This is a genomic window from Kitasatospora sp. NPDC058162, assembly GCF_042884005.1.
Classification (GTDB): Bacteria; Actinomycetota; Actinomycetes; order Streptomycetales; family Streptomycetaceae; genus Kitasatospora.
In genome coordinates this window covers 57672-111925 of record NZ_JBHVUS010000008.1, presented here as the reverse complement: position 1 = coordinate 111925, position 54254 = coordinate 57672, and the positions used below count along the sequence as shown (strand labels likewise).

53 protein-coding genes and 1 pseudogene (2 of these 54 cut by a window edge) are annotated in these 54254 nt (G+C 74.2%); 29 read left to right on the top strand and 25 right to left on the bottom strand.

Features of this window, described 5'->3' with window-relative positions; all coding sequences use genetic code 11:
- From ACFVXG_RS18035 to ACFVXG_RS18020, 4 genes are all read left to right on the top strand, one after another.
- On the top strand, positions 1–648 hold the 3' portion of the coding sequence (locus ACFVXG_RS18035) for a hypothetical protein (protein WP_387928609.1). The gene continues 240 nt to the left of window position 1, outside the view; only the last 648 of its 888 coding nucleotides appear in the window; the start codon falls outside the window, past its left edge; it ends in the stop codon at positions 646–648.
- Between the two features lie 78 nt (positions 649–726).
- Positions 727–1533 (top strand): SDR family NAD(P)-dependent oxidoreductase, encoded by an 807-nt coding sequence (locus tag ACFVXG_RS18030; protein ID WP_387928607.1) that lies wholly within the window; start codon positions 727–729, stop codon positions 1531–1533.
- On the top strand, positions 1530–2336 hold the full coding sequence (locus ACFVXG_RS18025) for a polysaccharide deacetylase family protein (RefSeq protein WP_387928605.1): 807 nt from the start codon (positions 1530–1532) through the stop codon (positions 2334–2336). Before ACFVXG_RS18030 ends, ACFVXG_RS18025 begins: the two co-directional genes overlap by 4 nt.
- A 64-nt stretch (positions 2337–2400) precedes the next feature.
- Entirely contained in the window at positions 2401–2646 is a 246-nt protein-coding gene (locus tag ACFVXG_RS18020; RefSeq protein ID WP_387928603.1) for a hypothetical protein, read from the top strand.
- Between the two features lie 158 nt (positions 2647–2804).
- On the opposite strand, the gene ACFVXG_RS18015 is transcribed toward ACFVXG_RS18020, so the two are convergent.
- Complete coding sequence (locus ACFVXG_RS18015) at positions 2805–3896, bottom strand: IS630 family transposase (RefSeq protein WP_387928598.1); 1092 nt, start codon at positions 3894–3896, stop codon at positions 2805–2807.
- Between the two features lie 101 nt (positions 3897–3997).
- Between ACFVXG_RS18015 and ACFVXG_RS18010 the strand changes: the two genes are divergently transcribed.
- Both ACFVXG_RS18010 and ACFVXG_RS18005 read left to right on the top strand, forming a co-directional pair.
- On the top strand, positions 3998–5233 hold the full coding sequence (locus tag ACFVXG_RS18010) for an IS701 family transposase (protein ID WP_387928596.1): 1236 nt from the start codon (positions 3998–4000) through the stop codon (positions 5231–5233).
- Positions 5234–5498: 265 nt separating this feature from the next.
- A complete protein-coding gene (locus ACFVXG_RS18005; protein WP_387928594.1) occupies positions 5499–6011 on the top strand; it encodes a hypothetical protein in 513 nt (170 codons plus the stop codon).
- Positions 6012–6018: 7 nt separating this feature from the next.
- Here ACFVXG_RS18005 and ACFVXG_RS18000 read toward each other — a convergent pair whose 3' ends face one another.
- Genes ACFVXG_RS18000 through ACFVXG_RS17990 form a run of 3 tightly spaced genes read right to left on the bottom strand, consistent with a single transcriptional unit; the run spans position 6019 to position 9201 of the window.
- Positions 6019–7098: a hypothetical protein gene (locus tag ACFVXG_RS18000; protein ID WP_387928592.1), complete on the bottom strand. Its 1080-nt coding sequence runs from the start codon at positions 7096–7098 to the stop codon at positions 6019–6021.
- A 13-nt stretch (positions 7099–7111) separates the two neighbouring features.
- Positions 7112–8053 carry an NAD-dependent epimerase/dehydratase family protein gene (locus ACFVXG_RS17995; protein WP_387928590.1) on the bottom strand — a complete coding sequence of 314 codons (942 nt, stop codon included), beginning with the start codon at positions 8051–8053 and terminating at the stop codon, positions 7112–7114.
- A gap of 23 nt (positions 8054–8076) precedes the next feature.
- A complete protein-coding gene (locus ACFVXG_RS17990) occupies positions 8077–9201 on the bottom strand; it encodes a DegT/DnrJ/EryC1/StrS family aminotransferase (protein ID WP_387928588.1) in 1125 nt (374 codons plus the stop codon).
- Between the two features lie 424 nt (positions 9202–9625).
- Here ACFVXG_RS17990 and ACFVXG_RS17985 point away from each other — a divergent pair, with 424 nt between their 5' ends.
- The 5 genes from ACFVXG_RS17985 (at position 9626) to ACFVXG_RS17965 (ending at position 16343) form a co-directional block, all read left to right on the top strand.
- Positions 9626–11833: an MMPL family transporter gene (locus ACFVXG_RS17985; protein ID WP_387928586.1), complete on the top strand. Its 2208-nt coding sequence runs from the start codon at positions 9626–9628 to the stop codon at positions 11831–11833.
- Positions 11834–12113: 280 nt separating this feature from the next.
- Positions 12114–13568, top strand: coding sequence for a sensor histidine kinase (locus ACFVXG_RS17980; protein WP_387928584.1), 1455 nt, complete (start codon positions 12114–12116; stop codon positions 13566–13568).
- Positions 13565–14239: a response regulator transcription factor gene (locus tag ACFVXG_RS17975; protein WP_350502908.1), complete on the top strand. Its 675-nt coding sequence runs from the start codon at positions 13565–13567 to the stop codon at positions 14237–14239. Before ACFVXG_RS17980 ends, ACFVXG_RS17975 begins: the two co-directional genes overlap by 4 nt.
- A gap of 161 nt (positions 14240–14400) precedes the next feature.
- A complete protein-coding gene (locus tag ACFVXG_RS17970) occupies positions 14401–15054 on the top strand; it encodes a hypothetical protein (RefSeq protein ID WP_387928582.1) in 654 nt (217 codons plus the stop codon).
- A gap of 362 nt (positions 15055–15416) precedes the next feature.
- The gene (locus tag ACFVXG_RS17965; protein WP_387928580.1) at positions 15417–16343 is read left to right on the top strand and encodes an alpha/beta fold hydrolase; all 927 of its coding nucleotides are present in this window, start codon (positions 15417–15419) and stop codon (positions 16341–16343) included.
- On the opposite strand, the gene ACFVXG_RS17960 is transcribed toward ACFVXG_RS17965, so the two are convergent.
- Complete coding sequence (locus tag ACFVXG_RS17960; protein ID WP_387928578.1) at positions 16330–17082, bottom strand: DUF4097 family beta strand repeat-containing protein; 753 nt, start codon at positions 17080–17082, stop codon at positions 16330–16332. The two genes, ACFVXG_RS17965 and ACFVXG_RS17960, sit on opposite strands and share 14 nt — an antisense overlap.
- Positions 17083–17290: 208 nt before the next feature.
- Positions 17291–18121 (bottom strand): SAM-dependent methyltransferase, encoded by an 831-nt coding sequence (locus ACFVXG_RS17955; protein ID WP_387928576.1) that lies wholly within the window; start codon positions 18119–18121, stop codon positions 17291–17293.
- A 270-nt stretch (positions 18122–18391) separates the two neighbouring features.
- Between ACFVXG_RS17955 and ACFVXG_RS17950 the strand changes: the two genes are divergently transcribed.
- The 6 genes from ACFVXG_RS17950 (at position 18392) to ACFVXG_RS17925 (ending at position 23891) form a co-directional block, all read left to right on the top strand.
- On the top strand, positions 18392–18739 hold the full coding sequence (locus tag ACFVXG_RS17950) for a PRC-barrel domain-containing protein (RefSeq protein WP_387928574.1): 348 nt from the start codon (positions 18392–18394) through the stop codon (positions 18737–18739).
- A gap of 96 nt (positions 18740–18835) precedes the next feature.
- The gene (locus ACFVXG_RS17945; protein ID WP_030553044.1) at positions 18836–19102 is read left to right on the top strand and encodes a metal-sensitive transcriptional regulator; all 267 of its coding nucleotides are present in this window, start codon (positions 18836–18838) and stop codon (positions 19100–19102) included.
- Between the two features lie 330 nt (positions 19103–19432).
- Positions 19433–20866 carry an endonuclease/exonuclease/phosphatase family protein gene (locus ACFVXG_RS17940; protein ID WP_387928572.1) on the top strand — a complete coding sequence of 478 codons (1434 nt, stop codon included), beginning with the start codon at positions 19433–19435 and terminating at the stop codon, positions 20864–20866.
- A gap of 14 nt (positions 20867–20880) precedes the next feature.
- Positions 20881–22866: a phosphocholine-specific phospholipase C gene (locus ACFVXG_RS17935; RefSeq protein ID WP_387928570.1), complete on the top strand. Its 1986-nt coding sequence runs from the start codon at positions 20881–20883 to the stop codon at positions 22864–22866.
- 97 nt (positions 22867–22963) lie between these two features.
- On the top strand, positions 22964–23437 hold the full coding sequence (locus ACFVXG_RS17930; RefSeq protein WP_387928568.1) for a VOC family protein: 474 nt from the start codon (positions 22964–22966) through the stop codon (positions 23435–23437).
- A gap of 4 nt (positions 23438–23441) precedes the next feature.
- On the top strand, positions 23442–23891 hold the full coding sequence (locus ACFVXG_RS17925) for an SRPBCC family protein (RefSeq protein ID WP_387928566.1): 450 nt from the start codon (positions 23442–23444) through the stop codon (positions 23889–23891).
- Between the two features lie 24 nt (positions 23892–23915).
- On the opposite strand, the gene ACFVXG_RS17920 is transcribed toward ACFVXG_RS17925, so the two are convergent.
- The 3 genes from ACFVXG_RS17920 to ACFVXG_RS17910 all read right to left on the bottom strand — a co-directional run bounded on the left by ACFVXG_RS17920 (position 23916) and on the right by ACFVXG_RS17910 (position 27710).
- On the bottom strand, positions 23916–25163 hold the full coding sequence (locus tag ACFVXG_RS17920) for an aromatic acid exporter family protein (protein ID WP_387928564.1): 1248 nt from the start codon (positions 25161–25163) through the stop codon (positions 23916–23918).
- 59 nt (positions 25164–25222) lie between these two features.
- A complete protein-coding gene (locus ACFVXG_RS17915; protein ID WP_387928562.1) occupies positions 25223–25960 on the bottom strand; it encodes a polyprenol monophosphomannose synthase in 738 nt (245 codons plus the stop codon).
- 184 nt (positions 25961–26144) lie between these two features.
- On the bottom strand, positions 26145–27710 hold the full coding sequence (locus ACFVXG_RS17910; protein WP_387928560.1) for a N,N-dimethylformamidase beta subunit family domain-containing protein: 1566 nt from the start codon (positions 27708–27710) through the stop codon (positions 26145–26147).
- Between the two features lie 367 nt (positions 27711–28077).
- Here ACFVXG_RS17910 and ACFVXG_RS17905 point away from each other — a divergent pair, with 367 nt between their 5' ends.
- Entirely contained in the window at positions 28078–29979 is a 1902-nt protein-coding gene (locus ACFVXG_RS17905; RefSeq protein WP_387928558.1) for an amino acid transporter, read from the top strand.
- A gap of 53 nt (positions 29980–30032) precedes the next feature.
- Here ACFVXG_RS17905 and ACFVXG_RS17900 read toward each other — a convergent pair whose 3' ends face one another.
- From ACFVXG_RS17900 to ACFVXG_RS17890, 3 genes are all read right to left on the bottom strand, one after another.
- On the bottom strand, positions 30033–30302 hold the full coding sequence (locus tag ACFVXG_RS17900) for a GlsB/YeaQ/YmgE family stress response membrane protein (RefSeq protein WP_387928556.1): 270 nt from the start codon (positions 30300–30302) through the stop codon (positions 30033–30035).
- A 160-nt stretch (positions 30303–30462) separates the two neighbouring features.
- On the bottom strand, positions 30463–31263 hold the full coding sequence (locus ACFVXG_RS17895) for a HEAT repeat domain-containing protein (RefSeq protein ID WP_387928554.1): 801 nt from the start codon (positions 31261–31263) through the stop codon (positions 30463–30465).
- 11 nt (positions 31264–31274) lie between these two features.
- Positions 31275–32036: a TetR/AcrR family transcriptional regulator gene (locus tag ACFVXG_RS17890; protein WP_387928552.1), complete on the bottom strand. Its 762-nt coding sequence runs from the start codon at positions 32034–32036 to the stop codon at positions 31275–31277.
- Between the two features lie 112 nt (positions 32037–32148).
- On the opposite strand from ACFVXG_RS17890, the gene ACFVXG_RS17885 reads away from it, so the two are divergent.
- Entirely contained in the window at positions 32149–33384 is a 1236-nt protein-coding gene (locus ACFVXG_RS17885; RefSeq protein WP_387928550.1) for an FAD-dependent monooxygenase, read from the top strand.
- On the opposite strand, the gene ACFVXG_RS17880 is transcribed toward ACFVXG_RS17885, so the two are convergent.
- On the bottom strand, positions 33368–35269 hold the full coding sequence (locus ACFVXG_RS17880) for a hypothetical protein (protein ID WP_387928548.1): 1902 nt from the start codon (positions 35267–35269) through the stop codon (positions 33368–33370). The two genes, ACFVXG_RS17885 and ACFVXG_RS17880, sit on opposite strands and share 17 nt — an antisense overlap.
- 341 nt (positions 35270–35610) lie before the next feature.
- Between ACFVXG_RS17880 and ACFVXG_RS17875 the strand changes: the two genes are divergently transcribed.
- The gene (locus ACFVXG_RS17875; protein ID WP_387929003.1) at positions 35611–36240 is read left to right on the top strand and encodes a CBS domain-containing protein; all 630 of its coding nucleotides are present in this window, start codon (positions 35611–35613) and stop codon (positions 36238–36240) included.
- 160 nt (positions 36241–36400) lie between these two features.
- Positions 36401–37051, top strand: coding sequence for a beta-glucanase (locus ACFVXG_RS17870; protein WP_387928546.1), 651 nt, complete (start codon positions 36401–36403; stop codon positions 37049–37051).
- Positions 37052–37105: 54 nt separating this feature from the next.
- Here the strand turns inward: ACFVXG_RS17870 and ACFVXG_RS17865 are convergent, their stop codons facing one another.
- On the bottom strand, positions 37106–37477 hold the full coding sequence (locus ACFVXG_RS17865) for a hypothetical protein (RefSeq protein ID WP_387928544.1): 372 nt from the start codon (positions 37475–37477) through the stop codon (positions 37106–37108).
- Between the two features lie 209 nt (positions 37478–37686).
- Here ACFVXG_RS17865 and ACFVXG_RS17860 point away from each other — a divergent pair, with 209 nt between their 5' ends.
- Positions 37687–38046, top strand: a complete 360-nt coding sequence (locus tag ACFVXG_RS17860) for an SHOCT domain-containing protein (protein WP_387928542.1) — start codon at positions 37687–37689, stop codon at positions 38044–38046.
- Positions 38047–38237: 191 nt separating this feature from the next.
- Here the strand turns inward: ACFVXG_RS17860 and ACFVXG_RS17855 are convergent, their stop codons facing one another.
- Positions 38238–38648, bottom strand: a complete 411-nt coding sequence (locus ACFVXG_RS17855; protein ID WP_355266881.1) for an organic hydroperoxide resistance protein — start codon at positions 38646–38648, stop codon at positions 38238–38240.
- Between the two features lie 184 nt (positions 38649–38832).
- Here ACFVXG_RS17855 and ACFVXG_RS17850 point away from each other — a divergent pair, with 184 nt between their 5' ends.
- The 3 genes from ACFVXG_RS17850 (at position 38833) to ACFVXG_RS17840 (ending at position 40881) form a co-directional block, all read left to right on the top strand.
- Entirely contained in the window at positions 38833–39306 is a 474-nt protein-coding gene (locus ACFVXG_RS17850) for a MarR family winged helix-turn-helix transcriptional regulator (protein ID WP_387928540.1), read from the top strand.
- 274 nt (positions 39307–39580) lie between these two features.
- A complete protein-coding gene (locus ACFVXG_RS17845) occupies positions 39581–40150 on the top strand; it encodes a sigma-70 family RNA polymerase sigma factor (RefSeq protein ID WP_350502942.1) in 570 nt (189 codons plus the stop codon).
- Entirely contained in the window at positions 40147–40881 is a 735-nt protein-coding gene (locus ACFVXG_RS17840; protein WP_387929012.1) for a hypothetical protein, read from the top strand. Before ACFVXG_RS17845 ends, ACFVXG_RS17840 begins: the two co-directional genes overlap by 4 nt.
- A 126-nt stretch (positions 40882–41007) precedes the next feature.
- Here the strand turns inward: ACFVXG_RS17840 and ACFVXG_RS17835 are convergent.
- The 3 genes and pseudogenes from ACFVXG_RS17835 to ACFVXG_RS17825 all read right to left on the bottom strand — a co-directional run.
- Positions 41008–41175: pseudogene (locus ACFVXG_RS17835) on the bottom strand (GAP family protein); the annotation flags it as partial.
- 211 nt (positions 41176–41386) lie between these two features.
- On the bottom strand, positions 41387–42799 hold the full coding sequence (gene argG, locus ACFVXG_RS17830) for an argininosuccinate synthase (RefSeq protein ID WP_387928537.1): 1413 nt from the start codon (positions 42797–42799) through the stop codon (positions 41387–41389).
- 321 nt (positions 42800–43120) lie between these two features.
- Positions 43121–43855, bottom strand: a complete 735-nt coding sequence (locus tag ACFVXG_RS17825; RefSeq protein ID WP_387928535.1) for a rhomboid-like protein — start codon at positions 43853–43855, stop codon at positions 43121–43123.
- Positions 43856–44102: 247 nt separating this feature from the next.
- On the opposite strand from ACFVXG_RS17825, the gene ACFVXG_RS17820 reads away from it, so the two are divergent.
- Positions 44103–44837, top strand: a complete 735-nt coding sequence (locus ACFVXG_RS17820; RefSeq protein WP_387928534.1) for a rhomboid-like protein — start codon at positions 44103–44105, stop codon at positions 44835–44837.
- Positions 44838–44946: 109 nt separating this feature from the next.
- Here the strand turns inward: ACFVXG_RS17820 and ACFVXG_RS17815 are convergent, their stop codons facing one another.
- The 5 genes from ACFVXG_RS17815 to ACFVXG_RS17795 all read right to left on the bottom strand — a co-directional run bounded on the left by ACFVXG_RS17815 (position 44947) and on the right by ACFVXG_RS17795 (position 49454).
- Positions 44947–45327, bottom strand: a complete 381-nt coding sequence (locus ACFVXG_RS17815) for a VOC family protein (RefSeq protein ID WP_387928532.1) — start codon at positions 45325–45327, stop codon at positions 44947–44949.
- Positions 45328–45490: 163 nt separating this feature from the next.
- The gene (locus ACFVXG_RS17810) at positions 45491–47167 is read right to left on the bottom strand and encodes a hypothetical protein (RefSeq protein WP_387928530.1); all 1677 of its coding nucleotides are present in this window, start codon (positions 47165–47167) and stop codon (positions 45491–45493) included.
- 286 nt (positions 47168–47453) lie between these two features.
- Positions 47454–48110: a VC0807 family protein gene (locus ACFVXG_RS17805; RefSeq protein ID WP_387928528.1), complete on the bottom strand. Its 657-nt coding sequence runs from the start codon at positions 48108–48110 to the stop codon at positions 47454–47456.
- Positions 48107–48772 (bottom strand): TetR/AcrR family transcriptional regulator, encoded by a 666-nt coding sequence (locus ACFVXG_RS17800; RefSeq protein ID WP_387928527.1) that lies wholly within the window; start codon positions 48770–48772, stop codon positions 48107–48109. The genes ACFVXG_RS17805 and ACFVXG_RS17800 overlap by 4 nt, the downstream gene beginning before the upstream one ends.
- A gap of 193 nt (positions 48773–48965) precedes the next feature.
- Positions 48966–49454, bottom strand: coding sequence for a class I SAM-dependent methyltransferase (locus ACFVXG_RS17795; protein ID WP_387928525.1), 489 nt, complete (start codon positions 49452–49454; stop codon positions 48966–48968).
- Between the two features lie 157 nt (positions 49455–49611).
- On the opposite strand from ACFVXG_RS17795, the gene ACFVXG_RS17790 reads away from it, so the two are divergent.
- The 3 genes from ACFVXG_RS17790 to ACFVXG_RS17780 are packed head-to-tail and all read left to right on the top strand — an operon-like array spanning position 49612 to position 51481.
- The gene (locus ACFVXG_RS17790; RefSeq protein ID WP_387928523.1) at positions 49612–50280 is read left to right on the top strand and encodes a hypothetical protein; all 669 of its coding nucleotides are present in this window, start codon (positions 49612–49614) and stop codon (positions 50278–50280) included.
- Positions 50277–50702, top strand: a complete 426-nt coding sequence (locus ACFVXG_RS17785) for a hypothetical protein (protein WP_387928521.1) — start codon at positions 50277–50279, stop codon at positions 50700–50702. The genes ACFVXG_RS17790 and ACFVXG_RS17785 overlap by 4 nt, the downstream gene beginning before the upstream one ends.
- A gap of 8 nt (positions 50703–50710) precedes the next feature.
- On the top strand, positions 50711–51481 hold the full coding sequence (locus tag ACFVXG_RS17780) for a class I SAM-dependent methyltransferase (RefSeq protein WP_387928519.1): 771 nt from the start codon (positions 50711–50713) through the stop codon (positions 51479–51481).
- A gap of 74 nt (positions 51482–51555) precedes the next feature.
- Here ACFVXG_RS17780 and ACFVXG_RS17775 read toward each other — a convergent pair whose 3' ends face one another.
- Both ACFVXG_RS17775 and ACFVXG_RS17770 read right to left on the bottom strand, forming a co-directional pair.
- Entirely contained in the window at positions 51556–53157 is a 1602-nt protein-coding gene (locus ACFVXG_RS17775; protein WP_387928517.1) for an ABC-F family ATP-binding cassette domain-containing protein, read from the bottom strand.
- 188 nt (positions 53158–53345) lie between these two features.
- On the bottom strand, positions 53346–54254 hold the 3' portion of the coding sequence (locus tag ACFVXG_RS17770; RefSeq protein ID WP_387928516.1) for an NAD(P)/FAD-dependent oxidoreductase. 426 nt of this gene lie beyond the right edge of the window; only the last 909 of its 1335 coding nucleotides appear in the window; its start codon lies off the right edge, out of view; the stop codon is at positions 53346–53348.

The following is a 54254-nucleotide window of genomic DNA, read 5'->3' as shown; positions in this document are numbered from 1 at the left end:
GCGAGCCTCGCCGTCACCGCCCTGGCCGCCGTCTGGCTGCTGGGCGCGCGGCTGCGCCGGGGGGACGTGGCGGGCATCGTCGCCGTCGTGGTGGGTCTGAGCCTGCTGGCGCTGGGCTCCGGCAAGGAGGGCCGGGAGTACGCCCCGGCGGCCTTCCACTGGGCGCTGCTGGCGACCACCGCCGTGATGCTGCTCGCCACCGTGGTGCTGGTGCGCCGGGAGGGTACGGCGGCCGCGGCCGGTCTGGGCCTGCTGGCGGGCGTCGGTTTCGGGATCACCAGTCTGGCGGTGCGCGTCCTGGACGCGTCCACGCTCACCGCCGTGCTGACCGATCCGGCCGCGTACGCCCTGGCGGTCGGCGGGCTGGGCGGCTACCTGGCGTACGCGCTCGCCCTGCAGCGCGGCACGGTGACGGCGGCGACGGCGGCCGGGACGGTGGCCGAGACCTTCGGCCCGGCCCTGGTGGGGGTGGTGTCGCTGGGCGATACCGCGCGCCCCGGTTTCGCCTGGTGCGCCCTGACGGGCTTCGCGGTCGCGGTGGGCGGCACGTTCCTGCTGTCCCGGTTCGGTGAACTGGAGGGCGAGTCCGCCGAACTGTCGGCCCCGCACCCGGATACCGAGGCCGAGGCGGTCGTTCCGCCCCGGTAGCCCGGACAGCTGCGCCGTGCGAAGGTGACTTGCCGGACAAATCGGACGGCAGAACGCCCACGGACCGGCAGGTGCGCGATGACGGAGGAAGCCGTGACGGCGGAGGAATCCCAGGCCCGACCCCGGCACCCGGGGCCGACCGCCCGCCCCGTCGCGCTGATCACCGGCGCCTCCTCGGGCATCGGCCTGGCCACCGCCACCCGGCTGGCCGACGCAGGCTGGCAGACCCTGCTCTCCGGCACCGACCGGACCCGCCTCGACGCCCTCGCCGAGCGCACCGGCGGTGTCGCCCTGCCCGAGGACCTGAGCAAGCCGGACGGCCCCACCCGCCTGGCCGAGGCGGCGCTCGCCGCCGCCGGCCGGGTGGACGTCCTGGTCTCCAGCGCCGGCCTCGGCTGGCGCGGCCCGTTCGCCGACACCCCGTCCGACACCCTCGACCGGATGATCGAGGTCAACCTGGCCGCCCCGCTGCGCCTGATCCGCCTGCTGCTGCCCGGGATGCTGGAGCGCCGGCACGGCCGGATCGTGCTGCTCGGCTCGATGGCGGGCCAGGTCGGGGTGCGCGACGAGTCCGGCTACTCGGCCACCAAGGGCGGGCTGACGATGTTCGCCGAGAGCCTCTGGTACGAGCTGCGCGGCACCGGGGTCGGCGTCCGGCTCGTTCTGCCCGGCGCCGTGGACACCCCGTTCTTCGACCGCCGCGGCACCCCGTACCAGCGCGAACGCCCGCGCCCGGTTTCGGCGGAGCGGGTCGCGGACATCGTGGTCGCAGGTATCACCACCGAGCGGGACCGCCTCTACGTCCCGCACTGGCTCGGCTTCCCGGCCCGGATCCACGGGGTCGCGCCCGGCGTGTTCCGCCGGATGGCCGCCCGCTTCGGGTGAGCCCCCAGGGCCCCCAGGACCCCCGGGCCTCCCGGGTCGTCCAGGCCTCGCGGGCACCCCGGGCCTCCCGGGCGGGCACGGCCCTCGCCCTCGCGGCGGGCCTGCAGTTCCTGCACCTGGCCCCGGCCGCGGTCCGCCTCCCGCCGGTGCGCCGCACCCTGGCCCGCCGCACCGCCGGGTACGGCACCGCCCCGGGCCACCTCGCCCTCACCTTCGACGACGGCCCCGACCCGCGCAGCACCCCGTACGTCCTCGACGCCCTCGACGAACTCGGCGCCCGGGCCACCTTCTTCCTGCTCGGCGCGATGCTGGAACGCGCCCCGGCCCTCGGCCGCGAACTGGTGCTGCGCGGCCACGAGGTGGCCGTGCACGGCTGGCACCACCGGCAGCAGTGGTACCCCGCCCCGGCCCGCGACCTGCGCGAACTGCGCCGCGCCACCGGGGCGGTGGCCGAACTGTGCGGCGCCCGACCGCTCTGGTACCGCCCGCCGTACGGCGTGCTGACGGCCGGTCCGGCGCTGGCCGCCCGCCGGCTGGGCCTGCGCAGCGTGCTGTGGACGGCCTGGGGGCGGGACTGGACGGCCGAGGCCACCGGCGAGTCGGTCTTCGCGACCGCCCGCCCCGGCCTCACCGCCGGCGCCACCCTCCTGCTGCACGACTCCGACTGCACCTCCGCCCCGGACTCCTGGCGCGCCACCCTGGCCGCGCTCCCGCTGATCGCCGCCCACTGCCGCGCCCACGCCCTCACCCTCGGCCCGCTGCGCGACCACGCGGTTCCGCCCCTTGCCCGCGGCGCACGGTAGTTGGGACGATCGGCGGGTCGCGCCCACCACCGGGGCGGGCGCGCCGACAACGGGGGAGCTACCCATGCCCGACTGGACAGGCGGACTGGCCCACGCGATCGCGGCCGCCGGCATCGTCACGGCCGCCCTGAGCGGAGCGGCCGCGACCGACGGCGCCCCGGGCCCGGCGGCCCACGCGTCCGTGAACGCCACGGACGGCCCGAAGTACTTCACCACCACCGCCCGGAGCGAGGTCCTCGGGACCGGCCCGAGCTACTTCTCCGTCACCGCCGCCCAGGACACCCAGGGCCCGACCTACTTCCCGAGCTAGGGCGTGTCTGACAATTCCCGCCGGGCGCGCGACGCCGGGGCACGCACCTCGCCGCGTTGTCGTCAGTCGCCGATGCTCCGCATGGACTCCCTCCTCCGCCTTGCGATGCACGCACCCCAACGCCGCCCGCTGATCCGACGGGAATTGTCAGACACGCCCTAGTGACCTGAGTCAGAGATTCGGCGGCAGTAGCTGGCGACCTTGTCGAGGATCTCGTCGGCGGTCTTGGTCCAGATGAACGGGCGGGGGTTGTCGTTCCAGTCGGCGAGCCAGCTGCGGATGTCGCGTTCGAGGGCCTGGACCGAGCGGTGGACTCCGCGCCGGAGTTTCTTGGCGGTCAGCTCGGCGAACCAGCGCTCGACCAGGTTGAGCCAGGACGAACCGGTCGGGGTGAAGTGCAGGTGGAAGCGTGGGTGGGCGACCAGCCAGGCCTTGATCGCCGGGACCTTGTGCGTGATGTAGTTGTCGAGGATCAGATGCACGTCCAGGTCGGCCGGCACTTGCTGATCGAGCTTGGCCAGGAACTTCTTGAACTCGGCCGTGCGGTGTCGGCGGTGGAGTGAGCCGATGACCTTGCCGGTCGCGGTGTCGAGCGCGGCGAAGAGCGTGGTGGTACCCGAGCGGACGTAGTCGTGGCTGCGGCGCTCGGGTACCCCGGGCATCATCGGCAGCACCGGCTGGGAGCGGTCCAGAGCCTGGATCTGCGACTTCTCGTCCACGCACAGCACCAAGGCCCGCTCGGGCGGGTCGAGATAGAGACCGACCACGTCGCGGACCTTGTCGATGAACAGCGGGTCGGTGCTGAGCTTGAACGTCTCGGCGCGGTGCGGTGCCAGGGCGAACGCCCGCCAGATCCGCGAGATCGCAGACTGCGACATTCCGGTGGCCGCGGCCATCGACCGGGTCGACCAGTGCGTGGCGTTCTTCGGCTTCTCCTCCAGGGTCTTGACGATGACCTGCTCGACGTCCGCGTCGGTGATTTTCCGGGGCACGCCGGTGCGGGGCTCGTCGCCCAGGCCGTCCAGGCCCCGCTCGATGAAGCGCCGGCGCCAGGTACGGACCGTGTCCGGCGCGACGGCCAGCCGCCGGGACACCTCCATGATCGAGTGGCCCTCGGAGCACTCCAGGACGATCCGCGACCGCAACGCCAGCGCCTGCGAGGTCGAGCGACGACGCACCCAGGACTGCAGCACCTCCCGCTGAGCATCGGTGACCGACAACGGCGGAATCTTCGGACCGGGACGACTCATGCCCAACTAACGCCGAATCTCTGACTCAGGTCACTAGTAGTGCTTTGTTACGTGTTGCGCGGGGTCTGGGCAGGTTGGCGGTTCGGCGGTTCGCTGTCGGTGTGACTCCGGACGAACTGGCACTGTTACGTGATGAGTTGGAGGCGTTCGCGGCGGAGCTCTTCGCTCCGTTGCGGCGTGCGGACCAGCGGGACAAGGGCCTGGGCTATCTGCGTGGTCTGCTGCTGGACGGACGGCGCAAGTCGATGCAGCCGATGGCCGAGCGCCTCGGGATCGACCACCAGCGCCTGCAGCAGTTCATCACCGCCTCGACCTGGCCGGTCGAGGCGGTGCGGGCTCGGATCGCCCGCCGGGCGGTGGAATCGCTGGCACCGGCCGCCTGGGTGGTCGACGACACCGGGTTCCCGAAGGACGGCACCGCCTCGCCCGGGGTCGCCCGCCAGTACTCCGGGACGCTCGGCAAGGTCGGCAACTGCCAGGTCGGGGTGAGCGTCCACGCGGTCACCGACCAGGCGTCCTGCCCGCTCGACTGGCGTCTGTTCCTGCCCGCCGCCTGGGACCCGGAGCATGCCGCGGATGAGGCCGCCGCCGCCCGCGCCGGGCGGCGGCGGGCCCACTGCCGCGTCCCCGACAGTGAGGTCCACCGCCCGAAATGGCGCCTCGCGCTGGAGATGCTCGACGAGCTCGCCACCTGGCACCTCACCGCGCCGGTCGTGGTCGCGGACGCCGGCTACGGCGACAACGCCCACTTCCGCAACGCGCTCGACGAGCGCGGCCTGCGGTGGATCGTGCAGGTCAAGGGCCTGGCAACCGCCCACCCGCTGGACGCGGTCCCCCACCAGCCGCCCTACGGCGGACTCGGCCCCCGCCCCAAGCCCCGCTACCGCACCCGCCCGATCCCGCTGGCCGAGCACGTGCGGGCCGCCGGCCGAGCGGCGGCCCGCACGATCACCTGGCGACACGGGTCCCGCGACCGCCCGACCGGCGACTTCGTCGTCCTGCGGGTCCGGCTGGCCGGACGCCGGCCCCGGCCCGCGGAGAACGGCACCATTGCCGCATGCTGGCTGCTGGCCCAGTGGCCCGCCCACCTGGCCGAGCCGTCCCACTACTGGGTGTCCAACCTGCCCGCCGACACACCCGTCGAGGACCTGGTTCGCCTGGCCAAGATCCGCTGGCGGATCGAGCACGACTACCGCGAGCTGAAGACCGCCCTGGGCCTCGACCACTTCGAGGGCCGTTCCTGGACCGGCTGGCACCGCCACGTCACCCTCGTCACCGCCGCCCACCTCTTCGTCACCCTCGCCCGGAGCCGCCCAAAAGTGCCTGCTCGGGCATGACCCTCTACCAGGCGGTCAGAGCCCTCCAACACCTCCTGGCCACCTGGAACGGCACATGCCCGACCTGCCAGCGACCACTGCCCAGACCAAGATCAGCCCCGACCTAACAAAGCACTACTAGGGTCCGCGTCGGGAAGCTCCTGGACCAGGGCCTTGCCGAGGCTTTACCCTCCCTTGAAGTCGTCCGGCCGCGCTGTGGTGCGGCCGGCAATTCTGGCTGGGGGTCGAGGAGTTGTCGAAGCATGCCGGTATCCGCGTCAGGCGGATGGCCCTGGCGTCCGCGCTGCCGGTCGCGGCCGCAGGAGCGCTCGTCACGGGCTGCTCGGCGGCCGACGGCGGCGACCGTCCCGCCGCGGCGGCCCCGACCCCGCCCCAACTGCGTTCGGACGCCGAGCCGTTGCAGCGCCGCTTCCCGGAGCTCGGCCCGCTGTCCGGGGCGACGTGGGTCGGCGCGGTGCTGGGCGGTGCGGCCGGTGACTCCCGGATCGCGGTACCGGCCCCGAGCGATGTGAGGGTGGACGGCTTCGCCGGGATCGGGCCCGCCACCCTCGCCTCGATCACCGGGAGCGGGACGTGGCAGCCGGGGCCGCTCGGCTGCCCGGGCGTCCCGGACGTGCTGGCACGGGAGTTGGGCGACGGTCGGCAGGCGACCTGGCTGCACAGCGAGGGCTACGACCGCTCGGTCACCCGCAACCGGTACCCCGGGGAGTTCTACTTCGACCGGGAGCACAGCCGGGTCTTCTTCTGCACGGTGAACCCCGAGGTGCACAGCAGTTGAGGGCCGCTCAGCCCAGCCCCACCCGCTCCAGCGCCGCCCCGAACCCCCGCTGCCAGGCGTCCGGGGTGGCGCCGGGCGACGGCTCGGGTTCCGGCCGGGCCAGCGCCGCGAGCGCGTTGCGGACCACCTCGGCCGGGCGGGCGGTGGCCACGTCGGCGTGGCCGAGCTCCAGCTCGTGCTGGAGGTTGTCCCGCCCGTGGCCCTGGACGACGTCGAGCAGCAGCAGCCGTCGCCCGAGGGCCCGGGCCTCGCTGCAGGTGTCGCCGGAGCTGGTGACGACCAGGTCGGCGGCGGCCATCAGGGCCGGGATCCGGTCGGTGTAGCCGAAGGCGTGCAGGCGCGGCTCCCGGCGGGCGGCCGCCCGCAGCCGCTGTTCGAGTTCCCGGTTGCGCCCGGCCACGGCGAGCACGTGCGGCCCGGCGGCGGCCAGCGAGGTGGCGGTGCGGGCGATCGGCCCGAGCCCCCAGGAGCCGGACATCAGCAGCACGCACCCGGCGTCCGCCGGCACGCCGAGTGCGGCGCGCGCCTCGGCCCGGCCGGGCGGCCGGTAGAACGGCTGCCGCAGCGGGGCGGGCAGCACGGCGACCTCGGCGTCCGGCCGGTAGCGGCGCACGGCGCAGGCGGCGACCTCGGAGGTGACCAGGAACAGGTCGGTGCCCTCCTGCACCCAGAGCCGGTGCGGCGTGACGTCGGTGCAGAACACGAAGTGCCGGAAGTCCCGCCCCGGCAGCCGGTTGATCGCCGAGGTGGCGGTGGCGAACACCGAGACCACCAACTGCGGCTTCTGCGCCCCGACCAGTTCGCGGAGCGCCGGGACGAGCCGGCTGCGCGCGGCCGCGTCGGCGAGCAGCGCGAGCCGGGCGCCGGGGCGCAGCGCCGAGAAGTGGAAGGCGTCGTAGACCCCGGGCAGGTCGAGCAGCCGCCGGAAGACGGCTTCCCCGGCGGCGCCCGAGCGCTGCCCGAGCAGGGCCATGGCGTCCACGGTGCTGGTGCTCCAGCCGCGTTCCCGCAGGGTGTCGGCGCAGGCCCGGGCCATCACGTCGTGGCCCTGGCCGAGCGAGCCGGAGACCAGCAGGGCGTGCGGCATCGGGCGGCCCCGGTCAGCCGGTGGCAGGCGCGGCGGCGGCCCGGTACCAGTCGGCGTAGCGGTGCACGCCGTCGGCGAAGTTGGTCCTCGGCGACCAGCCGAGCAGCCGCTTGGCCTGGGCGGAGGAGATCCGCCGCCCGGTGTAGTCGGCCTTGCGCCCGTCGATGTGCTCGATGGTGACCGGCCCCAGCAGCCGGTCGACGGTGTCGGCGATGTCGCGCACCGAGACGGCGGTGGAGCCCTCGAGGGCGAAGGTCTGGTCCTCGGCGGCCGGGGAGAGGGCCCGGACGTGGGCGTCGGCGAGGTCCTCGACGTAGACGAAGTTGCGGCTCTGCAGCCCGTCCCCGGCGATGGTGATCGGCCGTCCGTCCAGCGCGGCCTGGACGAACCGGGCGACGACCAGTTCGTCGCGCATCCGCGGACCGTAGGGGATGCCGTAGCGCAGGATGGTGAAGTGCTGCCCGTACAGCTCGCGGTAGCTGTGCACGAGCATCTCGGCGGCGAGTTTGGTGGCCACGTACAGGTGTCCGCTGTGTTCCAGCTCGATCGGTACGTGTTCGTCCAACTCCTGTTCCCCGCCGTCGAGTTGATCGTCGGTGAGGGCGGCGCCGTAGACCCAGACGGTGCTCGCCAGGACGGTGCGGCTCAGTCCGCTGCGCCGGGCGGCCTCCAGGACGGCCTCGGTGCCGTCGATGTTGGTCCGCACCGCCCGGACGGGGTCGGCGGAGACCTGCTCGACGTCGGCCATCGCGGCCAGGTGGTAGACGACCTCGCTGCCGGCCAGCGCGGAGGTGAGCGCGGGCAGGTCGAGGACGTCGATCCGGGCGTGTTCGGCGTCGGGGTTGAGGTACTTGTCGGTGGTGTCCACGGCGAGGACCTCGTGGCCGGCCGCGATCAGGTGGTCCACGACGTGTGAGCCGATGAACCCGCAGCCCCCGGTGACGGCTATCCGCACGGTCTTGCTCCCTTCGCTCCGGGTTACCCGGCCATCCGCCGGTGCACGGTCGAGACGGCCTCGATGACCAGCTCCGTCTCGTCCTCGGTCATGTCGGAGTGCACCGGCAGGCAGACCTGCCGGGCACAGACGTCCTCGGCCACCGGCAGCGGTCCGCCCCGGTAGGGGGCGAGGACCGGCTGCAGGTGCAGCGGCAGGTCGTAGACCTCGCCGGACATCCGCACCCCGTACTCCTCGGCCACCGCCTTCTTGAAGGCGGCGCGGTCGACGCCGGGCGCGAGCAGCGCCACGTACTTGTAGTAGTTGCCGCGGCTGCCGGGCGGTTCGAGCACCGGGCGCAGCCCGTCGACGCCGGCCAGCGCCGCGTCGTAGCGGCGGGCGACGGCCCGGCGGGTCTCGATGAACTCCTTGAGCCGGCGCAGGTGCACCGCGCCGACGGCGGCGTGCAGCTCGCTCATCCGCCAGGAGTAGCCGAGCCGGACGTGGTGGTTGGTGCCGAAGGAGCCCTTGCCCTGGTCGCGGTAGATCCGGGCCTCGTCGCGCAGCTCGGGCGACTCGGTGAGGATCATGCCGCCCTCGCCGCTGGTGGTGACCTTGGTCGGGTAGAAGGAGAAGGCCCCGGCCAGGCCGAAGGTCCCGGCGGCGCGTCCGCCCCGGCTGCTGCCGTGGGCGTGCGCGGCGTCCTCGACCAGCGGGATGCCGCGCCGGTCGCAGAGCTCGCGCAGGGCGTCCACGTGCGGGGTGACGAGTCCGCCGATGTGGACGAGTACGACGGCCGCGGTATCCGGGGTGAGGGCGGCGGCCAGGGTCTCGGGGGAGAGCGCCAGGGTGTCCGGGTCGACGTCGGCGAACACCGGGCGGCCGCCCGCGTGCACCACGGCGCCGGCCGTGGCGTAGAAGGTGACGGCGGGGACGACCACGTCGCGGCCGCGGACGTCGACGGCGCGCAGGACGATCTCCAGGGCCGCCGTGCCGCTGCTCACCGCGACGGCGTGCGAGGCGCCGTGCTCGGCGGCGAAGGCCTGCTCGAAGCGCTCGGTCCACGGCCCGAGGGTCAGGGCACCGGTGGTGAGCATCTCGGTCACGGCGTCGGCGACGGCCGCGCGGTCGTTCTCGTCGAACACGATGCGGGCGGCTGGCACGCCCATGGGGCACCTCCGGCGGCGGGCTGGGATCAGCACCGATCGGGACGGGTCGGCCCGAACCGGTACGAAACGGTCGGGCCAGTGGCCCATCACGCTACTGGGCCGGGGCGGCCGCGGCTCGTCGTCACCGGCCGGCCGGGTGACCCGGGGCTGCTCCCGCCGCAGGCCACGGGGGTGCTCCCGGCTGCTCCCGCCGCAGGCCACGGGGGTGTTCCCGGCTGCTCCCGGTGGAGGGCGTGCGCTCCTCCGTACGGGGGAGGGCCGTACTGCGTCCGCAGTACGCAAACGGCCTGCGCAGAGACGACGACGGAGCAGGGGTCGGCGATCAAGGATTGGTCATGCTGCGAGCGGACCGCCTCCGGGCCGCCGCTCCCGCACCCGTCCCCGCCTCCGCACCTGTTTCCGAATCGAAGGAGTCCGTTCTCCCGTGGCAACGTTCCTGTACCGCCTGGGCCGCTGGGCCTTCGCACGGCGCCGGCTGGTGGCCCTGCTCTGGGTCGCCGTGCTGGCGGTCGGCGGGGTCCTGGCGGCCAAGGCGCCCGCCGCACCCGACGACGGCTTCTCGATGCCCGGTACGGAGGCGCAGAAGGCCTTCGACCTGATGAACGAGCGCTTCCCCGGCGGCCACGCCGACGGCGCCTCGGCCCGCCTGGTGTTCGTCGCGCCCTCCGGGCAGAAGATCACCGCCGCGCCGAACCAGCAGACCGTGGAGAAGACGGTCGCCGAGCTCGCCCACGGCGAGCAGGTCACCAGCGCGGTGGACCCGTTCAAGATGCCGGGCGCCGTCTCCAAGGACGGCACGACGGCGTACGCCACCGTCAGCTACTCCGCCAAGGCGGGCGAGGTCTCCAAGACCGCCACCGACGCCCTCCAGCAGGCCGCCCAGCACGGCCGGGACGCCGGGCTCAAGGTCGAGATCGGCGGCAACGCGCTGATGGCCAAGCCCGACGCGGGCGGCAGCAGCGAGGCGATCGGCATGGCGCTGTCCGCCGTCGTCCTGGTGATCACCTTCGGCTCGCTGGTCGCCGCCGGCCTGCCGCTGCTCACCGCCGTGATCGGCGTCGGCCTCGGCATGTCGCTGATCACCGCGCTCGGCAGCACGCTCGGCCTCTCCTCGACCACCGGCACGCTCGCCATGATGCTCGGCCTCGCGGTCGGCATCGACTACGCGCTGTTCATCGTCTCCCGCTACCGGGCCGAGCTCGCCGAGGGCCGCACCCAGCAGGAGGCGGCCGGCCGGGCCATCGGCACCGCCGGCTCCGCGGTGGTCTTCGCCGGCCTGACCGTGGTGATCGCCCTGGCCGGGCTCTCCGTGGTCGGCATTCCGATGCTCGCCAAGATGGGCATGGCCGCCGCCGGGACGGTCGTCATCGCCGTGCTGGTCGCGCTCACCCTGGTGCCCGCCCTGCTGGGCTTCATCGGCCGCCGCGCGCTGCCCCGCAAGGTCCGCAAGGCCCAGGGCGGGGCGCAGCCGACGGGTGCGAAGGAGAACGGCGGCTCCCGCTGGGCCCGGTTCATCGTGCGCCGCCCGCTCGCGGTGCTGCTGCTCGGCGTGGTCGGCCTCGGCGTGCTCGCCGCCCCCGCGCTCGACCTGCGGCTCGGCCTGCCGGGTGACGAGGCCAAGCCGACCTCCACCACCCAGCGCCGCGCCTACGACCTGCTCTCCGAGGGCTTCGGCCCCGGCTTCAACGGCCCGCTGACCGTCCTGGTGGACGTCAAGGGCACGGCGGACCCGAAGGCCGCCGCGGGCGAGGTCGCCAAGAGCGTCTCGGCCGTGCCGGGCGTGGTCACGGTGACGCCGCCGATGTTCAACAAGGCGGGGGACACGGCCCTGCTCAACGCCATCCCGGCCACCGGCCCGGCCGAGACCGCGACCAAGGACCTGGTGCACACCATCCGCGGTCAGGCGGCCGGACTCAAGGCCTCCACCGGGGCGACGGTGCTGGTCAGCGGCACGACGGCGATGAACATCGACGTCTCGCAGAAGCTCAGCGACGCGATGCTGCCCTACCTCGCCGTGGTCGTCGGCCTGGCCGTCCTGCTGCTGCTGGTGGTCTTCCGCTCCGTCCTCGTCCCGCTCAAGGCGGCGCTCGGCTTCCTGCTCTCGGTGGCCGCCGCGCTCGGCGCCGTCGTCGCGGTCTTCCAGTGGGGCTGGCTGGCCGACCTGATCGGCGTGGAGCAGACCGGCCCGGTGATGAGCATGATGCCGATCTTCATGATCGGCGTGGTCTTCGGCCTCGCCATGGACTACGAGGTGTTCCTGGTCACCCGGATCCGTGAGGCCTTCGTCCACGGCGAGCAGCCGGGCGAGGCCATCGTCACCGGCTTCCGGCACAACGCCCGGGTGGTCACCGCGGCCGCCTTCATCATGATCGCCGTCTTCTCGGGCTTCATCGGGATGAGCGAACCGATGATCAAGATGATGGGCCTGGGCCTCGCGGCCGCCGTCGCCTTCGACGCCTTCGTGGTGCGGATGACGATCGTCCCGGCCGTGCTCGCCCTGCTCGGCCGCCGCGCCTGGTGGCTGCCGCGCTGGCTCGACCGGCTGATACCGGACGTCGACGTCGAGGGCAGCAAGCTGCACACCGCGGCGGCCCCCGAACCGGCCCCGGCCAAGGAGTCGGTCACCGTCTAGGCCCAGCGCCACCCGACACCACCCGGCTCGGGCACCCCGGCCCGGGCCGGGCCCGGCGCCACCCGGACCAGGCCACCCACCAGGGCGGCCCGGTCCGGGTCCGGCACCGGTCGGCTCGGACACCGGTTCGAGCCCCACCCGTTACCGTTGCTGTCAGGGCCGCCGCCCGCGCGCAGGCCCCGACCCGGTACGCCGCACCCCATCGGGGGCGCGACGCGACACCGACTGGCAGAACCCGGCGAGGGTGCCGCCAGGGCACCCCGACCCGGAGAACAGGACGATGAGCGACACCTGGCAGCGCCTGCGCCGTGACCACCCCCGGGCGTTCGACATCGCCGGCGGCACGGCCCTGATCGGGGTCACCGCCCTCGGCGCCACGGTCGACCAGACCAGTGGGCGCTTCGCCCCGGTCGACCCGGCCACCGGTCTGCTCGCCCTGATCGCCGCCGTCGCCGTGTTCTTCCACCGCCGCTACCCGCGCGCCGTGACCGCCGTCACGCTGGTCTGCACCATGGTGCTGACCTGGACCAGCCCCCGGCTCACCCCGATGCTGGCCACCCCGCTGCTGCTCGCCCTCTACTTCCTCGCCACCCGCACCGACCGCGCCACCGCGCTGCGCGCCTCGATCGGCACCGCCGTCCTGCTCACCGGGATGACGCTGGTCTTCGGCCCCGGCGGCCCGATCGGCGAGCGGATCGGCGTCCTCGCCTGGGCCCTGCTGCCCGGCGCCCTCGGCGACTCCATCCGCAACCGCCGCGCCCACCTCGCCGCCATCGAGGAACGCGCCGAGCGCGCCGAGCGCACCCGCGAGGAGGAGGCCCGCCGCCGGGTCGCCGACGAGCGGATCCGGATCGCCCGCGACCTCCACGACGTCGTCGCCCACCACATCGCCCTCGCCAACGCCCAGGCCGGCATCGCCGTCCACCTCATGGACAGCCACCCGGTGCAGGCCCGCGAGGTGCTCAGCCACATCACCGACGCCACCGGCTCCGCCCTCCAGGAGCTGCGCGCTACCGTCGGTCTGCTGCGCCGCGCGGAGGAGCCCGCCCCGCTCGAACCCGCCCCCGGCCTCGACCGGCTGCCCGAGCTGATCAACGCCTTCGAACGGGCCGGCCTGCCGGTGCGGCTCGCCGTCGAGGGGGAGGCCCGGCCGCTGTCGCCCGGCGTCGACCTCACCGCCTTCCGGATCGTCCAGGAGTCGCTGACCAACGTCGCCAAGCACGCCCACGGCGCCGACGCCGAGGTCACCCTCTCCTACAGCGGCAGCCGGGTCGCCGTCAGCGTCGCCAACGGCCGCCCGACCAGCCCCGGCCGCCCCCGCACCGCCCTGCTGCCGCCGCCCGCCCCGGGCGAGAGCGGCTTCGGCCTGATCGGCATGCGCGAACGCGCCGGCGCCGTCGGCGGCCGCCTCACCGCGGACCGTAGCTCCGACGGCGGCTTCCTGGTCACCGCCGAACTCCCGCTGCGCACCGGCGCCCGGGAGGACATCACCTCCCGGGAGGATGGCACCGCCCACCCCTCCGGCCCGGACCGCGCGGCCGACGGCACCCGCGCGGCCGACGACACCCGCGCGGGCGCTGCGGCCCGCCTCGACCTCGCCACCCGCTGGAGCTGTGCCGCCCGCTCCGGCACCCCCCTCGCGACCGCCGACACCGCCGACGCCGGTGCCCCCGGCTCCCCGGCCCACTCCGCCCGACAAGATCGCGCCATCCGGAAGGACAAGGACTACGCATGACCATCCGCGTGCTGCTCGCCGACGACCAGGCCCTGCTGCGCGGCGCCTTCCGCATGCTGATCGACGCGGAGGAGGACATGGAGGTGGTCGGCGAGGCCGCCGACGGCCGGGAGGCGGTGGCACTCGCCCGCGCCACCAAGCCCGACATCGTGCTGATGGACATCCGGATGCCCGGCGCCGACGGCCTCGGCGCCACCGCCGAGATCTGCGCCGACGAGGAGCTGTCCGGCACCCGGGTGCTCATCCTCACCACCTTCGAGATCGACGAGTACGTGGCCCAGGCGCTGCGCGCGGGCGCGGGGGGCTTCCTCGGCAAGGGCGCCGACCCGAAGGAACTGCTGGCCGCCGTCCGCACCGTCGCGGCCGGCGACGCCCTGCTCTCGCCCGCCGCCACCCGCGCCGTGATCGAGCAGCTCCTCGCCCAGCCCGATCCGGCCGCCGCCGCGCCCGCCGAGCGGCTCGCCGTCCTCACCGCCCGCGAGCGCGAGGTGATGTCGATGGCCGCCACCGGGCTCACCAACGAGGAGATCGCCGAGCGGATGTTCGTTAGCCCGTTCACCGTCCGTACCCATGTGCACCGGGCGATGTCCAAGTTGGACGCCCGGGACCGGGCCCAGCTGGTCGCGATCGCCTACCAGTCCGGGCTGGTCCCGCCCGGCCGCCCGTCCTGACGGCCCATCGGGCCGCGAACCGGCCCACCGGGCCGCGGTGTCAGAGCTGAGAGGGCGTCAAAAGTCCGCCCCGGAATGCGTTCAAGATCCGGTCCTGGCCGAAAACCGACTCCGAACTGGTGTATCAGCGAGTAGTCTTCCGATGACTCAGAATGAGGAGGATGTTCGTGGAAACCAAGGACACGGCCGGCGAGGTGCGGATTCTCCAGCCGTTGCCCGGGCGCCCGGAGGACGGATCGCAGGCGTTCGAGCTGCGGCTCGCCCGTCTGCTCCGCGTGCTCGGGGCCGAGGTCGCGACGGGGGCGGACTACGCCGGCGCGGCCCGATGGGAGGTCCACAAGGCGCTCGCCGGGCGGTCCGAGCTGCCCGAGGAGTACTTCGAGCCGCTGCTGGAGGCGGCGGTCCACGACCCCAACCCGAGCTTCAACCGCCGCTTCGTCGAGCCCGCCCTGATCGCCTTCGGCCAGCGCCGGGTCCGCCTGGCCCTGCTCGGCTACCTGCAGACCGGCACCAACCCGGAGCGGGCCGGCGCCGCCCGGGCCTGGTACTGGACGGCGCTGACGGTCGGCGGCGGCCGGAACGCGACCCCGGACGAGGGCGCGACGGTGCGCGACAGCTGGAACCAGGCCGCGCTGCAGGAGTTCGTCGGCAACGAGGACCTGGACGTCCGCCGTTGCATCCTGCCCGGCCTGCCGCTGGTGCCGCGTGCCTACCCGGCCGAGCTGCACGCCCTGGTGGAGGCGGCGGTCACCATCGCCCGCGCACACCCCGACGAGTACATCCGCCACCGCGCCGAGGTCCAGACCGGTCTCTGACCTTCGGGCACGCCCGCTCCGGGTGCGCCCGCCGACGTGCGTACCCGGAGCGGCAATTCCCCGCAGGCCGCCCGGATCACCCGGGACCGATCGAATTCGGGCGCCAACTGCCCTTTTCCCGCCGATGATTTCCTGGGCTCATCTTCCGATCACGCCGATCCCGATCGCCCGCCACCCACCGCCCGGCACTGCCGCCACGGCCCGGTGGCCGAGCAGTACGCGCACCCGCGCGCCAACCACCAACGCGGTCGTACCCGAACCGGCCCCATCCTCCACCGGTCGGGCCGGCCGCTCAAGGTGGTCTGGACCACCATGTGGAATGCGGGTGGCGTCGCCCCGCCCGCCGTGTGATCGTTTGCGGCATGCCGAGCTTCTCCTCGTACGACGGATGCCTGATCAGCTATGAACTCGCGGGCCGGGGCGCCCCCTTGGTGGTGCTGCCCGGCGGGCCGGGCTCCCACGTCGGGTACGTCGGCGGGCTCGGCGGCTTGGACGGGCGCCGCCAGCTGGTCCTGGTGCATCCGCGGGGTACCGGGCGGTCGGCGGTGCCGGCCGACCGGTCGAGCGTCTCCTTCGTCCAACAGGCCCGGGACGTCGAGGAGTTGCGGCGCCACCTCGGCCTGGAGCGGCTCGACCTGCTGGCCCATTCGGCAGGCTGCCTGGTCGCCCAGGAGTACCTGGCCGGCCATCCCGGCCGGGTGCCGCGCGCGGTGCTGGTGACGCCGGTCGGGGTGGCCGGGCGCGAGCCGGACGAGGCGGAGCTGGCCGCCCTGCGGGCCGCGCGGGCCGCCGAACCCTGGTACCCGCAGGCCGCCGAGGCCGCCCGCAGGCTGGCCGGGGGAGGGGTGGGCGCGGCCGAGGCGGCCGAACTGAACCGCCGGATCCTGCCGTTCTTCTGGTACGGCTGGAGCGAGCGGCACTTCGCCGAGTACCGCCCCGAGCACGCCGCCGCGCCCTGGTACCGCGAGGCCTTCTACGCCGGGGCGGCCGAGGCCCGGCCGCCGGCCGAACGACGGGCCCGGATCGCCGCCGGCGGCACCCGGTCCCTGGTGCTGGCCGGCGCGTTCGACGGCATGGTCGGCCCGGCCCCGGCCCCGGCCCGCGCGGTGGCGGCGGCCCTGCCGGACGCCCGGTTGGAGGTGCTGGAACGCTCCGGCCACCGCCCGTGGGCGGAGGAGCCGGAGCGGTTCGTGGCACTGGTCGACGGCTTTCTCGACCGGCGGATGGACCGGTGCCCGGACCGGTGCCCGGACCGGCCCGCCGAGGAGGCCCCGGTCAGCCGGTCTTGACGGTGATGTCGCCGATGTCCGTCCCCAGGTCGAGCTTGTACTTGCCGTTGGGGTCGTTCTGGACGCCGATGTGCTTCTCGCCGATGTCCGTCCCGGCACTGACGTGGTAGGAGCCGGTCGGGACGGTGACGTGGATCTCCCCGTTGGAGGTGGTGGCCTTGATGTCCTGGGCCTTGCCGGGGGTGAGGTTGATCCCGCCGTTGTCCGTCTTGGCCTGGATCCGGTCGCCCTTGAGCGAAGTGCCCTTGATCTCACCGTTGTTGGTGCGCACGTCGACCGTGCCGGTGGCCTGGTCGACGGAGATGTCGCCGGAGTCGGTGTGCACCGAGACCTCGCCGACCTGCGAGAGGTGGATCCCGCCCGCGGAGGTGCTGCCGCTGATCGGCAGCCCGGCCGGGAGCTCGACGGTGTAGTCCACCGAGCAGTTGTGCCCGCAGCCGCCGAGGACCAGCGTCCCGCCGTCGACCCGGGTGGTGGTGCCGGGCTTGTCGCTGTGGTAGGTGATCTTCCGGTGGACCGAGACGCCCCCGGCGCCGGACTTGCCGTGGACGGTGACGTCCCCGGAGGAGTTGTCGAGCTTGATCGCGGTGACCTTGTCGGAGACGGTCGCGTCGTCGCTGATCGAGGTGCCGACCGGATCGCAGGCGGTGAGCACCCCCGTGGCGAGTCCGGCGGCCAGGACGGCCCCGGCGTAGCGGTAGGTGTGGCGGCGGTGGGCGTGACGGCGGTAGTGGACCATGGTGTTCCCCCCATGTCATGCGCGTACGTGGCGTGCTGACCCCGTGTGACCACCCCGGACCGGGGCCGTCCCGTCGACAGTAACCGGGGGTGCGGGGCCGGGTCGGTGGTAAAAACCCCCCAATCCGAGGTGCCGCCAGCACCACCCCCAGCCCACCCCCAGCCCGCGCCCAGCCCACCCCCGGCTCGCGCCCCGCCGCGCCCCGCCGTCAGGGCTTGCGCGCGACCGCGCCGTACATGCTCACCCGCTCCGCCCCCGGCGCCGGCGCCGCCTCCGGCCGCCAGAGCGGCACGGTGACCACCCCGGGCTCCAGCAGCTCCAGCCCGTCGAAGAACTCCCGCACCTGCTCCCGGCTCCGCCCGACCAGCGGCGCGGTGGCCTTGTCGTAGACCCCGGTGACCTTGTCCCGCACCGCGGCGGGGATGAAGTCGGCCGTGCCGTGGGAGAGCACCAGGTGGCTGCCGGAGGGCAGGGCCGCCAGCAGCGCGGCCACCGCCCGGTACGGCTCGTCCTCGTCGCGCAGGAAGTGCAGCACGGCCGCGAGCACCAGCCCGACCGGCCGGGAGAAGTCGAGCACCCCCTCGGCCCGGACGGCCGCCAGCAGCGCCGCCGGCTCCCGCAGGTCGGCCCGCAGCACGGTGGTGCGCCCCGGGCCGGCGCCCGCCATCAGGGCGCGGGCGTGGCTGAGCACGATCGGGTCGTTGTCGACGTAGACGACCCGGGCGGCCGGGTCGACGGCCTGGGCGATCTGGTGGGTGTTGCCGGCGGTGGGGATGCCGGTGCCGATGTCGAGGTACTGGTCGACGCCCAGCCCGGCGACGCAGCGCACCGCCCGGGTGAGGAAGCCCCGGTTGGCGCGGGCCGTGGCGCGGAACTCGGGGTTGGCGGCGAGCGCCTTCTCGGCGGCGGCGCGGTCGGCGGGGAAGTTGTCCTTGCCGCCCAGGTAGTAGTCGTACATCCGGGCCGGGTGTGGGACCTCGGGCCGCAGGTCCGCCGCGATCGCCGGGCCGCCGGACTCCCGCATGTGCTCGTACCCCATGGCTGCCGCCCCTCTGGCCGTCCCGGCCGGGGGCGCTCCCCGGACGAGCTGTTCCCGAACTGTTCCCGAACGAGCCGATCCCGAACGTCGGCGGACAGCCTAAAGCCCAGGTCAGCGACCTGGCGGTGATTGGTCGGCTCACCCCCGTATGTCCCTTTCGTCGCGCCCCGACGCCCGTCCCGGCGCAGGATGGGAACTCCGGGGGTCGAAAACGGGGCTGACACCAGTGGCAGCGTGCGACACGGGAGGTCCGAGGCCATGGGAATCGCTATGGCAGACATCCGCGAGTGGCGGGGCCAGGACGTGGTCGACGAGAAGGGCAAGCGGATCGGCACGCTGGAGTCGGTCTACGTCGAGACGTCCACCGACGAGCCGTTCTTCGCCACCGTCACGATCGGCGTGATGGCCAAGCGCCGCCTGGCCTTCGTCCCGCTGGAGGGATCGGTGGCCGGCCCGGCCTACCTGCGGGTGGCGTACCCGCGGAGCAAGGTCAAGGAGGCCCCGGCGATCGGCACGGACGACATCCTGCCCGCCGGCGACGAGCCCGAGGTCTTCGCCTACTACGAACTGCCGTACGCGACCGGCGCCGGGGGCGAGCGGCGGCTGGCCCGCCGCTGATCGGCGGCGCCTCGCGACGATCTTCGTCCAGCCGGGAATGAATACCCCACCGGGTACACTTGTCCATCGACAGTCGAGGTGAAAGGCGGCCCGGACATGCAGGTGGACGAGGAGGCGGTCGGCGCGGTGCTGAACCGACTGCGTCGGGCTCAGGGCCAGTTGGCCGGGGTGATCGCGATGATCGAGGCGGGCCGGGACTGCAAGGACGTGGTCACCCAGCTCGCCGCCGTCTCGCGCGCCCTGGACCGGGCCGGGTTCAAGATCGTGGCGAGCGGCATGCGCCAGTGCATGGCCGCCGCCGACGAGGACGGCGCGCCGATGAGCGAAGCCGAGCTGGAGAAGCTCTTCCTCGCCCTGGCCTGAGTGCCCCGCGGCCTGACCACCCACCAAGGCCGCCCCGGCCTGACCGCCCGGGCAACGCCGCCCCCGAGGGCCGCGACGGATCGTCCGTCGCGGCCCTCCGCGCATGTCTGGTACCTGGTCGCGGACCGTTCCGCCACGGAGTTCCCGAACCGCCCGATGCCCCGTCACACGCCGTTCACGTCCCGGTCGCTGGCCTTCGGATGAATGAGCCCGCCCGTAGTTGTACAGCCAACTGCGGGCGTCCTCCCTCCCAGCCTCCGTGACCAGCCGCGTGCGGCCCCGGCGCCGTCCCCCGGCGGACCGGGCCCGCCGGCGGCGGACAGGACAACCGTGGCCGCAGGCAGCGCCCTGACCCCGACCTCATCCAGCAGCCCCGCCGAAGGCGACCGGCTCACCTTCCACTGGAGCACCGACGCCCCCGACGCCAAGAACTGGGTCGGCATCTACGACGGCAGCCGCCAGCCCGGCACCGGCTCCTCGCTGCTCTGGAAGTACACCCCCGGCACCTCGGGCGACGTCCAGCTCGACACCTCCGCGCTGACCGGCGGCCCGTACACCGCCTACCTGCTCGCCAAGGACGGCTACGGCGTCCTCGCCCGGACCGCCCCGTTCAGCTTCCGCCCCAAGCCCCCCGTGGTCCGCCCGCACGCCGCCGTCGACTCCTTCACCGCCACCCCGGTCGCCCCCGGCGCGGCCGTGCGGATCAAGCTCGGCGGCCTCTGGTCCCGCCCGGCGGGCAACGCCCCCGGCTCGGCGGCCTACCGCAAGCTCGGCGGCGCGGCCTGGGCCTCGGTCGCCGCCGACGGCACCCTCACCGGTACGGCGCCCGCGGCCGGCCGCAACCCCGAACTGGTCGTGGTCGGCGTCAAGGACAGCGCCGGCGCCACCGACACCGTCACCGTGCTGGTCCCCGTGGTGGACCAGGCCGCCCCGCCCCGGCTCAAGGCCGCCAGCTGGAACCTGCACGACGCCGGCAGCGGCTACACCGACGCGCTGGAGAAGCAGCTGCGCGTCGTCCTCGCCCAGGGCCTGGACGTGCTCGCCCTCCAGGAGACGGGCGGCGAGCGGGCGAAGACCCTGGCCGACGCGCTCGGCTGGTACGCCCTCCAGAGCCCCGGCAGCGTCGGCATCCTCAGCCGCTACCCGCTCACCGAACCGACCGCGGCCACCGCCGAGTTGCCCGCGGTCGCGGCCACCGTCCAGCTGCCCGGCGGCCGCAGCGTCAGGTTCTGGGCCGCGCACCTCGACGAGGCGGGCTACGGCCCGTACGCCGTGCAGGACGGCGGCACCGCCGCCCAGGTGCTGGCCGCCGAGAACGCCTCCCTGCGGCTCAAGCAGGCGAAGGCACTGGCCGCCGCGGTGCGCGCGGACGCCGCCCGGCACGTCCCGGTGGTCCTGGCCGGGGCGCTCTCCTCGCCCTCCCACCTGGACTGGACGGCCGCCACCGCCGCCGCCCACCAGGGCGTCGGTGCGCTCGCCTGGCCGGTCACCACCGTGCTGCAGGCCGCCGGGCTGACCGACACCTTCCGCGAGGAGAACCGCGACCCGGCCAAGGCCCCGGGCGCCACCTGGTCGCCCACCCGCAAGCGGCGCGGCGACCGCCCCGAGCCGCAGGACCGCATCGACTTCGTCCAGTACGCCGGAGCGCTGAAGCTGGTCGAGGCGCACACCCTGGTCGCCGACTGGCCCCAGCCGGAGCCGAACGCCGCCGCCAACGAGTGGCCCTCGGACACCGCCGCCGCCGTCGCCACCTTCCAGCTCTGAGAGGCCAGTTCGTGATGCCCGAGCTCTCCCGCCGCACCTTCGTCGGCGCCTCCGCGGCCGTCGGCGCCACCGCCCTGACCGGCCTGTCCGCCACCCGGGCCGACGCCGCCCCCGCGGCCGCGCCCGACACCGCCCTCACCGGCACCATCAAGGACGTCAGGCACGTCGTCGTCCTGATGCAGGAGAACCGCAGCTTCGACCACTACTTCGGCACCCTGAGCGGCGTACGCGGCTTCGGCGACAAGCAGGCGCTCCAATTCCCGGACGGCACCGACGTGTTCCGCCAGCCGGACAGCCGCCGCAGCGACGGCGGCGCGATGCTGCCGTACCGGATGGACACCTCGAAGTACAACGCGCAGAACGCCGGCGGCCTGGCCCACGACTGGGCGACCGGCCACCAGGCCATCAACAACGGTGCGATGAACAAGTGGATCGCCGCCAAGGGCGAGCGCACCATGGGCTACTTCACCCGGGACGACATCCCCTACCAGTACGCCCTGGCCGACGCGTTCACCCTGTGCGACGCCTACTTCACCTCGCTGGCCGGCCCCACCGACCCCAACCGGCTCTACCTGTGGACCGGCACCGCCGGCCCCGGCCGCGACGGCACCACCGGCCCGTGGATCGACAACACCCCGGTCACCGACAACCCCGTCGCCGACTGGACCACCTACGCCGAGCGCCTCCAGGCGGCGGGCGTCAGCTGGCGGGTCTACCACAACCCCAGCAAGGACGACCGCACCGGCGACTACGACGACAACGCCCTCTCCTACTTCAAGCAGTTCCACAACTTCCCGCACGACGACCCGCGTTACATCAACGCGATGACCAAGTTCGACCCCACCGACTTCGACCGCCACTGCAAGGACGGCACCCTGCCGACCGTCTCCTGGCTGGTCGCGCCCTACCTGTTCTCCGAGCACCCGGAGGCCGGCCCGGCCTACGGCGCGCACTGGGTGAACCAGGCGCTGCAGTCGCTGATGTCCAACCCGGAGGTCTGGCAGCACACCGTCTTCCTGGTCATGTACGACGAGAACGACGGCTACTTCGACCACATGGTCCCGCCCACCCCCGAACCCGGCACCCCCGAGGAGTTCACCCAGGGGCGCGCCATCGGCCTGGGCAACCGCGTCCCGCTCTGGGTGGCCTCCCCCTGGTCGCGCGGCGGCTGGGTCAACTCCCAGGTGTTCGACCACACTTCGGTGCTGCGCTTCATGGAGCTGGTGACCGGCGTGGCCGAGCCCAACATCTCCGCCTGGCGCCGGACCGTCTGCGGCGACCTCACCAGCTGCTTCGACTTCGCCGCCCCGGACACCTCGATCCCGAAGCTGCCCGACACCAACGCCCTGATGGCCAAGGCCGACGCGGGCACCAAGCGGCCCGGCGTCGCCCTCCCGGCCGTCGGCGCCCAGGCGATGCCCGTCCAGGAGCGCGGCGAGCGCCCGCACCGCCCGCTGCCCTACCAGCCGTGGGCCGACGTCGCGGTGGACCGCAGGACCGGCAAGGTCACCTGCACCATGAGCAACGACGGTTCGGTGGCCTTCCCGTACACCGTCTACCCGAACATCCTGCTCCCGTTCGCGGGCACCCCGTACACCGTCGCCCCCGGCGCCGCCGCCACCTACGTCTGGGACGCGGCCGCCACCGACGGCCGCTACGACTTCACCGTGCACGGCCCGGACGGCTTCGTGCGCCGCTTCGCCGGGACGGTGGTCCGGGACGGGCAGGACGGCCAGAACGACATCGGCGTCCCGATCGTCACCGCCGACCTGCACGGCAGCCTCAAGCTCACCCTCCAGGTGGCCAACGACGGCCTGACGGACGTGGCGTTCACGGCAGCCCCCAACGACTTCGCGGGCAGCCCGCAGACCGTCTGGGTCAAGCCCGGCAAGCAGGTCGACCTGTCCTGGCCGCTGGACGAGCAGGGCCGCTACGACGTCGTCGTCACCGCCCACACCGGCCGGCGCTTCGTCCAGCGCTACGCGGGCTGGGTGCACTGACCCCAGGATCGTGTTCCGACCGGCCGGGGGCGCCGATCCGGTGACCCCCGGCCGTGGCTCGGCCGCCCCGGCCGGGCCCGCCGCTACCGTCGGGCGCATGCAGAAGATCACCACCTTCCTCTGGTTCGACGACCAGGCCGAAGCGGCCACCGCCCTCTACACCTCGCTGTTCCCCGACTCCCGGATCACCAAGGTCACCCGCTACGGCGAGGGCGCCCCGGTGCCGGCCGGCACGGTGATGACCGTCGAGTTCGAACTCGCCGGCCGGCCCTACACGGCGCTCAACGGCGGCCCCCAGTTCAGCTTCACCGAGGCGATCTCGCTCCAGGTCGAGTGCGAGGACCAGCGGGAGGTCGACGAACTCTGGGCGAAGCTCACCGCCGACGGCGGCCAGGAGGGCCCGTGCGGCTGGCTCAAGGACCGCTACGGCCTGTCCTGGCAGATCACCCCGCGCGTCCTGCTCGACCTGGTCGGCGACGAGGACCGGGCCAAGGCCGACCGGGTGATGGCGGTCATGATGCGGATGGGGAAGATCGAGATCCAGCCGCTGCTCGACGCGGCCCGGGGCTGAGGCCGTGACCGCCTTCAGCCACCGCAGCACCGTCTACCTGCGCGCCACCCCGGAGCGGGTCTGGCACGCGCTCACCAACGCCGACGAGTCCGGCCTCTACTGGGGCCACCGCAACGTCTCCACCTGGCTGCCCGGCGCGCCCTGGGAGCACCAGCGCGCCGACGACTCCGGGATCGCCGACGTGATCGGCATCGTCGAGGTGTCCGACCGCCCGCAACGGCTGGTCACCACCTGGGCCGGACCGGAGGGCGCGCGCCCCGGCGGGCCGTCCCGGGTCACCTTCGAGCTCCGGCGCTGGCAGGACCTGACCCGGCTCACCGTCACCCACGCCGACCTCGCCGACGAGCCCGAGCGGGCGGACGCCGAACGGGGCTGGTCGGCGGTGCTGTCCAACCTCAAGACCTACCTGGAGACCGGCCACCCGCTGCCCCAGCAGCCCTGGCTGATGCCCTGACCCGTCCCCCGCCCGTGGCCCGGATCAGCGCCCGGCCTCCGCCGCCGGGCGCTCCCCTCCGCCCCGCCGCCGCCCCCGCCCGGCGCGACGCAGCCCGGGCAGGCGGGAGAGCCGCCCCCGGCCCGCCACCGAGGCCCGGTCCAGCTCCTCCATCAGCCGCCGGCTGCGGTGCTCCAAGTCCAACTCGTCCAGGATCCGGTCGACCTCGGCCAGCATCGCGCCGTGCAACTGCCAGGCCTCCGGGTGCTCCTGGACCTTGCGCAGCAGCACCTGGGCGACGTTCTCCCGGCAGGACCAGGCCGCCGCCAGCTCGGCGGTCAGCCGCTCCTCGGCCTCCTCCGCGTTGCGGCTCACCTGGGTGGTGACCAGCACCGCGAAGCTGACCATCGCGCCGCCGACGTGCGCCAGCAGCTCCTCCAGCCCGACCGCGACCTCCGGCGGGAACAACCGCTCCTGCGGCCCGCGCCGCTTGGCCAGGTCGGTCACCGAGCGGGCCAGCACCCGGATCACCACCACGCAGATCTCCAGGGTGTCCAGCCCGGTGCGCAGCACCAGCCGGGAGAGCAGCCCCTCGCTGATCCGGGGGTTGAACCGCAGGCTGTCCTCGGCCTGGCGCAGCGCCGCGTCCACGTCCGCGATCGCCTGGTCGAGCCGCCGGGCCTCGTGCAGCCGCTCGGCGGCCCGGGCGACTGTGGTGGGCCGGCCCAGCTGCTCGGAGATGTCGACCAGCAGCTGACGGGCCCGCCGGGCGAGGTCCTCGATCGACTCCCCGGCGGTGTCCACCCAGACCGGCGGGGCGAACAGCAGGTTGAACAACAGCCCGACGGCCGCGCCGATCAGCGTCTCCAGCACCCGGTCCCAGGCCTGGGAGGTCAGCTTGGTGACGCCCAGGATCAGCATCGCGCTGATCGCGACCTCCTGGACGAACTCCCCGACCCGGACGAACCGCCCGATCACCAGGGAGGCCAGGATGATCAGCCCGAGGCTCCACCAGGAGAGCCCGACCACGGCGCTGAAGCCGATCGCGATCAGCACCCCGACCACCACCGAGACCACCCGGCGCACGCTGGTCTTGAGCGTCGAGTAGACGGTGACCTGGACCACCAGCAGCGCGGTGAGCGGCGCCGTCAGCGGGGCGGGCTCACTGCTGAGCCGGGTGGCCACCGCGTACGACAGGGTGGCGGCCACCGTGGCCCGCAGCGTCTGGACGGCGAACGGGTCCCGCGCGGTGCGGCGGACCAGGCTCGTCAGGGACTCCGGGAGAAGGGCCATGACGGCCTTCTTCCCCGCGACCGCCGCCCGCACCGCCGGTGGAGCGGCGGAGTACACGTCTAGCCCTCGCGGTTGAAGCGCAGCTTCCAGGGCGCGAGCGCGGACTCGACCTGCACGCCGATGCTCATCTTGGAGGCGCCCTCGATCCGCTCCTCGAAGCGGATCGGCACCTCGCGGATGGTCAGCCCGCGCTGGATCACCCGGTAGTTCATCTCGACCTGGAACGAGTACCCGTTGCTCCGCACGGTCGGCAGGTCGATGGCCCGCAGGGCGCCCGCCCGCCAGGCCTTGAAGCCCGCGGTGGCGTCCCGGACGCCGAGGCCGAGGATCGTGTTGACGTAGAAGTTCGCCCAGGCCGAGAGGGCCTTGCGGTGCCACGGCCACTCCGCGGCGGTCGAACCGCCGGGCACGTAGCGGGAGCCGAGCACCACGGCGGTGCCGTCGTCGGCGAGCAGGGTGCTCACCATCGCGGGTATCGCGGAGGCCGGGTGCGAGAGGTCCGCGTCCATCTGGATCACGATGTCGGCGCCCTCGTCCAGCGCCCGGGCCATCCCGGCCAGGTAGGCGCGGCCGAGGCCGTCCTTCTCGGTGCGGTGCAGCACGCCGACGGTGCCCGCGGAGTCGGCGGCGAGCTTGTCGGCGACCTCCCCGGTGCCGTCGGGGGAGTTGTCGTCGACCACCAGCAGGTGCAGGTTCGGCACCGCGAGGTCCGTGAGGAGCCCGGCGAGGACCGGAAGGTTCTCCCGCTCGTTGTACGTGGGTACGACGACAACGACCTTGGGGGAGGCCTCGACCATGTTCTGTTTCCCTCGTGCCCTCGCCGGCCGGCACCCGGGTGCCGCACCGGTCGGTTGTCCTGGACGACCTTCGCTGCTGTTAGACCGTGCGAGTGTAGCCGGATGACCGGCCCCGCCCCGCCCCCGGGCGGGCCGGGGCCGGTCATCCGGCCGGGCCGGGGGCCGGTTCGATCACGATGGACCGCTAGGCCGTGCCGTAGACGGCTGCCAGGTTGTCCTGGGCGGGGTGGGTGTGGCCGGCGGGGCCGGTGGCGAAGAGGCGCAGGACGTTCTCGGTGACCTTGCGGACCATGTCCCCGGCGTGGGCGTCGATGCCGTGCACGCCGCTGCCGTGGGCGTCCAGGGCCTCCACCCAGCGCATCGTTCCGGTGGCGAAGACGCCGGCGCCGCTCGGCACGGTGTAGTAGGCGGTGTCGGAGTGGGAGCGCCGGCCCTCGCAGACCACGGGGGAGTGGGCGATCACCTCGATCGGGCGCGGGGTGGGGAAGGCGGTGTCGACCTTGTCGTACTCGACGCCGACCAGGTGCGGGAAGGAGGCCCCCGCGGCCAGGCCCGTCCCCTCGAAGGCCCAGTGGCCCGGCGAGGTGACCACGTACGGGGCGTCCACCGGGTAGCCGTCGTAGATCACGCCGAGCATCGAGCTCTCCGGGTCGGCGCCCGGGCCGACCCGGAAGTCGGTGGTCGCCGGGGCGCCGGCCTGGTGGCCCGGGTCCTCGGCCCAGGCATCCTTGTAGCAGACCACGGTGCGGTCCGGCCCGAGCTCGGTGGGTTCGAAGCGGACCCGGCGGAAGCAGCAGTTGGCGCCCAGGACCGCCAGGTTGGTGCCGGCGTCGCGGGCCGCCACCACGTTGGCGCGCTGCTCGGGGGACCAGTACTCGTCGTGGCCGAGCGAGAGCACGGCGCCGGCCCCGTGCAGCAGGCCCGGCTCGCGGGCCACGTCGATCCCGGTGGTGTAGGCGAGCGGCAGTCCGAGCTGCTCGGCCAGGGCGATCAGCGGCGCCTCGTAGACCAGGAACCGCCCGGCGCCGTGGTCGTAGTCGTGCGGCCGGTCGAAGACGACCCGCAGCGAGCGGGTGGCCAGGGTGCCGGTCGGGCCGTTGTAGAGGCTGTAGCCGCCCCACTCGTTGTAGGCCTGCCAGGTCGCCGGGGCGCTCATCACCACGGTCTTCCCGGCGGTGCTCGCGGAGCGGACGGTGAGCGGGACGTAGCTGCGGCCGGAGCCGTCCGCGGCGTCCAGGCGCAGCAGGTAGGCGCCCTCGGGCCAGCCGGTGGTGTCCACGGCGAGGGTGCGCTGCCAGCCGGTCAGCACGGTGCGGGTGGCCTGGTCGACGTGCGGGGCGGCCTGCTTGCCGCCGGGGACCTGTTCGCGGCGCCAGACCAGCCGGGCCCGGGCGCCGCCGTACCAGCCCATCCGGTACGCGGAGACGGTGAAGGCGGCGGCCGGGGTGGAGACGTGCAGGCCGAAGGTCTCGCCGGGCAGCACGCTGACCCGGTCGGCGAAGCCCTCGACGGCGCCGGGCGCGCCGGGGTCGGTGATCTGCCAGTCGGGGTTGCCGGGCAGCGACTGCTCGCTCGGGGCGGCGCCCTTGAGGCCGGCGTGCTGGGCGCCGGTGGGGTCCGCCGTGCCGGGGGTGCCCTGGGCGTCGGGGGTCGGCTGCGGGGCGGCGTCCGGGTGCCGGGTGCCGCAGGAGGTGACGGCGGCCGCCACCAGGCCCAGGCCGAGGATCCTCCGTCGAGTCGGTTCCGCCACCGCTGCCTCCCTGCCGTCCGTCGCCGTACCTGTGGGCGCGTCAACCCGGTGAGTCAACGTGCGCGGACATGTCTACCCCGTTCGAGGGGGCACCGTGTACCGCCGCGCCGCGGGTCCCGCGCACGGCCGGGCACCGGCCGCCACCCGGGAGGGCCGTACGGGCGCACCCCGGCGTGTTGGCCCGCGCGGCTGCCGGTCCGCTCTGGCCGGGTCCCCTAGCCTGACCAGGCCCGCCGTCCGGCGGCCTGGGGGTCCGGAACCGTGCGGCGGCCGGCCGAAGTCGTGGACAGGGGTGTACGTGGTCTCCTCGGGTTCGGCCGAACCGGGAACGGCGCCTGCGGCGCGGGGCACGAGGTTCCGCGCGTGGATGCTCGAAGGCCTCTCGGACATGGCCAAGCAGCACCCCGGCCCGCACATGGAGGCACCCGCCGAGAAGGGCGCGCGCTGGTGGCGGGTCATGTGCCTGACCGGCCTGGACTACTTCTCCACCCTCGGCTACCAACCCGGCATCGCCGCCCTCGCGGCCGGCCTGCTGTCGCCGATCGCGACGGTCGTGCTGGTGCTGGTCACCCTGTTCGGCGCCCTGCCGGTCTACCGGCGGGTCGCCGTCGAGAGCCCGCACGGCCAGGGCTCGATCGCGATGCTGGAGCGGCTGCTGTCGTTCTGGCAGGGCAAGCTCTTCGTACTGACCCTGCTCGGCTTCGCCGCCACCGACTTCATGATCACCATCACCCTCTCCGCCGCCGACGCGACCGCCCACCTGATCGAGAACCCGCACCTGCACAGCGCTCTGTCCGGCAAACAGGTGCTGCTCACCCTCATCCTGGTGGCGCTGCTCGGCGGGGTGTTCCTCAAGGGGTTCAGCGAGGCCATCGGCCTGGCCGTCGTCCTGGTCGTCGTCTACCTCGCGCTCAACGTCGTGGTGGTGGCCAACGGCCTCTGGCACGTGTTCAAGGAACCGCACCTGTTCGGCGACTGGACCGACGGGCTCACCGCCGAGCACGGCAACGCCCTCGCGATGATCGGCGTCGCCCTGATCGTCTTCCCCAAACTGGCGCTGGGCCTGTCCGGCTTCGAGACCGGCGTCGCCGTGATGCCCCTCATCGAGGGCGACCCGGACGACACCGAGGAGCGGCCCGCCGGCCGCATCCGCGGCGCCCGGCACCTGCTCACCACCGCCGCCGTGATCATGAGCATCTTCCTGATCTCGACCAGCGTCATCACCACCCTGCTCATCCCGAAGGACGCCTTCAAGAGCGGCGGCCCGGCCAACGGCCGGGCCCTCGCCTACCTCGCCCACGAGAACCTGGGCAGCGCCTTCGGCAGCGTCTACGACCTCTCGACCATCGCCATCCTCTGGTTCGCCGGCGCCTCCGCCATGGCCGGCCTGCTCAACCTGATGCCCCGCTACCTGCCCCGCTACGGCATGGCACCGCACTGGGCCCGGGCGGTGCGGCCGACGGTCATCGTGCTGACCCTGATCGCCTTCCTGGTCACCTGGATCTTCGACGCCAACGTCGACTCCCAGGGCGGCGCCTACGCCACCGGCGTCCTGGTGCTGATCAGCTCCGCCGCCGTCGCCGTCACCATCGCCGCCCACAAGGCCGGGGAACGGCGCTGGACCGTCACCTTCGCGGTGATCGCCGCCGTGTTCCTCTACACCACGGCCGTCAACATCGCCGAGCGGCCGGACGGCGTCAAGATCGGCGCCTGCTTCATCGCCGGCATCGTGCTGGTGTCCTTCCTCTCCCGGCTCAAGCGCGCCTTCGAACTGCGCGTCACCGACGTGGTCCTGGACAACGTCGCGGAGCGGTTCGTCCGGGACTACCTGCACCGCCCGCTGCGGCTGATCGCCAACGAGCCGAACAGCCGGGACCTCGCCGAGTACCGCGACAAGCTCCACCAGATCCGCAAGGACAACGACATCCCGGCCGAGGACGACCTGGTCTTCGTCGAGGTCACCGTGCTCGACCCGTCCGACTTCGAGGCCGAACTGACCGTCCGCGGCGAGGTGCTGCACGACCGCTACCGGGTGCTCTCGCTGCAGAGCTCCAGCGTGCCCAACGCGCTGGCCGCCCTGCTGCTGCAGGTGCGGGACCTCACCGGGCAGCAGCCGCACATCTACTTCGAGTGGACCGAGGGCAACCCCTTCGCCCAGTTCCTGCGGTTCTTCCTGTTCGGCCAGGGCGAGATCGCCCCGGTCACCCGCGAAGTCCTCCGCGAGGCCGAACCCGACCGCTCACGGCGGCCCGCCGTGCACGTGGGCTGAGCGGCGCTCAGACGTCCTCGAAGGGCTCCTCCGACCACCGGAACGACGCCCGGTCAGCGGGTGGTGCGGTTCTTGGTCCAGGCGGGGGCGACGAAGGCCACCAGGGCTACGGCGAAGCCGAGTTGGAGGATGTGACGGATCCAGTCGATGCCGGAGGTGTGGCGGACGCCGATCCAACCGGAGACGGCGTTGCCGAGCCAGGCCCCGGCGGCGCCGAGCAGCATGGTCAGCCACCAGGGGATCGACTGCGGCCCGCGCAGGATCAGCTTGGCGAGCACGCCGAGCACGAAGCCGATGAGCAGAATCCACAGGAGCTGGAACATCGCGGTCCACCTTCCCGGCGCCGCCGGAGGGGACCGGCGCGCCGCATCGCCGAAGACGCGGTTCGTCCCATGATCACCCGGTTCGGCCGAACGGGCACGTCGGCGGGAGGCCTCGCAGGTGGCGGGCCGGATGTCGACCGCTGCGGCTCGGGGCCGGGCCTCAGAGCTCCCGGACGTCCGCGACGGCCTCCCGGACGTCCGGGTGCGGGTCCTCGGCGAGGGCGTCCAGCAGTTCGGCGACGCCGGGCGTGGACCAGCCCTGGACGGCCCAGACCAGCTCGCGGCGGACGGCCGGGTCGGGGTGGTCGGCCAGCCGGGCGAGGCGGTCGACCGGGCCGCGGCGGCGCAGGCCGAACCAGTGCAGGGCCTCCCGCAGGGCGGTCGGATCGCCGGGATCGCCAGCCGCGTCGATCCGGGCGAGCAGCACGGGGGCGGGCGGCGGCGGGCCGTCCAGCGGGTGCGGGTGGCGCTCGCGCAGCCGTCGGCCGCCGTACTCGCCGCGGATCCGGCAGCCGAAGCAGGTGCAGGGGCGGGTGCCGTGGGCGTTCGGGACGTAGCGCCAGCCGGACACCTGCGGCACGGCGCGGATCCGGTGCACCTCGCGCGCTCCGATGGCGCGCGGCACCACCACCTCCCAGCCGCGCGGGTCCGGCAGGGCGGCGACCCGGGCGACCGCCTCGGCGGCGGTCAGCCACTGCTGGGCGTCCTTGGCGCGGTCCCGGTAGTGTCCGACCAGCACCTGCTGCGCGTCGTCCAGCCGGATGTGCACGGCGGACAGTGAACCCTTGGGGCCGAACCGGGCGAGCTCGCGCAGCCACTGGTGGGTGAGGGTGTAGGAGGGCAGCACGGGGAAGCAGTACACCCCGCGCACGCCGCCCTGGCCCCGGCTGTCGGCCCGGATCCCGGCGCGGCGGATGCGCGGCGTGTTCGCCGCGGACGTCAGGTGCACGAACATCGCCATGGGAGCGGATGCTAGCCGTCCGTGCGGCCCGGGCTCGACGGGTTTTCGGGCTGCCGCGCGATTCGTCGCGGATCCGTGCGACGGTCGATCAGGGCGGCCAGGCCGTCCAGGATGCGGGCCAGGCCGAAGTCCAGGGCCTGGTCGCGGCCGTCCGGGTCGGCCATCGCGGCGGCCACGGCGGGGTAGCGGTCGGCGTGCCGGTGGACCACAGTGCCGAGAGCGGCGAGGAGTTCGGCCTCGGGGGAGCCGTCCGGGCCCACCGCGCGGGCCTGTTCGGCGATGGTGCGGACGTGTCCGGCGAGCAGGACGGCGGCGTCCATCCGCTCGGCGCCGGTCAGCCCGTGGCCGTCCAGGGCGGCCACCACCCGTTCCAGCCAGGTGAGTTCCCTCGGGCCGGGCACCCGGGGGCCGAGGGTGACGTCCAGCAGCCACGGGTGCCGGGCCAAGGAGGCGGCCAAGTGGTGGGCCCAGGCGGTGAGTTGTACCCGCCAGTCGGGATCGTCGGTGGCCTCGGGCGGCTCGCCGAAAGCCGACTCGACCATCAGCGCGACCAGTTCGGCCTTGCCGGGGACGTACCGGTACAGCGACATCTTGGTGAAGTCCAGCAGCCCGGCCACCTTCTGCATGGAGACCGCGCCCAGCCCCTCGGCGTCCGCGACCTCGACGCCCGCGGCGGCGATCCGCTCCAGGCTGAGGGCCGGCTTCGGTCCGCGGGTCGGCCGGGCGGGCTGCTCCCAGAGCAGCCGCACCGTGTCGTTCGCCGTCTCGCCCATCGCCTGCTCCCGTCCCGGGGGTTGCCCGTCCGCACCAACTGTGTCTACCGTACACAGCAATGAACAGTGTCCGCCGGACACAGTTCTCGGATCCTCGAACGGAGTGGTTCCCATGAGCGCTTCCGCGCGCACCAGCGTGCTGATCTCGGGCGCGAGCATCGCCGGGCCCGCCCTGGCCCACTGGCTGGGCCGGTACGGCTTCGACGTGACCGTGGTCGAACTCGCCCCCGCGCTGCGCGGCGGCGGGCAGAACGTCGACTTCCGCGGCCGCACCCACCTCACCGTGTTGGAGCGGATGGGCGTGCTGGAGGACCTGCGCGCCCTGGACACCGGCGGCAGCCCGATCACCTTCGTCGACCAGGAGGGGCGCCGACTGCTGCACCTGCCCGCCGACTTCGCGGGCGGCGAGCTGGAGATCCCGCGCGGGGAGCTGGCGCAGGTGCTGCACCGGCACAGCGCACCCCGTGCCGAGTACGTCTTCGGCGACACCGTCGAGACCTTGGAGGAGACGCCGAGCGGGGTGCGGGTCTCCTTCCGGCACGGCGCGGCGCGCGAGTTCGACCTGGTGATCGGTGCCGACGGGCTGCACTCCACCGTGCGGCGCCTCGCCTTCGGGCCCGAGCAGCGGTACGTCCGCCACCTCGGCTACTACGCGGCCACCTGGCAACTGCCGGACGCCGAGGTCGGGTTGACGGGTGAGGGCGGGCGGCCGGGTGAGGGCGGGGTGGCCCTGAACGTGCCCGGCCGGCTGATGTCCGTCGGCGCCGACCCCCGCGACCCGGGCCGGGCGGGCGCCTTCTGCCTCTTCGCCTCGCCCGAACTGCGCTACGACCGCCATGACATCCGGCGGCAGAAGGAGCTGGTCCGCGCGGCCTTCGCCGGCCTCGGCTGGCGGGTCCCGCAGCTGCTCCGGAGCCTGGCGGACGCGCCCGAGCTGTACTTCGACTCGATCAGCCGCGCCGACGTCCCCACCTGGTCCACCGGCCGGATCGCGCTGCTCGGCGACGCCGCCTGCGGCGCCACCATCGGCGGGATGGGCACCGGCACGGCGGTGGTGGCCGCGTACGTCCTGGCGGGCGAGCTGGCGCTGGCCCGCGGCGACCACCGGGCCGCCTTCGCCCGGTACGAGGGGCTGCTGCGCGGCTACGCCCAGGGCTGCCAGAAGGGCGGCGACCGCACCGGCCCGTTCCTGGCGCCGCGCACCCGGGCCGGGCTGCGGCTGCGCAACGGGCTGCTCAACCGGCGGTGGGTGCTGGACCGGATGCTGGCGCTGGGCAAGCGGGTTTCCAGTGTCGAACTGCCGGACTACGAGGCGCTGTTGGCCGCCCGGGTCAGTGCGGCGGGGTGATCCGGGTGCCGTTGTCGAGCAGCGCCTCGACCTGGACGGCGCTCCGGCCGGGCCGCTCGACCGCGAGGGTGCGGTCCGGCGCCGGGCGGTCGGCCGACCAGTCCGGGCCCTTGACGGTGAGCCGGGTGACCCGCCGGCTGCCCGCCGCGAGCAGGTACTCGGCGCCCTGGGGGGAGTGCCACCACGTCCAGGCCACGGTGTCCTGCTCGAACCGGCTGCAGCCGCGGCCCGGTGCGCCGCCGGTGCGCTGCGGGCCCCGGGCGGTCGGCAGCAGCACGGCGGTGGCGGCGCTGCCCTCGCCCGTCCAGCGGTCGGAGCGCAGGCAGAACCAGGCGGCCGAGCCGGCGTTCTGCGGCAGCGGCTGCACCGCGAAGGCCCACAGGTCGAGCTGCTTGACGCCCGGAGTGCCGTCCGGGACCGCGCAGCCGGCCCGGGCCCAGGCCGTCAGGGCGTCCTGGCCGGTGGACTCGCGCGGCGCGCGGGCGGGCTGGGTGCGGTCCGGCGGCGGCGTGTAGGTGAGGTGCGCCGGGACGAGGCCGCCGAGGTCGGCCAGCAGGAAGGAGTGCTTCTCGGCGATCACCGGGGAGGAGTGCAGCTGGAGCACGGTGGCGCCCCGGCAGTCGGCGAGCCCGCCGCCCGGTGCGGCCGCGGTGACCCCGTCCGGGTGGTCCAGCGGGTGGGCGGCGGTGTCGGGCTGGTCGATCCGGCGGGTCTCGGCGGTGTCCACCCAGGGCGCCAGCAGGTAGCGGAGGGCGGTGCCCTGACGGCTCAGTACCACCGCGCCCGCCGTGGTCGGGTCCGTGTCGTCGGCCCGGGCGAGGTCCAGGCCGCCGCCGCGGCCGTCGGAGTAGCGGGCGATCCGGCGGCCGTCGTACAGCACCGCCACGCCGGTGCCGTCCACCGTCCCGGCGAACAGCAGCTGCGGCGGGGTGTCGGGCGGGGCGGTGTCCGTACCCGGCTCGGCCCGGGTCTGCGGTCCCGGCTGGGCCCAGGCGGCCAGGGCTCGGCCCAGCAGGGCGCCGTCCGTGCTCCGGTCGCCGCGCGCGGGCCAGGCGGTGAAGTCGACCCGGGCCGTGTGCTGCCAGGCGTCCGGGGCCACCCGGACCAGCCGGGCCGGGTCGGTGACGGCGCCCGCGGGCCGGCCGTCCGGCCGCGGGGCGCTGCTCGCCGGGGCGGAACCGCCGCCCAGCACCGCGGCCGTCGTGGTCAGCCCGAGCACCCCGACCGTCAGCGCGGCGGTCAGCGTACGGCGGCGGCGCAGCAGGTCGGTGGGCTGCACCCGGACGGCGCACGGGTCGAAGGCGAGCGACTCGGGCCCGGGCCCGGCCGGGACCTCGGAGGCCGCCGCGAGCGCCTCCTCCGGCCGGTCCACCCCGGCCTCCCGCAGCACCTCCACCACCTCGCGCCCGCCCAGCTCCTCGACCGCGCGCAGGGCGAAGGCCGCCCGGGCCGGGGCGGCGAGCGCGGCGAGCGCGTGGTCCAGCGCCGCGTCCTGCTCGCCGCCGTGCGGGGTGAACAGCCGCAGGCCCCAGACCCGGGGCGCCAGCAGCCGCGCGGCCGGGCGCGGGCGCAGGGCGGCGCGCAGCACCCGCAGGCGCAGTTCGGCGTACACCGGGTCGGTGGCGGTGGCGGGCTCGGTGGCTGCTCGTGTGGGGGCGGTGTCGGTGGCGCCGGTGTCGGTCGGGGCGGGGCGGCGGGTCCAGCGGAACGGCAGGGCGCGCTGGACGGCCGCGTGGGCGGCGAGCACCCGGCTGTGCCGGTCCCGGTCGGCGGGCAGGGCCAGGTAGGCGAGCCGGACCAGCCTGCGGTAGTGGTGCACCAGGGCGGCCTCGGCCTCCGCCACCGGGCGCGCCGGGACACCCCGGACCGTCGGTTCCGTGCCCACCGTCCGTCCTGCCAATGAGCCCTCCCGGTGCCGTGTGTGCTGTCGTGGTGGACAGTCCAACGAGTCGATCATGTGATGGTTGCGCCGTCCGGGGTGTGCGGCGGGTCGCCGCGCGCCCTCGAGTGCGGTGGGGCCGCAGATGGTGGCCGGGCGATGTCCGTTGTCGGAGGGGTGTTCGCGGGCCGGGGTCGTTGGTCCCACCCGTTCGGCCCCTTGGCCCCTGGCGATTCGCGCGGCCGGGGGCCATGCTGCCGGTACCGGCCGGGACGATCCGCGCCCGATCGGACCAGCATCGTTGGACGAGGTGAACCGGCGTGCGGCATGCCACCGTCGAATCTGTGATGACCAGCCCCGTGGTCCGGATCGCGCCCGAGACCGGATTCCGGGAGATCGTCGCGCTGCTGACCGAGTACGACATCACCGGGGTCCCGGTGGTGGACCCGGACGGGCGGCCGCTCGGCCTGGTGTCGGAGGCCGACCTGCTGCGCACGCTCGCCGCGCAGGAGGACCCGGGCAGTCTGCTGCCCGCGCCGGAGTCGGCGCAGGCCGGGCCGGGCGGCGAGGTCACGGCGGCGGAGCTGATGACGACGCAGCCGGTCTGCACCACGCCCGGCACCAGCGTGGTCGCGGCGGCCCGGCAGATGAGCCGGCACGGCTTGAAGCGGCTGCCGGTGCTGGACGAGGAGGGGAGGGTCATCGGCATGGTGAGCCGCGGCGACCTGCTGCGGGTGTTCCTGCGCGAGGACCGGGTGATCCGCCGGGAGATCGTCGAGGAGGTCCTCGGCCGGATCGACGGGGTGAGCCCGGCGGAGATCGGGGTGGAGGTCGAGCAGGGGCGGGTGGTGCTCAGCGGCACCGTGCCCGAGGCGCACCTGGTGCCGATCGTGCTGAACCTCTGCCGCTCGGTGGACGGGGTGGTCTCGGTGACCGACCGGCTCCGGGCCGGGGGCGCCACCGCGTCGGTCGGCTGACCGGGCGGTCCCCGGCTCCGGGTCGGGTTCCTGGTCGGGTTCGCGGACGATCCGCGGAACGCGGAGATCTGCTTCGCATACTGCGGAACGTATCGGGTAACTCACTCTGTGTGCCCGGCTGTTCGGACTGCCGGGGCGCCGGAGCACTCGGGAGGCGGCCGTGGCGGTCGTGTTCGATGCCGACTTCACTTCGACCAGGCAGTGGATCGCCGGGCGCAGCAGCGCGTACCCCCGGATGGGGCCGACCAACCGGAGCGACCACAAGCTCGACTACCTGAGCCACGACTACTGCCCCGGCGGGGTGTTCAGCGCCGTGCGGCGGCGCACCGGCGGGCTGTGGACGTGCAACCTGCTGACCACCGAGGGCAGTCCGGAGGCCTTCCAGGTCCGCACCGGTGACGTCCTGTCGGCGCGGGTCACGCTGCCCACCGCGCTGGGTGCCTGGCCTGCGATCTGGACCTGGCGGGACGGCGGCAACGAGGTGGACGTCTTCGAGTACCACCCGGACAACCCCGACCTGTTGGAGATCTCCAACCACGTGCGGGGCGGCTTCCGCTACTGGCACGGCGGCGGCGTCGGGGTCGCCCCGGGGGCGAGCATCGCCCTGCGGGTGGTGCTCGGAGCGCACTCGGTGGACTGGTACGTCGAGGAGGAGCTGGTCTACGCGGACCTGCACGGGGTCGGGACCGGCTGGCACGCCTACCTGATCGTCAACCTGTCGGTGTCGGACGGGACGTACCACGACCGGCCGGCGTTCGACGGGCCGGACCGGATGAGCTGGGTCTGCCGGAGCCTGACGGTCGAACGCTGATCCGGCGGGACGCCCTGGCCCCCTGGCCCCCTGGCCCCCGGGCGGGCGGTGGGGCTACGGCGCGAAGGCGGCGGTGATCGGGCCGCCCGGGCCGGAGCGGTGGAACCAGACCGCGCGGCGGTGGGCGCCGATGTGCGCGGGGTCGGTGACGTAGAGGTCGTCGCGCGGGGCGCGTTCGTTGCCGGGGGCCAGGGCGGCGTCCACGGCCCGGTCGGCGAGGGTGCGGAGGAGGGCGGTGGCGGTGGCCTCGGCGGCAGTGGGGGCGATCGCGAGGGCGGCGAGCTCGGTCCAGAGCGCGGTGGAGACGTAGGCGATCGGGGAGTGGTTGAGCGCCGGGTGGGGGCGGCCGTCGGCGTTGCGGCGGAGCAGCCCGGCCGCGACGAGCTGCTCGGGGGAGCGGCGGTCGTCGGGCGGTTGGTGGCTCATGGGTGGCAACGCTACCCCGGTGCGCGGGGCGGGTTCCGCAGGAACGTTTTCTCAGGCTTTCTTCACAGCGCTTTGACCCGCCGCGGGCGCACGATGGTGGTAAGGCGCTGGTCACCCCGGGCAGCGCGGCAGCTCAGGCCGTACGACGCCCCGGTGGTCACGGCGTCGATCACCTCGGCGGGCCCGCAGGGTCGGAGGAGGAGGACCTGATGAGGCACTGGCATTGGCACGGCTACGGCCCCGGCCACGGGCCGGGCGGCTGGGGCATCGCCCTGATGGCGATCGTCTCGCTGCTCGTCCTGGCGGTGCTGGTGCTCCTGGCCGTCGCCCTGTTCCGTTACGTCTCCCGCTCGCGGCAGCCGATTCCGCACGGCCCGGGCGCGGCGGGGGCGGTGGGCGGCGGTCCCGGTGGACCGCACGGCTGGGGGCACGGCCCGACTCCGGAACAGCTGCTCGCGGAGCGGTTCGCGCGCGGTGAGATCGACGCGGAGGAGTACTGGCACCGGTTGGACACCCTGCGCTCGCCGGGCGGCCCGGGGGGACCGGGCGGCAGCGGACCGGGGGAGTGACGGCGTGGGGGCGGCGGAGGCTGCGGGGGTCGAGACCGGGGCCCGGGGGATTCCGGGGGGTCGGGGGCAGGGGGCGGGGGAGCGGGTGAGCCCGCCGCACGCGGGGTGCGGCGGGCTCGCGCGCAGGGCGGGGTCCGGGCGGACGGTTGGGCCCCGCCCGGACCCCGGCCGGGACGTCGGACCTATCGGACCTACTCGACGACCAGCTCGACCGGGATGTTGCCCCGGGTGGCGCGGGAGTACGGGCAGACCTCGTGGGCCTGCTTGACCAGCAGCTCGCCGGTCTCGCCCGCGAGCGACTCGGGCAGCTCGACCCGCAGCACGACGGCCAGGCCGAAGCCGGCGCCGTCCTTGCCGATGGACACCTCGGCGGTCACCGAGACCTCGCTGGTGTCCACCCGGGCCTGCCGGCCGACCAGGCCGAGGGCGCTGGCGAAGCAGGCGGCGTAGCCGGCCGCGAACAGCTGCTCGGGGTTGGTGCCCTGGCCGCTGCCGCCGAGCGCGGGCGGCATCGCGAGGGCGAGGTCGAGCTGGCCGTCGGAGCTGACGGCGCGGCCCTCGCGGCCGTTGGCGGTGGCGGCTGCGGTGTAGAGCGCGTCCATGGTGGGTCCCTTCGTGATGCGCGGTCCGTGGTGCGTGGCGGTGCGCGGGGGCGGGCGGAGCGGTGGTGCTCCGGCGGCCGTCCGGTCCTCGGTGGAGGTCCGGCTGCCGTCTGCTCCATAAGTAGAGCACGCAATTCAGTTGCGCACAACTCAATGGCGCGACTTCGATCGGTACCATGGGGTCATGACCACGCTCCCCGGCATGGCGGACGAGGAACTGCTCCGCCTCGACCAGCAGATCTGCTTCTCGCTCAACGCCGCCTCCCGTGCCTTCGGTGGCGTCTACCGGGTGCTGCTCCGCGACCTCGGGCTCACCTACCCGCAGTACCTGGTCATGCTGGTGCTCTGGGAGGACGGCAGCCTGCCCGTCAAGCGGATCGGCGAGCGCCTGCGGCTCGACTCCGGCACCCTGTCCCCGCTGCTCAAGCGGCTGGAAGCGGCCGGGCTGGTGCGCCGCGAGCGCAGCCCGGAGGACGAGCGGTCGGTGACCGTCAGCCTCACCGCCGAGGGGTCCGGGCTGCGCGAGCGGGCCGGGCAGGTGCCGCGCCGGCTGCTCACGGCGACCGGACTGCCGGTCGAGGACCTGGCCGCGCTGCAGGTGCTGCTGGAGCGGGTGACCGTCGCGCTGGACTCGGCGGAGGTCGAGCCGGCGCCGTAGGGCTGCGGTGGGGTGGTGGGACGGTGTCGCGCTTGTCAAGCCCGCGTCCGGGTTGTATGTGATCTGGGTCACGTCAGAGCTTCCGGGTGGCCGTCGGTGGGCCCAAACGGGCAGGTCAGCGGCGCTTTTCGAAAATGAACGGAAACGTTCCCAAATGTCCGCCCGATCCGGTCGACAACACGCGCCTCCCGGACGGTTACACCACGAGCCCCGAAACGGGCCGTCGGCGTGCCATCCGGTGGGTCGGCCAGCTGACCCAGGAAAGGGGGCGCGTGTGGACACTCCCGGGCCGGGAGGGGAGCGGGGCCTGCGGGCGGACCCGCTCGACGACCTGCCGAACGACTTCGAGGCGTTCTTCACCCGCGAGAACACCGGCTACCTCCGCTACGCCCACCAGCGCCTGCGCCACCGCGAGGACGCCCAGGACGCCGTGCAGAACGCCGGCACCACGCTCTACAAGAACTGGCGTCGCGCCCTGGCCAGTGAGGACCCGCAGGCCTTCGCCTTCAAGATCGTCAAGGACGCGGTGGTCGACGTCCTGCGCGAACGCGGCCGCACCGAGCGCAAACGGCTGCGGGTGATCGCCCAGCGCCGCCCCGACACCAGTCAGGACGAACTGGAGGAACTCGCCGAACTGGACGCCCTGGACTGGGCGATGGACTCGCTCACCCGCGCCGCGCCGGTCCAGGCCGACGTCGTCCGGCTGCGCCAGGCGGGCACGTCCTACCACGACATCGGCCGGGCGCTCGGCATCGCCCACACCACCGCCCGCACCTACTACAGCCTCGGGCGGCGCCACCTGGAGTACCTGCTGGAACACCCGGACGACGGGCAGGCGACATGAGGGTCACCGCGCTGCTGCGCGCGCACGCCGCCGAGCTGGACCGGGAGTTCCGCGACCACGACCCGGCGGCCTTCACCCGTCGGCTGGCCGAGCGACTGGCCGCCGCCCGGCGGGCCGCCCCCACCGGGCGCGAGCGCCCGGCCCGGCCGCCCGCCGTCGCCCGTCCGCCGCACGCCACGGCCACCGGGGACCACCCCCGGGCCGGGGGAGGGTCCGAACTGCGGCGCGACCTGCGCCACCTGTGCGCGGGGGTGGCGGGTGCGGCGGAGCCCGGCGAACTGGCCCTGGACCTCGAACTCGCCGAGAAGGCCGCCTTCCGCACCCTCGGCTGCCTGCTCTACGGCATGGGCCGCACGGCGGACGGGGTCTTCTGGTGGCGGATCGCCGCCCAGTACGGCGACCAGCTGGCCGTGCACTGCCTGGCCGTCCACTACGCCGCCGAGGGCGAGCGGCGCGACGCCGCGCGCTGGGCCGCCGAGGCCGAGGACCTCAGCGACCCGGGGCGGCTGCCGGACGTCGCCCCCGCGGTGCGGCCGGGCTGCGCCGCCGAGCTGGCCGAGCTGGCCCGACTGCTGGCGGAACGGTACGACGGGGAGATCCTGCTGACCCTGCGGGGCACCGTGGCGGCGCCGCCTACGGGGCCGGCGGGGCTGACGGGGCCCGCGACGGCCGAGGCCGGGAGGCTGGGCGCACGCACGGTGCGGGGGCGGGGGGCGGGGCGGATCCGCTGACGGTCGCGGCGGGCCGGGGGCGTGGGTGGGTCGGGGTGCGGGCGGGCCGGGGGCGTGGGTCAGCCAGGACGGCCAGGTCGGGGTGGAGCCGCCCGTGCCGCCGGTGCCGGCCGCGTCGGCCGGGCTCAGGGCGGAGCCGGCCGTCAGCACGAGCGCCACGACCGCGCCCAGGCCGAGTACCCAGCCGGCCGTGAACGCCGTGCCGTTGAGCCGGGCGCGCGGTGAGGCGAGGATCAGCAGCACGGCGATCAGCGGCAGCGGGCTGAGCGCGACCGCCACCGCCGAGGCCAGCATCGGACCGATCGCCTCGCCCATCCCCGGGCCTGCCTTCCGTCGCCGGGCGCCGTCCGCCATTCAGCTACCGCCGGGGGCGGGGCGCACGGCCGGCTCGGCCGTCCGGGTGAAGGGGCGCGGCTGGGATCGGGAACGGCAGCGGTCGGGAACGGCCGGGGGCCGCCGCACCGGTGTGGTGCGACGGCCCCCGGCCGTTCCGGCTCGGCGCCGGTCAGTCGGTGCCGGACTCGATGGCCGCGTGGTCCAGCGCGGTGGACTCCGCCTCGTCGCCGGTGCCCGCCGCGATCGGGGCCGCACCGCCCGGGGTGAGCTCGCCGATCAGGCCGGTCCACGGCGCCAGCTGGCCGTGGCCCGCGTACTGCTCCAGCTTGCTGCGGGAGTCGGCGATGTCCAGGTTGCGCATGGTCAGCTGGCCGATCCGGTCGTCCGGGACGAAGGCGGCGTCGACGCTGCGCTCCATCGACAGCTTCTCCGGGTGGTAGCTGAAGTTCGGGCCCTGGGTGTCGATCACCGAGTAGTCCTGGCCGCGCCGCAGCCGCATGGTGACGCTGCCGGTGACGGCCTGGCCGACCCACTTCTGCAGGCTGTCGCGCAGCATCAGCGCCTGCGGGTCGAACCAGCGGCCCTCGTACATCAGCCGGCCGAGGCGCCGACCCTGGGTGTGGTAGGTGGCGAGGGTGTCCTCGTTGTGGATCGCGTTCAGCAGCCGCTCGTAGGCGATGTGCAGCAGCGCCATGCCCGGGGCCTCGTAGATGCCGCGGCTCTTGGCCTCGATGATCCGGTTCTCGATCTGGTCCGACATGCCCAGACCGTGCCGCCCGCCGATCTGGTTGGCCTCGTGCACCAGGTCGACGGCGGAGCCGAACTCACGGCCGTTGATCCGGACCGGGCGGCCGAACTCGAAGTCGACCGTGACGTCCTCGGTCGCGATCTCGACGGCCGGGTCCCAGAAGGCGACGCCCATGATCGGGGCGACGATCTCCAGCGAGGCGTCCAGGAACTCCAGCCGCTTGGCCTCGTGGGTGGCGCCCCAGATGTTGGCGTCGGTGGAGTAGGCCTTCTCGGCGGAGTCCCGGTACGGCAGGTCGCGCTCGGCCAGCCACTCGGACATCTCCTTGCGGCCGCCGAGCTGGGTGACGAAGTCCTGGTCCAGCCACGGCTTGTAGATCCGCAGGTTGGGGTTGGCGAGCAGGCCGTAGCGGTAGAACCGCTCGATGTCGTTGCCCTTGTAGGTGGAACCGTCGCCCCAGATCGAGACGCCGTCCTCCTGCATGGCCCGGACCAGCAGGGTGCCGGTCACGGCGCGGCCGAGCGGGGTGGTGTTGAAGTAGGTCTGCCCGGCGGAGCGGATGTGGAAGGCGCCGCAGGCCAGGGCGGCCAGGCCCTCCTCGACCAGCGGGGCCCGGCAGTCGATCAGGCGGGCCTGCTCGGCGCCGTAGGCCCGGCCACGGGCCGGGACGTCGGCGAGGTTCGGCTCGTCGTACTGGCCGATGTCGGCCGTGTAGGCGTAGGGCACGGCACCGTGCTCGCGCATCCACGCGACCGCCACGGAGGTGTCCAACCCACCGGAGAATGCGATGCCGATCCGTTCACCGACCGGCAGCTTGCTCAAGACCTTCGACATGCTTGCACCCTTGACCCACCCGCTCGGCGCGGGCTCCTGATTTAGCGACGTGTGAGGCGATTCGGCCTGATTGATCCGATGCCCGCACTCTGGCATAGATTTGCAGAGTACCGCAAGAGCATACGAACGCGTCGGTCGGGGTGGCCGCTCGTGACGCCTGTTCCCGGCGGGCCCGGGGTAGGTCAATTCGCTTGGGTGGAGGGTTGGTTGGGGAGTCAGCGGGCTGCGGCGGCCGGGGTGGGTGGCGCCGCTGGATGGTCCGGATGTTTTCCGGTGTTTCCGGAGTTTCCGGTGCTATCGGCCGACGGAGGGGTGGGGCCGTCAGGCGGTGGGGCCGGGCCCCGGGGCCGTGGGACGGTCCGGGGCGGGGCGGCGCGGGCCGGCGGCGAGGGTGCGCAGCCAGGGCGAGCAGGCGGCGAGGACGCCGAGCCCCAGGGCCACCAGGTGTCCGGCGTCGGCCAGTTGCTGGTCCGCCGCCCAGGTGCCGGCCAGTGCCACGGCGAGGGCGGGCAGGCCGTACCGGCGCAGCGGGCGCGGGCCCAGGGCGAGCAGGCAGCCGACGGTGGCGACCAGTCCGTAGCTGATTCCCACGTCCCGCGCGCGGGAGAGCGCCCCCGGGATGCGGGCGGTCAGCATCACCCACATGGCGCCCTCGGTGAGCAGGGTGGCGCCCAGGTGGCCGAAGACGAACACCGCGCCCGCGCGGGCCGGGCCCCAGCGCCACTCGGCCAGTCCCAGGGCGACGGCGACGGCCGCGATGCCGGCCCAGGCCGGGACCCCGTCGACCACCAGGCCGCTGGTGAACATCGTCCACCACTTGCCCACCTCCATGTGGTGGACGTTGCTGCTGTTGTGCCGGACGAACCGGGCCCGCTCGGCGTGGCTCTGGGTGGCGAGCCAGGAGGCGGTGACGGTCAGCAGGACGACGTAGACGGAGGTGAGGCGCAGCCGGAGGGCGGTTCTGCGGGCGGTCGACCGGAGGGCGGTCGTTCTGGACACCGGTCGCCGGGAGGTGGCGGGGTCGGTCGGCTTCGTCGTCCCGAGGCGGTCCGTCATCGTGGCTGGCGCCCTTAGCTGTGCGGTGTCCGGTGCCCGGCGGCCCCACGGGCGGCCGGAGAGCCAGCCTACGGCAGTCGGGGGCGGCCGCCCGCCGACGGTTCCCGGGGCGGTACCCTGCGCGGTTCCCGGATGGCGGGGAGGGGAAGGAGGGCCACGGTCCGGGCCGGTCACCCGAACGGGCCGTCGCGGCGGCGGGTACGGGCCGCGCCGCGCGAGGGTGAGGGGGACCGTCGAGGAGGCGCCGATGACCGGCAGCACCACCGGGGTGCCGCAGGCCCACCGGGGGCCCTGGTGGGCGCGCGCCGCCCGTGCGGTGTGGCGCTACGTCCGGCGCGCTCCCGGCACCTACGTCTGGCTGGCGATCCTGCTGGCCACCACCCAGGTGATCCGGCACGTCGACCCCGCGACCGCCGACCGGATCCTGCAACGGCGCTCCACCAACCTGCACCACCTCCAGGTCTCGCCGGTCCGGGTGCTGCTGACCAGCGCGCTGTGGATCGCGGGCGGCGGCTGGCTGAGCTACTTCGCGCTGTACAACGTCTTCCACGTGCCGGCCGAGCGCTGGCTGGGCACGCTGCGCTGGCTCTGCGTGGCGGTGCTGGCGCACGTCGGCGCGACCTACCTCAGCGAGGGCGTCCTCGGCTGGGCGATCCACCGCGGCCTCGCCGCGCCGAAGGCCGTCTACACGCTCGACTACGGCGTGAGCTACGCGCTGGCGGGGGTGGTCGGGGTGCTCACCTACCTGATCGTGCGGCCCTGGCGGTACCTGTACCTGGTCGGGGTGCTCGCGGTCTACGTCTACGGCGTCCACCAGAGCCGGGACTACACCAGCATCGGCCACCTCAGCGCGGCGTTGATCGGGCTCGCCTGTTACCCGATCACCCGGGACCGCCCCGGGGCCTTCGACCCGGTCGCCGCGGTGCGGGAGCCGTGGCGGCGGGCGCGCGGGTGGCTGCGCGGGTCCTCGCGCGGGCGGTGAGCGCGGTTCGGGCGACAGCCGGGGCTGTCGCTCCGGTGCCAGGCCCCGCTCGTGACGCGGGGCCGGGCACCGGCGTCTCCCGCCCGTGGGCGGGCACGGTCGGGCCGTGCTACGAACCGACGCGCTGGGCCAGGCAGAGGATGTTGCCCTCGCTGTCCTTGAACCAGGCGGCGCGCACGCCGTCGCCCTCGGCGACGCCGTTGACCGTCTTGAGGCCGGGGAAGTCGTACTCCTCGAAGGTGATGCCGCGGTCACGCAGGGCGGACATCTCGCCGTCGAGGTCGGCGACCTTGAAACTGGCGAGGGTGTGGGCGGCCTGTCCGCCGCTGGGGGTGTGGTAGATGGTGAACTGCGTCGTGCCGCATTCGCAGGTCATCTCCTCCTCACCCTGCTCGACGACCTTGAGGCCGAGGGTGTCGGTGTAGAAGGCCTTGGCGCGGGCGAGATCGGTGGCGGGGATGACTGCTTGCAGCGGTCCGTCTCCAAGCATGGTGTTTCGCCTCCTCTCGGTTACCAGGCTAGGGAGGTGTGCGGCCGGTCGCCCGGTGGGCGGGGGAGCGCTGCGGGGGGTGCGCGGCAGGTCACGCCGAGGAGTCAGGAGCCAGGAGTCCGGGGCCGGGCCGGCGTCGGGGACGATCGGTCCGTTCAGCGCATCAGGCCCACGGGGCCTTGCGGCCGCAGATCACCGGCCAGTCGGCGGTGGGGACGTTGGCGCACCACAGCTGATGGTCGTCGGGGCCGGCGGTCCGGGCGGAGAGGTTCTGGTTGACGCCGGCGCAGGTGGCGACGGGCGAGTACCGGGGGCAGCGGCCGGAGGCGTCCTTGATCACGTGGGCGCGCCAGGCGTCCAGGCCCATGTCCTGGACGCCGGAGGCGGTGGTCGGCATGTACTGGTTGGCCGACCAGGAGCCGGCCATGGCGGTGAACAGCGCGATCGCGCAGACTCCGCCCGCGGTGATCCGGCGGGCCGTCAGTGAGTTCGGGCCGGTGGGTGAGCCGCTGCCGGGCCGCGACAGCCTGCGGCTCCAGGCGGTCGCGCGCCGGACGCCCAGCATCAGTCCCAGCACCGCCAGGACGATCAGGCAGTACATGATGATCCACGTCGTCCGCGGGTAGAGCTGTACGGCCTGGGTGCGCTCCATCCGTGCGGCGAACCAGAACCTGAGCAGCCAGGAACTGGTGAGCACGGCGGCGACGGTCCGCACCAGGACGCCACCCCAACCGAGGCCGATCGCGAGCGCCGCTGCCGCGAGGATCAGCAGGGTGAAGGCGCTCTGCCCGGCCAGCTCGCCGCTGATCGGCCAGTTGTGGTGGGTCTGCGTGCCGGCCCGGTCGGACACCCAGCCCATCACGTAGGCCGGGTCGGCGTAGACGGTGATCATCGCGTACCGGTCCTCGGTCGTCGCGCCGAAGCGGACCAGCTGGTACAGCAGCGGCGCGCCGACCGCCGCGGCGCTCACCAGGGTCACCCCCAGGAAGAGCAGCGTCCGCTTCATGCACGCCGCCCCCTTCCGCCAGGGCAGCAGGAAGCCCGTTAGGACGAGCACACCGGGTGCGGCCCAGACGAACCAGCCGGAGTACCAGAGGAAGAGCACGCCCATCGCCGCTCCGAACGCAGCCGCCCGCCCGACGGCGGACCGGGCCGGTAGCCGGTGGGCCCGGCGCAACTCGCGCAGGCCGGCGGCCGACAGCGGCACCATGACGAGCATGGAGCTGTGGCTGTAGGGGCGGATGGGGTCGATGAAGAGCACGGCGGAGGGCACGGCGACGAGCAGGGCCCAAAAGGGGCGGAGCATCAGCCGCCAGGCCAGGTACGCCATCGGGCCGGCGACCGCGGTGCACAGCAGTTGCAGGTCCTGCATGGCGAACCCGACGCCGGCGACGCCACCATGGGCGCCGTGGAACAGCTCGCCCCAACCGGCCAGCAGGGCCGGGAAGAGCGGCGGATAGACGCCCGGGAGGCCCTTGCCGCGGATCATGTCGTCGGCCATGCCCATCACATTGCCCGGGTCGCCCTCCTGGCCCCCGAGCCCCCACGGGGTTCCGTGCAGCGCCACCGCGATGCCGCCGGCGACCAGGCCGGTGCTGAGCCCCGCGATCGCCGCGCACCCGAGGCGGAGCGCCGGGCGGTAACGCTCGGGGCCGGCGCGGTGCGCGGCGTACAGCAGCACGGTGAGGACGGGCACGGCGATCACCGCGGCGTGCAGCTGGAGACCGGCGAGGCCGCTCACCTGGCCGATGCGGACCAACGGGTTCACGTCGATGCTGCGAGCCCAGAGCATGAAGCCGACGCCGGTGACCAGGCTCACGAAGGCCTCGGCAACCGCCATCGAGTGCCGGGGCGGTCGAAGTCCGCCGGGCGCGCCGGAGGACGGGACGGTGCCTGGTTGTTCGGAGTGCGGCCCGGCGGCCCGAGCGGCCGAAGGCGCCTCGGTCGGACAAGTGGTCGCTTCAGTCATGCAGTTGTGCTTTCTCACTGTGCGTCCGCCGCACCGGGTCGAGTGCGCCGAACCCCCGGGGACCCCGCTTGACGGTCACGGTGGGGAACGACGATCACGCGCCCGGGTCACGTGGTGTGCCCCGGACGGAGCAACCGGGCCGGTCCCCGTCCTCCGGTCAGGCCCGCAGGCCGTGGCGCTTGGTGTAGGCGAGGTGGAAGAGGAACAGCGGTACGGCGATGACGGGCCAGCAGGCCTGCATGGCGGCGGGTGCGGCGTCCACCGGCAGGAGGTAGGCGACGGCGAGCTGGGCGAGGGCGTTGAGCAGGCTGGCCGCGCCCCAGACCGCGGTGAGCACCCGGAGGCCGTGGCGGAAGGCGGCGTCCTCGTCCCACCGCGCCTCCCAGGCGCGCAGTCCGTCCTTACCGGCCTTGACCTGGACGAAGGAGCGGAAGAGGAGCATCAGCGCCGGTCGTCCGTAGCCGACGGAGGCGAGCAGCCAGACGCCGATCAGTCCGCCGAGCATGCCGGTCCAGGCCTCGCGGATCAGCAGGGCGCGGGGGTCGCCGGTGAGCGTGGAGAGGACGAGTCCGAGCCCGATCATGCTGAGGATCAGCAGGGCGAGGAAGTCGAGGCGCCGGGTGCGGAGCAGTCGGACGACGACGGCGACCGCCGGGACCGCGGCCGACCAGAGCAGGGACCACCACTGGTCCGTGCCCGCGAGGCGCAGCCCGTAGTAGACGGCGAGCGGGAGGACGAGGTCGAGCAGCAGCGGTAAGAGGGTGGCGGCACGGCGGGTTCGCCCGTCCCGGCGGGGAGCGGCGTGGACGGTCATGACGCCTCCCCGTTCCTGGTGGCGAGGTCGAACAGGGTGACCAGTTCGCGCCCGTAGGCGCGCGGGTCGAAGCCGTCCCCGGCGGAGCTCCCGGCGGAGTTGCCTGCGGAGATCCGGTTGGCGGCCGCGTCGATGGAGGCGCGGATCGCGGTGGCCATCGCCTCGGCGTCGAAGGGGCGGAAGGCACCGCTGCGTTGGCCGTCCCGCAGGTGCTGCACCAGCAGGGCGACGGGGGTGTCGAAGCCGGCCGAGCTGACCAGCGAACTGCCGTCCTGCCGGCGGGCGTTGGCGAAGACGTCGACCAGCGCCCGTACCTCGACGGGGTGTTCGGCCAGGAAGTCGAGGTTCGCCTCGATGTAGGCGGCCAGCATCGCCGCCGGTTCGCGGTGGGCCCGGATCCGGGGCTGGATGGCGAGCCGTGCCTGCTCCTGGACGGTGTCGACCAGGGCCTGGAAGAGGTCCTCCTTGTCGTCGAAGTGGTACGAGATCAGCCGCACGCTGGACAGCTTGGCCCGCTTGGCGATCTGCGCGAACGAGGCCCGGGCGTAGCCGAGTTCGGCGACGGTCTCGATGGCGGCGGTGACGATCTGGGCGCGTCGGGCGTCGGTGGTGAAGCTCCGGCCGCTCTCCGGAGCGGCCGCGCCCTGAGGATTTACTCGCATGAGTAAAAAGTAACACGGGTCGGCAAAATCGAGGGCGTAAAAGAGCCCCGCCGCCTCCGGTGGGGGAGGCTGCGGGGCAGTGCGGGGGAGGAAGGTCAGGGTGCCCGGGCGAGCAGCACGGGCTGGAAGAAACCGGTGTCGGCGGGCTGCCTCCAGCCGACCCCGGTGAGGCCCGCCCCGGCCGCGAAGGTGGTCAACTGCTCCCGTCGTACGGGCGGGTGGAGGCCAGCAGCAGCCCGCCCGGGCGCAGGACCCGGCGCATCTCGGCCAGCGCGGCGTGGACGTCCTCGCCCGTGAGCAGGTGGGGGAGCGCGTTGTCGGCGCACACCACGACGTCGAACCGGCCGTCCGGAAACGGGAGTTCGCGCATGTCGGCGGCCGCCGCGGGCAGCCGGAGCCCGCGCGCGGCTGCCTCCGCGGCGGCCCGGGCGGCGGCGACCGGGCTGAGGTCGGTGCCGGTCACCCGGTGGCCGAGCGCGGCCAGGCCGATCGCCTGGGTGCCGATGCCGCAGGCGCAGTCCAGCACCTCGGCGGGGCCCTCGCCCAGGTGCTCCCGGATCAGGGCGTCCAGCGCGGCGCCCTGGCGGGCGAGCGAGGCGTTCCAGTCGGCGTAGAGCAGGTGGTAGTCCTCGGCGAAGTCGTCGTAGAAGCGGCCGAGTTCGGACTGCGGAGTCGGTCTCATGGCGTAGCGGTCTCCCAGGGGGCGTCGGCGACGACGCCGGACCCGGACGGCCGGCCGTCCTGGCCCTTCGTCGTGGCCGCTATCCTCGCGCAGACGTACCGAGACGGAGTAACGGTTTTCGAGGCCGCGGTTCCGGAACGAGGGGAAGGAACGGACCGTGGAACGGATACCGGACGAGGACCCGCTGGACGGGCTCCGGCCGCTGCTGGAGGCGGGGGAGGCGGTCCTCGGCTACGAGCCGGACGGGTCCTGGCCCGGCGCCGGGCAGGCGCCCGGTTTCGCCGACCGCTGTTGGGTGCTGCACACGCTGCGGGTGGACGGGCGGCCGCTGCGCTGGGCCGAGGCCCTGGCGGGTGCCGGGCGGCGCCTCGCCGACTGGCCCTTCACGCTGTCGCACCTGGTGTTCGACGAGCGCGTCGTGCTCCCGGGCGAGGTCGACCACCCGCTGATCGGGGAGCCGGACCGTGACTGCCTCGCACGCCTGGTGGAGGTGCTGGCCCGGCACAGCGCCGACGGTCCGGCGACCGACTGCCGCCTCGCCTCGGCTTCGATCGAGGACCTGGGGCGACCGGTGACGGCCCACCGCGGCCGGCTGGACGAGGTGCTCGCCCACTACGACGCCCGGCCGGGGTACGCCCAGTTCCCCGCGCACTGGTGGTCCGCGGACCGCTCCTGGTTCGTCCTCACCGACTGGGACCTCAGCGCCACCGAGGTCTTCGGCCCGCCCGCCCTGATCGCCGAGCTGCTCGCCGACCCCGGGCTGGAGGCCGTCCGCCACCCGAGCATCGCGGCGGTCCAGGGCGGCAAGCCCCGGTGGCCGGAGTGATCGAGCTGCCGGAAGGGTCCTGGTGGGACTGGGACGTGTACTCCTGGCGCCCCGGCGAGCTGATCCTGGCCGCCGGTCACGACCTCTGTTACCACCACGGCCTGGAACTGGTCCTCACCGACCCGCTCTACGTCCGCTGCCCCGGGGCCTTCCAGGACCCGGTGTTCCGCGAGCCGACGCCCGAGGAGCGGCGACTGGTCGAGCGGCAGTGCGGCGAGGAGCCGGGCGTGCTGCTCGCCTTCGAGGCGGACGGCGGCGGGGCGGAACCGGTGAGCGGGCTGATCGCCGCCGGGGGGCTGGAGGTGCGGGTCGGGTGGGTGCGGAGGTACCCGGCCGACCGTGGATCCGCCGGACGTGAAGCCGCCGGCCGTGGATCCGACGGCCGTGAATCCACTGGCAGCACGGCGCCGCCGCCGCGATGATGCGACCCATGCGACCCATGCGCACCTTCGAAGAGCTGATCGCCGAGTCGGAGTCCGTCTCCGTGGACGGCTGGGACTTCTCCTGGCTGGACGGCCGGGCCACCGAGGAACGCCCCTCCTGGGGCTACCAGCGGCTGCTGGCCGGGCGGCTGGCCGCAGCGACGGCGGCCCTGGACATCCAGACCGGCGGCGGCGAGGTGCTGGCCGGCGCCCTGCGCCGGGGTGGCCGCCCGCCCGTGCTGGCGGCCACCGAGTCCTGGCCGCCCAACCTGGCCCGGGCCACCCGGCTGCTGCACCCGCTGGGCGCGGTGGTGGTCGCCGACCCGGACGAGCCGCCGCTGCCGTTCGCCGACGAGGCCTTCGACCTGGTCAGCAGCCGGCACCCGGTCAAGGCCTGGTGGTCGGAGATCGCCCGGGTGCTGCGGCCCGGCGGCGCGTACTTCGCCCAGCACGTCGGCCCGGCCTCGGTCTTCGAGCTGGTCGAGTACTTCCTCGGGCCGCAGCCCGGGGCGCGCGAGGGCCGCCGCCCCGAGGCGGAGGGCGCCGAGGCGCAGGCTGCGGGGCTGGAGGTGGTGGACCTGCGCTCCGAGCGGCTGCGGATGGAGTTCCGCGACATCGGCGCGGTGGTGTACTTCCTGCGGAAGGTGGTCTGGATGGTTCCGGGCTTCACCGTCGCGGCCCACCTGGACCGGCTGCGCGAGCTGGACGCCCGGATCCGGGCGGAGGGGCCGTTCGTCGCCCATTCGGCGCGCTTCCTGATCGAGGCGCGCAAGCCGTAGCGGCCCGCCTGCCCCGCCGGCTCCCCGGCGGTGCAGACGGGCCGCTACGGCCGGGGTGGCGGCCTCAGGCGGCTTCAGGCCCGGGTGACCAGGTCCAGGTACGCGTCGTGCCAGAGGTCCTCCTCGCCGTCCGGCAGCAGCAGCACCCGGTCAGGTCGGAGCGCCTCGATGGCGCCCGGGTCGTGGGTGACCATCACGATCGCGCCCGGGTAGGTGCCGACCGCGGCCAGCACCTCCGCCCGGGAGGCCGGGTCGAGGTTGTTGGTCGGCTCGTCCAGGAGCAGCACGTTGGCGCCGGAGTGGACCAGGGCGGCCAGCGCCAGCCGGGTCTTCTCGCCGCCGGACAGCACGCCGGCCGGCTTGTCGGCGTCGTCCCCGCGGAACAGGAACGCGCCGAGGACGGTCCGCAGTTCGCCGTCGGTCAGCCCGGGCGCGGCCGCGGCCAGGTTGTCGCGGACGCTGAGCGCCGGGTCCAGGGTGTCGTGCTCCTGGGCGAAGTAGCCGAGCCGCAGGCCGGTGCCGGGGACGACCCGGCCGGAGTCCGGGCGCTCCTGGCCGGCCAGCACGCGCAGCAGGGTGGTCTTGCCGGCGCCGTTGAGGCCGAGCACGACCAGCCGGCTGCCGCGGTCCACCGCGAGGTCCAGGCCGCTCAGCACGGTCCGCCCGCCGTAGGCCTTGGCGAGGCTGACCGCGCCGAGCGGGGTGCGGCCGCAGGGCGCGGGCTCGGACAGCCGGATCCGGGCGGTGCGCTCGGCCTGCCGGACGGGTTCGAGCTCGGCGAGCATCCGGTCGGCGCGGCGGGCCATGCTGCGGGCGGTGGTCGCGGTGGCGACGTTGGAGCGCATCCGGTCGGCCTGGGCGTGCAGCGCGGCGGCCTTGCGCTCGGTGTTGGCCCGCTCCCGGGTGCGGCGGCGCTCGTCGGCCGCGCGCTGGGCCAGGTAGGCCTTCCAGCCGGTGTTGTGGACGTCCAGCGCGGCGCGCTGCGGGTCCAGGTGGAAGACCCGGTTGACGGTCTCCGCCAGCAGCCCGAGGTCGTGGCTGATCAGTACCAGTCCGCCCTGGTGGGCGGCGAGGAAGCCGCGCAGCCAGCCGACCGAGTCAGCGTCCAGGTGGTTGGTGGGCTCGTCCAGCAGCAGGGTGCCGTGGTCGGCGAACAGGATGCGGGCCAGCTCGACCCGGCGGCGCTGGCCGCCGGAGAGCGTGCCGACGGGGGAGTCCAGCACCCGGGCGGGCAGCCCGAGCCCGGCCGCGACCCGGGCGGCCTCGGCCTCGGCCGGGTAGCCGCCGCGGGACTGGAACCCGGCGTCGGCGCGGGCGTAGGCGTCCATCGCCCGGCGCTCCTCGGCGGCGGAGCCGGCCAGGGCCATGGCCTGCTCGGCGGCGCGCAGCGCGCGGACGGCGGCGTCCAGGCCGCGGGCGGACAGGATGCGGTCGGTGACGGTGACGGCCGGGTCGGCGGCGCGGGAGTCCTGGGCGAGGTAGCCGACCGGCCCGGTGCGGGTGACCGTCCCGGCGGCGGGCGGCAGTTGGCCGGCGAGGGTGGAGAGCAGGGTGGTCTTGCCGGCGCCGTTGCGGCCGACCAGGCCGATCCGGTCGCCGGGGGCGATGTGCAGGGTGACGTCGGACAGCAGCAGGCGGGCGCCGACGCGCACGTCGACACCACGGGTGGTGATCATGGGGTAACGCTCCGAAACAGCTAGCGGACAGACGGGTGGCGTGGAGGCGGGTCCGTCAGCTAGGAGATTCGGGGCGTAGACATGTCGGTCAGGGTAGTGGCCGGTCGGAACGGACGCACCCGAATTAACGGGTGCGCCCGTTCCGGCCGGGTCGGGACGGCGTCAGCCGGGGCCGGCTGTCGCAGCCGTCAGCCGCGCAGCACGGCGGCCACCACCGCCGGGTGGAACAGCCGGGTCGGCGGCGCGACCAGCGAGAGCACCTCGTGGAAGGCGGCGGTGACCTCGGGGTTGTGGGTGGCGCGCTGCAGCACCTTGTCCAGGTAGCGGTGCTGGAGCCTGATCAGCGAGCCGGAGGGACCGCCGGTGGTGGCGGCGAAGCGGACGTCCTCGGCACTGGACATCATCCACGCCGTCTTGGACACCGCCGCGATCTCCCGGCGCGCGTCGCGGGCCGTGGCCGGACCGATGCCGCCGTGCCGGGCGGCCGTCCGGCGCAGCACCTGGGCGCAGAACAGCGACACCGTGATGCCCTGCCCGTACACCGGGTTGAAGGTGCTCGCGGCGTCGCCGACCACCACCAGGCCGTCGGGGGCGCTGCGTTCGTAGTGCCGCCGCACGCCCGGGCCGGGGAGGAATCCGCGCACTTCGCCCGCCGGTTCGGCCTCCCGCAGCATCTCCCGCAGGGCCGGGTCGCGCAGGCGGGACAGGTGCTCGGTGAAGCCCTCGACGCCGGGCGCGGGTTCGGCGCCGCGCATCCCGGCCAGGCTGACGATCCAGCGGTCGCCCTCGACCGGCAGCAGGACGCCCATCCGCGGCTTGTCCGGGGCCTTGGTCTGGAGGTAGACCGCCTGGTAGCCGAGGTCGACGCCGGGCGGGCGGTGGAACAGCCGGGAGGCGTACGCGACGCCCGCGTCCACCCGCTCCTCGGGCACCGGGCGGCCCAGTGCGCCGAGCCACTTCGGCACGGAGGTCGAGCGGCCGGCGGCGTCGATGACCAACTCGGCCGGGATCTCCCGGACTTCGCCGCGCTCCCGGCCGCGCTCGCGGACCGTGACCCCGGTCACCCGCTGCGCCGAGCCGAGCAGCCCGACCACGTC

What these genes read in the sequence shown, in the direction of transcription:
- ACFVXG_RS18030 (WP_387928607.1), top strand. Translation starts at nt 727, where the DNA reads ATGACGGAGGAAGCCGTGACGGCGGAGGAATCCCAGGCCCGACCCCGG.
- ACFVXG_RS18020 (WP_387928603.1), top strand. Translation starts at nt 2,401, where the DNA reads ATGCCCGACTGGACAGGCGGACTGGCCCACGCGATCGCGGCCGCCGGC.
- ACFVXG_RS18015 (WP_387928598.1), bottom strand. Translation starts at nt 3,896, where the DNA reads ATGAGTCGTCCCGGTCCGAAGATTCCGCCGTTGTCGGTCACCGATGCT.
- ACFVXG_RS18005 (WP_387928594.1), top strand. Translation starts at nt 5,499, where the DNA reads ATGGCCCTGGCGTCCGCGCTGCCGGTCGCGGCCGCAGGAGCGCTCGTC.
- ACFVXG_RS18000 (WP_387928592.1), bottom strand. Translation starts at nt 7,098, where the DNA reads ATGCCGCACGCCCTGCTGGTCTCCGGCTCGCTCGGCCAGGGCCACGAC.
- ACFVXG_RS17990 (WP_387928588.1), bottom strand. Translation starts at nt 9,201, where the DNA reads ATGGGCGTGCCAGCCGCCCGCATCGTGTTCGACGAGAACGACCGCGCG.
- ACFVXG_RS17980 (WP_387928584.1), top strand. Translation starts at nt 12,114, where the DNA reads ATGAGCGACACCTGGCAGCGCCTGCGCCGTGACCACCCCCGGGCGTTC.
- ACFVXG_RS17975 (WP_350502908.1), top strand. Translation starts at nt 13,565, where the DNA reads ATGACCATCCGCGTGCTGCTCGCCGACGACCAGGCCCTGCTGCGCGGC.
- ACFVXG_RS17970 (WP_387928582.1), top strand. Translation starts at nt 14,401, where the DNA reads ATGTTCGTGGAAACCAAGGACACGGCCGGCGAGGTGCGGATTCTCCAG.
- ACFVXG_RS17965 (WP_387928580.1), top strand. Translation starts at nt 15,417, where the DNA reads ATGCCGAGCTTCTCCTCGTACGACGGATGCCTGATCAGCTATGAACTC.
- ACFVXG_RS17960 (WP_387928578.1), bottom strand. Translation starts at nt 17,082, where the DNA reads ATGGTCCACTACCGCCGTCACGCCCACCGCCGCCACACCTACCGCTAC.
- ACFVXG_RS17955 (WP_387928576.1), bottom strand. Translation starts at nt 18,121, where the DNA reads ATGGGGTACGAGCACATGCGGGAGTCCGGCGGCCCGGCGATCGCGGCG.
- ACFVXG_RS17950 (WP_387928574.1), top strand. Translation starts at nt 18,392, where the DNA reads ATGGCAGACATCCGCGAGTGGCGGGGCCAGGACGTGGTCGACGAGAAG.
- ACFVXG_RS17945 (WP_030553044.1), top strand. Translation starts at nt 18,836, where the DNA reads ATGCAGGTGGACGAGGAGGCGGTCGGCGCGGTGCTGAACCGACTGCGT.
- ACFVXG_RS17935 (WP_387928570.1), top strand. Translation starts at nt 20,881, where the DNA reads ATGCCCGAGCTCTCCCGCCGCACCTTCGTCGGCGCCTCCGCGGCCGTC.
- ACFVXG_RS17930 (WP_387928568.1), top strand. Translation starts at nt 22,964, where the DNA reads ATGCAGAAGATCACCACCTTCCTCTGGTTCGACGACCAGGCCGAAGCG.
- ACFVXG_RS17920 (WP_387928564.1), bottom strand. Translation starts at nt 25,163, where the DNA reads ATGGCCCTTCTCCCGGAGTCCCTGACGAGCCTGGTCCGCCGCACCGCG.
- ACFVXG_RS17915 (WP_387928562.1), bottom strand. Translation starts at nt 25,960, where the DNA reads ATGGTCGAGGCCTCCCCCAAGGTCGTTGTCGTCGTACCCACGTACAAC.
- ACFVXG_RS17905 (WP_387928558.1), top strand. Translation starts at nt 28,078, where the DNA reads ATGCTCGAAGGCCTCTCGGACATGGCCAAGCAGCACCCCGGCCCGCAC.
- ACFVXG_RS17900 (WP_387928556.1), bottom strand. Translation starts at nt 30,302, where the DNA reads ATGTTCCAGCTCCTGTGGATTCTGCTCATCGGCTTCGTGCTCGGCGTG.
- ACFVXG_RS17895 (WP_387928554.1), bottom strand. Translation starts at nt 31,263, where the DNA reads ATGGCGATGTTCGTGCACCTGACGTCCGCGGCGAACACGCCGCGCATC.
- ACFVXG_RS17890 (WP_387928552.1), bottom strand. Translation starts at nt 32,036, where the DNA reads ATGGGCGAGACGGCGAACGACACGGTGCGGCTGCTCTGGGAGCAGCCC.
- ACFVXG_RS17885 (WP_387928550.1), top strand. Translation starts at nt 32,149, where the DNA reads ATGAGCGCTTCCGCGCGCACCAGCGTGCTGATCTCGGGCGCGAGCATC.
- ACFVXG_RS17875 (WP_387929003.1), top strand. Translation starts at nt 35,611, where the DNA reads ATGACCAGCCCCGTGGTCCGGATCGCGCCCGAGACCGGATTCCGGGAG.
- ACFVXG_RS17865 (WP_387928544.1), bottom strand. Translation starts at nt 37,477, where the DNA reads ATGAGCCACCAACCGCCCGACGACCGCCGCTCCCCCGAGCAGCTCGTC.
- ACFVXG_RS17860 (WP_387928542.1), top strand. Translation starts at nt 37,687, where the DNA reads ATGAGGCACTGGCATTGGCACGGCTACGGCCCCGGCCACGGGCCGGGC.
- ACFVXG_RS17855 (WP_355266881.1), bottom strand. Translation starts at nt 38,648, where the DNA reads ATGGACGCGCTCTACACCGCAGCCGCCACCGCCAACGGCCGCGAGGGC.
- ACFVXG_RS17850 (WP_387928540.1), top strand. Translation starts at nt 38,833, where the DNA reads ATGACCACGCTCCCCGGCATGGCGGACGAGGAACTGCTCCGCCTCGAC.
- ACFVXG_RS17840 (WP_387929012.1), top strand. Translation starts at nt 40,147, where the DNA reads ATGAGGGTCACCGCGCTGCTGCGCGCGCACGCCGCCGAGCTGGACCGG.
- argG (WP_387928537.1), bottom strand. Translation starts at nt 42,799, where the DNA reads ATGTCGAAGGTCTTGAGCAAGCTGCCGGTCGGTGAACGGATCGGCATC.
- ACFVXG_RS17825 (WP_387928535.1), bottom strand. Translation starts at nt 43,855, where the DNA reads ATGACGGACCGCCTCGGGACGACGAAGCCGACCGACCCCGCCACCTCC.
- ACFVXG_RS17820 (WP_387928534.1), top strand. Translation starts at nt 44,103, where the DNA reads ATGACCGGCAGCACCACCGGGGTGCCGCAGGCCCACCGGGGGCCCTGG.
- ACFVXG_RS17815 (WP_387928532.1), bottom strand. Translation starts at nt 45,327, where the DNA reads ATGCTTGGAGACGGACCGCTGCAAGCAGTCATCCCCGCCACCGATCTC.
- ACFVXG_RS17810 (WP_387928530.1), bottom strand. Translation starts at nt 47,167, where the DNA reads ATGGCGGTTGCCGAGGCCTTCGTGAGCCTGGTCACCGGCGTCGGCTTC.
- ACFVXG_RS17805 (WP_387928528.1), bottom strand. Translation starts at nt 48,110, where the DNA reads ATGACCGTCCACGCCGCTCCCCGCCGGGACGGGCGAACCCGCCGTGCC.
- ACFVXG_RS17800 (WP_387928527.1), bottom strand. Translation starts at nt 48,772, where the DNA reads ATGCGAGTAAATCCTCAGGGCGCGGCCGCTCCGGAGAGCGGCCGGAGC.
- ACFVXG_RS17795 (WP_387928525.1), bottom strand. Translation starts at nt 49,454, where the DNA reads ATGAGACCGACTCCGCAGTCCGAACTCGGCCGCTTCTACGACGACTTC.
- ACFVXG_RS17780 (WP_387928519.1), top strand. Translation starts at nt 50,711, where the DNA reads ATGCGACCCATGCGCACCTTCGAAGAGCTGATCGCCGAGTCGGAGTCC.
- ACFVXG_RS17775 (WP_387928517.1), bottom strand. Translation starts at nt 53,157, where the DNA reads ATGATCACCACCCGTGGTGTCGACGTGCGCGTCGGCGCCCGCCTGCTG.